The sequence below is a fragment of the Pseudomonas sp. SWRI81 genome, assembly GCF_014268545.1.
Classification (GTDB): domain Bacteria; phylum Pseudomonadota; class Gammaproteobacteria; order Pseudomonadales; family Pseudomonadaceae; genus Aquipseudomonas; species Aquipseudomonas hamedanensis.
This window is the reverse complement of sequence record NZ_JABWQS010000023.1, coordinates 1-57,671: the sequence shown is the minus strand read 5'-3', so window position 1 is coordinate 57,671 and position 57,671 is coordinate 1. Positions and strand designations below refer to the sequence as shown.

Below are 57,671 nucleotides of genomic sequence, written 5' to 3'. Positions count from 1 at the left end.
CATTGCCAACCTGTCCTGGCAGGCCACCCACGATGCGCTGACCGGGTTGGCCAACCGCCGGGAATTCGAGTATCGCCTGGAGCAAGCGCTGCACAACCTTACGCGCCAGGCGGGGCGGCACGCGTTGATGTTCCTCGATCTGGACCAATTCAAGCTGGTCAACGACACCTGCGGCCATGCGGCGGGCGATGAGCTGTTGCGCCACATCTGTACGCTGTTGCAGTCGGGCTTGCGCGAGGGCGACACCCTGGCGCGGCTGGGCGGCGATGAGTTCGGCATTCTGCTGGAAAACTGTCCACCGGACGCTGCGGAAAAAATCGCCGAAAGCCTGCGCCAGACAGTACAGAATCTGCATTTTGTCTGGAAAGGGCGGCCCTTCCTGACCACTGTCAGTATCGGCCTGGTGCACATCACCCAGGCGCCGACCACGCTCGAAACGTCGCTGCGGGCGGCCGATATGGCGTGCTACATGGCCAAGGAAAAAGGCCGCAACCGCGTGCAGGTCTATCATGCCGACGATTCCGAACTGTCGCTGCGCTTTGGTGAAATGGCCTGGGTGCAGCGTCTGCACATGGCGCTGGAAGAGAACCGCTTCTGTCTGTACGCCCAGGAAATCGCGCCGCTCAAGCAACAGGACGGCGAGCGCGGGCACATTGAAATTCTCTTGCGTCTGCATGATGAGTCCGGGCGAATGATTTTGCCTGACAGTTTTATTCCCGCCGCCGAACGTTATGGCTTGATGAGCCAGTTAGACCGTTGGGTGGTGCAGAACGTATTTAAGGTTATTGCTCAATGTATTGCCGAGGAACATCAAGAACCCTTGGCAATGTGTGCGATTAATCTGTCAGGCATTACTATAGGAGATGACGCCTTCTTGCACTTTCTGCGCGAACAGTTTGTTAACTACGCTATACCGCCTGAAATGATTTGTTTTGAAATTACTGAAACCAGTGCTATTTCAAATTTAGGCAGTGCAATTAGATTTATTAATGAACTCAAAGGCTTAGGTTGTTACTTCTCGCTGGATGACTTTTGTGCCGGAATGTCTTCATTCGCTTACTTGAAACATTTGCCTGTAGACTTCCTGAAGATCGACGGGAGTTTCGTCAAGGATATGCTGGACGACCCGATTAACCGGGCTATGGTCGAAGTGATCAATCACATCGGGCATGTCATGGGGAAGCGGACAATTGCCGAGTTTGTTGAAACTGTCCAGATCGAACAGGCGTTGCTTGAAATCGGTGTGGATTACGCTCAGGGTTATGTCATCGAGCGTCCGCAATTGTTTACCTGTGACAGTTTGCGCAGTCGCCCCGCCAGGCCGCAGCCGCTGTTATTCAAAGCGCCTGGTACGTTCCGTTGAAGTCTCTCGCCGATCCTTGCCATCACAACTCAAAAGGAGCCGAACAGTGATCGACACATTCAACCGAGCCGGACCGCTCATGGAAGCCGCCAGTTATCCCGCCTGGGCACAACAGTTGATCCAGGATTGCAGCGAGAGCAAACGCCGGGTTGTCGAGCATGAACTTTATGTGCGCATGCGTGACAACAAACTCAGCGCTAAAACCATGCGTCAGTACCTGATCGGGGGCTGGCCGGTGGTCGAGCAGTTTGCGCTGTACATGGCGCAGAACCTGACCAAGACCCGCTTCGCCCGACATCCGGGCGAAGACATGGCCCGGCGCTGGCTGATGCGCAACATTCGTGTCGAACTCAATCACGCCGATTACTGGCTGAACTGGAGCCGGGCGCACGGTGTGAGTCTGGAGGATCTCCAGGCGCAACAGGTGCCGCCGGAGCTGCACGCCTTGAGTCATTGGTGCTGGCACACCAGCGCTGCCGACTCGCTGATCGTGGCCATCGCGGCGACCAACTATGCGATCGAGGGCGCGACGGGCGAGTGGTCGGCGCTGGTCTGCTCAAGCGGCGTCTATGCGGCGGCGTTCCCCGAAGAGGAGCGCAAGCGGGCGATGAAGTGGTTGAAGATGCACGCCCAGTACGACGATGCTCATCCGTGGGAAGCGCTGGAAATCATCTGCACCCTGGCCGGGATGAACCCGAGCAAGGCCTTGCAGGCCGAGTTGCGCCAGGCGATTTGCAAGAGCTACGACTACATGTACCTGTTCCTGGAGCGGTGCATGCAGCTCGAAACCTCTGAGCGTCTGCTGGTCAATCGGGAGCGCAGAACTGTCGTCGAGAGCTGAACTTCAAAGCGATGGATAACTATGTAGGAGTGAGCCTGCTCGCGATAGCGGTGTGTCAGTCGATAAATTTATTGTCTGATACGCCGAATCGCGAGCAGGCTCACTCCTACAATTGCTGTGTGGTGGTCGAAAAGGGTTATCCCGCCATTGCCAGGCGGTTACGCCCCTCGCGTTTAGCCACATACAGCGCACTGTCGGCGCGACGCAGCAAGCTGTCAGCCGACTCGCCCGGCAGCAAGGTTGAGCAGCCAAGGCTCACCGTCAGTTCAATCAATTGTCCATCGGCGTAGTACTCCGCCGCCTGCGTCGCGTAGCGCAGACGCTCGCCGACCATCGCCGCCGCCTCCCGGCTGGTGTTCGAGAGCAGGACCAGAAATTCTTCGCCCCCATAACGGAACACCATGTCGACGTTGCGCAGTTGCGCCTTGATCGTCGCGGCGATCGCCTTGAGCACATCGTCGCCCGCGCTGTGGCCGTGACTGTCATTGACCCGTTTGAAATGATCGATATCGAGCATCAGCACCGACAACGGTTGCTGATGGCGGCGCGACATATCGATCTCGCGCTGCAAGGTCTGCTCCATCGCAATCCGGTTACCGGCACCGGTCAGCGGGTCGCGCAGGGCGCTCTGGGTGGCGGCGCGATAAAGCAGGGCGTTGCGCATCGGATAAAGAAGGGATGACAGCAGGGATTCGAGGTCGCCTTGTTCCTTGTCGTTGAAGCGCTGGTTGCGGCGAAACACCAGTTCGCCCATCTGCTCACCTTCGTGACTGAGGCTGTAGCTGAGCGAGTGGTGACCGCGCGTGCCGAACTCAAGGCGCAGGTCGCTTGCCTGATGCACATAACTCAGGGCATCGAGCGGTACCAGGCGTTGGGCTTCGCGGAAAAACAGGCCAAGGATGCGTTGCGGCTCAAGGCTGGTTTGCAGCTGCAGGCTCATTTGCTGGCGCAGTTGCGCAAGACTGGCCGGGCGCTCCAGCAGAGGGGGCAACTGACCAAAGCCCAGGCGCTGCAATTTGGCACTGTCAAAGTCAATTGCATGGGTCTGGGAGGGTGGTTTCATATGGCGTGAGCCCCTAAGCAGTAAATCTGTCTTACAGGCTGGGTGAGAGCGGCTGTGGGCTGCGCGTCATACTGATCCATCAGTCCCATAGGACGTTTGGCGTAAGTTTAGTCTGCCTGATCACGATGAGTCAGCTATCGAAATCGGCCTTGCCCGACTGCCTTCACACGGCATGCTTTGAAGGAAGTTAGAGCGAAAGTCGTGCCATTCGGTTCGCTTTTATTTAAACCCTTTCGAATCAGTTAGTTGGCAACGAAGTGTCAAGAGAGGTGGTGGGAAATTGACTGATTTGTGACGCGCGGATCCGGCAAATGTTCGCCGCGGCAGGAATCTGCCGCGGCAACAAAAGCGACGTGTGGCACTACTGGGCGTTGAAAGCCTGGCCGTTTATCCCGGTACTGTCAGGCCCCATCAGGTACAGGTACACCGGCATGATCTCTTCCGGCGTCGGGTTGTTCAGCGGGTTTTCCCCCGGATAGGCCTGGGCGCGCATGCTCGTGCGAGTCCCGCCGGGGTTGATGCTGTTGGAGCGCACCGGTGCCACGCCCTCGACTTCATCGGCCAGGGTTTGCATCAAGCCTTCGGTGGCAAACTTCGACACGCCGTAGGCGCCCCAATAAGCGCGGCCCTTGCGTCCGACGCTGCTTGAGGTGAACACCACTGAAGCGTCCTGCGAAAGCTTGAGCAACGGCAGCAAGGTGCTGGTCAGCATGAACATGGCGTTGACGTTGACCTGCATGACGCGCATGAAATTGTCGCCGGACAGTTGCTCGATGGGCGTGCGCGGACCAATGATCGAGGCGTTGTGCAGCAGACCGTCGAGATGGCCGAACTCGGTTTCGATCATCGCCGCCAGCTCATCGTACTGATGGGGCAGGGCGGTCTCGAGATTGAACGGAATCACCGCCGGTTGCGGATGGCCCGCCGCTTCGATCTCATCGTAGACCTGCGTCAGATTGGCTTCGGTCTTGCCCAGCAGCAACACGGTCGCGCCGTGGGCGGCGTAGGTTTTCGCCGCGGCCGCACCGATGCCACGCCCGGCACCGGTGACCAGAATGACCCGATCCTTGAGCAATTCGGGACGAGCGGTGTAATCAAACATAAAAACCTCACAATCCATTTCGTGAAGACCTGCTTCGCCTGTAGTGAGGGGATTTTCCCCCTTCAGCGGCGAAGCCGTCGCAAAACCTGCCTGTCATATCATGCGGATGAAAGCGGGGGCCGCTTCGCAGCCCAGCGGGGATAAATCCCCTCGCCACAAGGGCATCCTGCAACAGTCAGGTCAGCAACTGCAAAGCGCGCTGTCGAGCACTTTGCGCAACTCCAGCGGATGATCCACCACCACGTCCGCGCCCCAATGCCGCGGGTTGTCGTCCGGGTGAATGTAGCCATAGGTCACCGCCGCCGTTTTGGTCCCGGCGTCGCGGCCCGACTCGATATCGCGCAGATCATCGCCGATAAACAGCACGGTCGACGGATCCAGATCAAGCATCTTGCACGCGAGGATCAGCGGCTCCGGATCCGGCTTGCTGTTCTTCACGTGGTCGGGGCAAATCAACAGCGCCGAGCGCTCGGCCAGTCCCAGCCGTTGCATGATCGGCTCGGCGAAGCGCACCGGTTTGTTGGTGACCACGCCCCAGATCAGGTTGGCGCTCTCGATGTCGGCCAGCAGCTCGGCCATGCCGTCGAACAGTTTGCTGTGCACCGCGCAGCCGACTAGATAGCGCTCGAGAAACTCCTGGCGCAGCTCCTCGAAACCCGGCGACTCCGGGTCCATGGAAAAGGTCACCGCGACCATGGCTTTGGCGCCGCCGGAAATCTCGTCGCGGATGTGCTTGTCATCGATCGGCGGCAGGCCGCGATCCGCGCGCATCGCCTGACAGATGGCGATGAAATCCGGCGCCGTGTCGAGCAGGGTGCCGTCCATGTCGAAAAGTACCGCTCTGATCGCCATCGGCTTATTCCTCGCGCAGGGTCTGGATCATGTAGTTGACGTCAACGTCGTTGCCCAACTTGTAGTGCTTGGTCAGCGGGTTGTAGGTCAGGCCGATGATGTCTTTGACGGTCAGGCCGGCCATGCGGCTCCAGGCACCGAGCTCGGACGGGCGGATGAATTTCTTGAAGTCGTGGGTGCCGCGCGGCAACAGCTTCATGATGTATTCGGCGCCGATGATGGCGAACAGGTACGCCTTCGGGTTGCGGTTGATGGTCGAGAAAAACACCTGGCCGCCCGGTTTGACCATGCGGAAGCAGGCGCGAATCACCGAGGATGGATCCGGCACGTGTTCGAGCATCTCCAGGCAGGTGACGACGTCGAACTGCTCGGGCATTTCTTCGGCCAGGGCTTCGGCGGTGATCTGCCGGTATTCGACGCTGACACCGGATTCCAGCTGATGCAGTTGCGCGACCGCCAGTGGCGCTTCGCCCATGTCGATGCCCATCACGGTGGCGCCGCGTTGCGCCATGGCTTCGCTGAGGATGCCGCCGCCGCAGCCGACGTCGAGGACTTTCTTGCCGGCCAGATTGACCCGCTCGTCAATCCAGTTGACCCGCAGCGGGTTGATGTCGTGCAGCGGTTTGAATTCGCTTTCGCGGTCCCACCAGCGATGGGCCAGGGCTTCGAATTTGGCGATTTCGGCGTGGTCGACGTTGCTCATGGTGTATTCCTCTGAAACTTCAAAAGGGCTGTCGCCGCGGCATGCAGGCCGGGGCGTTTACGATTCGGTGTGGCCGCTGATCCGCTGGCCCCAGGCGCGGGCGGTGGCGCCAAGCTGTTGTTCGTCCATACGGGTCAGACGCCGGTCGTCGAGCAACTGTTTGCCGGCGACCCAAAGGTCTTTCACGCAATCGCGACCGGTGGCATATATAAGCTGCGACACCGGGTCATAGACCGGTTGCTGCGCCAGGCCGGACAGGTCGAACGCGACGATATCGGCGGCTTTGCCGATCTCCAGCGAGCCGACTTGCGTTTCGATGCCCAGTGCCCGCGCGCCATTGAGCGTGGCCATGCGCAGTGCGCGATGGGCATCGAGCGCCGTGGCCGAGCCGGCGACGGCTTTGGCCAGCAGGGCGGCGGTGCGGGTTTCGCCGAGCAGGTCGAGATCGTTGTTGCTCGCCGCGCCATCGGTGCCGACTGCAACATTGACCCCAGCCTGCCACAAACGCTCGACCGGGCAGAAGCCGCTCGCCAGCTTGAGGTTAGATTCCGGGCAGTGGATCACGCTGCTGTTGCTTTCTACCAGCAAGGCCAGATCGTCATCGCTGATCTGGGTCATGTGCACGGCCTGGAAGCGCGGCCCGAGCAAGCCCAGGCGAGCGAGGCGCGCCAATGGGCGTTCGCCGGTCTGCTCGATAGCTTGCTGCACCTCGAACGCGGTTTCATGCACGTGCATGTGAATCGAGGCGTCCAGTTCCTCGGCGATCACCCGGATTTTTTCCAGGTTCTCGTCGCCGACGGTGTAGGGTGCATGGGGGCCGAAAGTGACCTTGATGCGCTCGTGGTGCTTGAGGTCGCCGAACAACTCGACGCCCTGACGAATGGCTTCGTCGGCGCTGCTGGCGCCCGGAATCGGGAAGTCGAGGATGGGAATGGCGATCTGTGCGCGAATGCCGCTGTTATGCACGCGTTCGCTGGCGACTTTCGGGAAGAAGTACATGTCCGAGAAGCATGTGATGCCGCCCTTGATCTGCTCGGCGATCGCCAGGTCGGTGCCGTCGCGGACGAAGTCTTCGTCGACCCATTTGCCTTCGGCCGGCCAGATGTGGTTTTCCAGCCAGGTCATCAGCGGCAAGTCATCGGCCAGGCCGCGGAACAAGGTCATCGCCGCATGGCCATGAGCGTTGATCAGTCCGGGCGCCAACAAGACATCCGGCAATTCGAGGATTTGCGTGGCGTTACACTTCAGCGCTTCGGCGCGCGGGCCGATAAACACGATGCGACCGTCGCGGATACCCAGGCCGTGCGCCTTGAGCACCACGCCTGCGGGTTCGACGGGGACCAGCCAGGTCGGCAGCAATAACAGGTCGAGCGCAATGGCAGGTTTCGGCATCGAGGGTCGGTTCCAGTGCTTTTGTAAAGGATGGCGAAGTATACCCGAGCGTCTTCGCGGGGGGATCGCTATAATCGGCGGCTTTTGTTCATGAGTGCGGGGTGTGGGATGCGCGATCGACTGTTGGCTGCGGAGAAAGTGAAGGCCATCGATTGGCGTGATGGCGCGCTGCACCTGCTGGATCAGCGTATTTTGCCGTTCGAGGAAACCTGGATTGCCTACACCAGCGCCGCCGGCGTGGCCGAGGCGATTCGTTCGATGGTCGTGCGCGGCGCGCCGGCCATTGGCATCAGTGCCGCCTACGGTATTGTCCTCGCCGCGCGGGCACGGATTGCCGAAGGGGGCGACTGGTATGCGGCCCTGGAGGAGGATTTTGCCTTGCTGGCCGATTCGCGTCCGACCGCGGTCAATCTGTTTTGGGCGTTGAATCGCATGCACGACCGCCTCGATCGGCTCAAGGACAATGTCGATCCGCTGGTGGCGCTGGAAGCAGAAGCCATCGCCATTCATGAAAGCGACCGCGAAGCCAACCTGACCATGGCCCAACTGGGCGTCGATCTGATCCGCAAGCATCAGGGCAATGCCCAGGCGATTCTGACCCACTGCAATACGGGCGCGCTGGCCACTGGCGGTTTTGGTACGGCGTTGGGGGTAATTCGTGCCGCGTTTATCGAAGGCATGGTCGAGCGTGTTTACGCCGATGAAACCCGTCCATGGCTGCAGGGTTCGCGCCTGACCGCGTGGGAACTGGCCAATGAAGGGATTCCGGTGACGCTGAACGCCGACGCCGCCGCCGCGCACATCATGAAGACCAAGGGCGTGACCTGGGTGATCGTCGGGGCTGACCGCATCACCGCCAATGGCGATGTGGCGAACAAGATCGGCACCTACCAACTGGCGGTCAACGCCATGCACCACGGTGTGCGCTTCATGGTCGTGGCACCGAGTTCGACCATCGACATGCATCTGGCCAGCGGCGACGACATTCCGATCGAGGAGCGCGACGGTGCCGAGTTGCTGGAAGTCGGCGGCAAGCGCGTCGGTGCGGACGTTGAGGCATTCAACCCGGTATTTGATGTCACCCCGGCGGACCTGATCGACGCGATCGTCACCGAGAAAGGCATCGTCGAGCGCCCGGACACGGCGAAAATGGCCCAGTTGATGTGCCGCAAGCGCCTGCATTGAAGGGCTGTGGCGTCTGCAGGGACGCCATCGCGAGCAGGCTCACTCCTACAATTTTGTGTCGAACGCAAATCCTGTAGGAGTGAGCCTGCTCGCGATGAGGCCAGAAAAGTCAATAAACAACCCCAAACCAGGCCAATATTTCACATTCAAAGAAGCTCTAAGCCTCTCTCGTCCCCCTCAAGCCTGTCACCGGTCAACTAACTATGCTCCATGCGCATCTGGGGGATAGGTGCGTGGCGGCCTTTGTGATAACATCCGGCGTTTTCCGAGGCAGCTCCACGGAGCTGTCTTTACTGCGCAAATCCACTCTCCAGATTGTTGATTTGTCGTAAGTCGGCGCATGGCACTCGGCCGGCCCCGACGAGCTTCGTTGCTCCCAAATGGATATGACGAAGTTTCACCAGAAAAAGGAATCAGGCTTCTCATGGGCGAACTGGCCAAAGAAATCCTCCCGGTCAATATCGAAGACGAGCTGAAACAGTCCTACCTCGACTACGCAATGAGCGTGATCGTCGGCCGTGCACTGCCGGATGCGCGCGATGGCCTCAAGCCCGTGCACCGTCGCGTACTGTTCGCGATGAGCGAGCTGGGCAACGACTTCAACAAGCCGTACAAGAAATCTGCCCGTGTCGTCGGCGACGTGATCGGTAAGTATCACCCGCACGGTGACACCGCCGTGTACGACACCATCGTTCGTATGGCCCAGCCTTTCTCCCTGCGCTACCTGCTGGTTGACGGCCAGGGCAACTTCGGTTCGGTCGACGGTGACAACGCCGCGGCGATGCGATACACCGAAGTGCGCATGACCAAACTGGCGCACGAGCTGCTGGCTGACCTGCACAAGGAAACCGTGGATTGGGTGCCGAACTACGACGGCACCGAACTGATCCCGGCGGTCATGCCGACCCGCGTGCCGAACCTGTTGGTCAACGGTTCCAGCGGTATCGCCGTGGGCATGGCGACCAACATTCCGCCGCACAACCTCGGTGAAGTCATCGACGGTTGCCTGGCCCTCATCGACAATCCCGAGCTGACCGTCGATGAGCTGATGCAATACATCCCCGGTCCGGACTTCCCGACTGCCGCGATCATCAACGGTCGCGCCGGCATCATCGAAGCCTACCGCACCGGTCGCGGCCGCATTTACATGCGTGCCCGCTCGATCATCGAAGACATCGACAAGGTCGGTGGCCGTCAGCAGATCGTTATCACCGAACTCCCTTACCAGTTGAACAAGGCGCGTCTGATCGAGAAGATCGCCGAGCTGGTGAAAGAGAAAAAGCTCGAAGGCATCACCGAACTGCGCGACGAGTCCGACAAGGACGGTATGCGCGTCGTGATCGAGCTGCGTCGCGGCGAAGTGCCTGAGGTCATCCTCAACAACCTCTACGCCCAGACCCAGCTGCAATCGGTGTTCGGTATCAACATCGTTGCGCTGATCGACGGCCGCCCGCGCATCCTCAACCTCAAGGATCTGCTGGAAGCCTTCGTCCGTCACCGTCGCGAAGTGGTCACCCGCCGTACCGTGTTCGAACTGCGCAAGGCGCGCGAGCGTGGCCACATCCTCGAAGGCCAGGCCGTTGCCCTGTCGAACATCGACCCGGTGATCGCCCTGATCAAAGCCTCGCCAACTCCGTCGGAAGCCAAGGAAGCGCTGATCAGCACGCCTTGGGAATCCTCGGCTGTGGTGGCGATGGTTGAACGTGCCGGTGCTGATTCGTGCCGTCCGGAAAACCTCGATCCGCAATATGGCCTGCGCGAAGGCAAGTACTTCCTCTCGCCAGAACAGGCCCAAGCGATTCTGGAATTGCGCCTGCACCGTCTGACCGGTCTTGAGCACGAGAAGCTGCTGGCCGAGTATCAAGAGATTCTCAACCAGATCGGCGAGCTGATCCGCATCCTCAACAGCGCCGTGCGCCTGATGGAAGTGATCCGCGAAGAGCTGGAAGTGATCCGCGCCGAATATGGCGACCAGCGCCGCACCGAAATTCTCGATGCGCGTCTGGACCTGACCCTGGGTGACATGATCCCGGAAGAAGAGCGCGTCGTGACCATTTCCCACGGTGGCTACGCCAAGACCCAGCCGCTGGCTGCGTACCAGGCACAGCGTCGTGGCGGTAAAGGCAAGTCGGCCACCGGCGTCAAGGATGAGGACTACATCGCTCACCTGCTGGTCGCCAACAGCCACACCACGCTGTTGCTGTTCTCCAGCAAGGGCAAGGTGTACTGGCTCAAGACCTACGAGATTCCGGAAGCGTCCCGCGCTGCCCGCGGTCGTCCGCTGGTCAACCTGCTGCCATTGAGCGAGGGTGAATACATCACCACGATGCTGCCGGTCGATCTCGAAGCGATGAAGAAACGCGCTGACGAGGAAGAGGCCGAAGGCGTCGAGGCTGACGTTGAAGAAATCGAAAACAGCAACGAGACCGACGAAGAGCGTCGCGCCCGGATCAAGGCTGCCGACCGCAAGAAGGCACCGTTCATCTTCATGTCGACCGCCAACGGTACCGTGAAGAAAACTCCGCTGGTGGCCTTCAGTCGTCAGCGCAGCGTCGGCCTGATCGCGCTGGAGCTGGACGAAGGCGACATTCTGATTTCCGCCGCGATCACCGATGGCGAGCAGGAAATCATGCTGTTCTCCGACGGCGGCAAGGTCACGCGTTTCAAGGAATCCGAAGTACGCGCCATGGGCCGTACCGCTCGCGGTGTGCGCGGCATGCGTCTGCCAGAAGGGCAGAAGCTGATTTCCATGCTGATCCCGGAAGAAGGCAGCCAGATCCTCACCGCTTCCGAGCGTGGTTATGGCAAGCGCACTGCGATCACCGAGTTCCCTGAATACAAGCGTGGCGGACAGGGCGTAATCGCCATGGTCAGCAATGAGCGCAACGGCCGTCTGGTCGGCGCGGTTCAGGTGCAGGACGGTGAAGAGATCATGCTGATCTCCGATCAGGGCACGCTGGTGCGCACCCGTGTCGACGAAGTGTCGAGCCTGGGCCGTAACACTCAAGGCGTCACGCTGATCAAACTGGCCAAGGATGAAACCCTGGTCGGTCTGGAGCGGGTTCAGGAGCCTTCGGAAGTCGAAGGTGAAGAGTTCGAGGGTGAAGAGGGCGAGGAATTCGAGGGCACCGTCGGCATCGACGATGCTGGCGAAGACCAGCAACTCGACGCCGCAGCTGACGAAGAACCGCAAGAATAAGCGGACAAACAAGGGGGCGGATGAGAATTCGCCCCCTTGTTATTTGTCCGGTATGAAATATCGTCAGGCACGGATATTCCCTTGTAGGAGTGAGCCTGCTCGCGATAGCGGTGTGTCAGTCAACGCATGTTTATGTGACACACCGCTATCGCGAGCAGGCTCACTCCTACACTGGAAAGCGTTTCATCGCCGTTCCAGTGTCGACGGTCGATACGATTTAATGCGTGATATCAAATCAGAGCGAGATTGGATGTGAGCAAGCGAGCCTATAACTTCTGCGCCGGTCCTGCGGCGTTGCCTGAAGCTGTCCTGCAGCGCGCCCAGGGTGAACTCCTTGATTGGCACGGCAAGGGTCTGTCGGTCATGGAAATGAGCCATCGCAGCGATGAGTTCGTGTCCATCGCGACCCAGGCCGAGCAGGATCTGCGTGACCTGCTGAATATCCCGTCGAACTACAAAGTGCTGTTTCTGCAGGGTGGCGCCAGCCAACAGTTTGCGCAGATTCCCCTGAACCTGTTGCCGGAGGGCGGCGCGGCCGACTATATCGACACCGGTATCTGGTCGCAGAAAGCCATTGAAGAAGCCTCGCGCTACGGCCACGTCAATGTCGCCGCGACCGCCAAGCCTTACGACTATTTCGCCATTCCGGGCCAGAACGAGTGGAACCTGTCGAAAGACGCCGCTTATGTTCACTACGCGCCAAACGAAACCATCGGCGGTCTGGAATTCCAGTGGATTCCGCAAACCGGTGACGTTCCGCTGGTGGCTGACATGTCTTCGGACATCCTCTCGCGTCCGGTCGATATCTCGCGTTTCGGCATGATCTACGCCGGCGCGCAGAAGAACATCGGCCCGAGCGGCATCGTCGTCAACATCATCCGCGAAGACCTGCTTGGCAAGGCCCGCGCGCTGTGCCCGACCATGCTCGACTACAAGGTCGCGGCGGATAACGGCTCGATGTACAACACTCCGCCAACCCTGGCCTGGTACCTGTCCGGTCTGGTGTTCCAGTGGCTGAAAGAGCAGGGCGGCGTCGAAGCGATCGCCAGGCTCAACGACGTCAAGCAGCGAACGCTATACGACTTCATCGACGCCAGCGGCCTCTACAGCAACCCGATCAACAAGTCGGATCGCTCGTGGATGAACGTACCGTTCCGTCTGGCTGATGATCGTCTGGACAAGCCGTTCCTCGCCGGTGCTGACGCGCGCGGCTTGCTCAACCTCAAGGGCCACCGCTCCGTGGGCGGCATGCGCGCTTCTATCTATAACGCCGTCGACATCAACGCCGTCAACGCGCTGGTGGCGTACATGGCTGAATTCGAGAAGGAACACGGCTGATGTCCGAGCAAGAACTCAAGGCACTGCGCGTTCGCATCGACGCTCTGGACACTAAAGTTCTGGAGCTGATCAGTGAGCGTGCGCGTTGCGCCCAGGAAGTCGCGCGAGTAAAGATGGCCTCGCTGGCCGAAGGCGAAGTGCCGGTGTTCTATCGTCCCGAGCGCGAAGCTCAGGTGCTCAAGCGGGTGATGGAGCGCAATCAGGGGCCGCTGGGCAACGAAGAGATGGCGCGCTTGTTCCGCGAAATCATGTCCTCGTGCCTGGCGCTGGAGCAGCCACTGAAAGTGGCCTATCTCGGCCCTGAGGGCACCTTCACCCAAGCGGCCGCGATGAAGCATTTCGGTCATGCCGTGATCAGCAAGCCGATGGCGGCGATCGACGAAGTGTTCCGCGAAGTGGCAGCCGGTGCGGTGAATTTTGGCGTGGTGCCGGTGGAAAACTCCACCGAAGGCGCGGTCAACCACACCCTCGACAGCTTCCTCGAGCACGACATGGTGATCTGTGGCGAAGTCGAGCTGCGTATCCACCATCACCTGTTGGTGGGTGAAAATACCAAGACCGATAGCATCAGCCGTATTTACTCCCACGCACAGTCGCTGGCCCAGTGCCGCAAGTGGCTGGACGCGCATTATCCGAATGTCGAGCGCGTGGCGGTGTCGAGCAACGCCGAAGCGGCCAAGCGGGTGAAGGGCGAGTGGAACTCGGCGGCGATCGCCGGCGACATGGCGGCGGGCCTGTATGGCCTGACCCGTCTGGCCGAGAAAATCGAGGATCGCCCGGATAACTCGACGCGTTTCCTGATGATCGGTAATCAGGAAGTGCCGCCGACCGGCGACGACAAGACTTCGATCATCGTGTCCATGAGCAACAAGCCCGGCGCGCTCCACGAGCTGCTGGTGCCGTTCCATGACAATGGCATCGACCTGACCCGCATCGAGACCCGGCCGTCGCGCAGCGGCAAATGGACCTATGTGTTCTTCATCGACTTTGTCGGTCATCACCGTGATCCGTTGATCAAAGGTGTGCTGGAAAAGATCAGTCAGGAAGCAGTAGCACTCAAAGTGCTGGGTTCCTACCCGAAAGCAGTTCTCTAAGGGGCTAGCAAATGAGTGGCAACTTCCTCGCTCTGGCACAGCCGGGCGTGCAACAACTGTCGCCGTACGTTCCGGGCAAGCCTGTGGACGAACTGGCGCGTGAGCTGGACCTGGATCCGGCGAAAATCGTCAAACTGGCGAGCAACGAAAACCCGCTGGGCGCCAGCCCGAAAGCGCTGGCGGCGATCCGTGAAGAACTGGCCGAGCTGACGCGTTATCCGGACGGCAACGGTTTCGCCCTGAAATCGCTGCTGGCCGAGCAGTGCCGGGTCGAGCTGAATCAGGTCACGCTCGGCAATGGCTCCAACGACATTCTTGAGCTGGTCGCCCGCGCCTACCTGGCGCCGGGCCTGAATGCGGTGTTCAGCGAACACGCCTTCGCGGTGTATCCGATTGCGACTCAAGCGGTCGGCGCACAAGCCAAAGTGGTTCCAGCCAAAAACTGGGGGCATGACCTGCCGGCGATGCTGGCGGCCATCGATGCCAATACCCGTGTGGTGTTCATCGCCAACCCCAACAACCCGACCGGCACCTGGTTCGGCGCCGAAGCCCTGGACGAATTCCTCCAGGACGTTCCCGAGCATGTGCTGGTGGTGCTGGACGAGGCCTACATCGAGTACGCCGAAGGCAGCGATCTGCCTGACGGTCTGGATTTTCTCGCCGCTTACCCGAACCTGCTGGTGTCGCGAACGTTCTCCAAGGCTTATGGCCTGGCCGCGCTGCGTGTCGGTTATGGCTTGTCGACGCCTGTGGTGGCGGACGTGCTGAATCGGGTTCGCCAGCCGTTCAACGTCAACAGTCTGGCCCTTGCGGCGGCTTGCGCGGCGTTGAAAGACGAGGAGTATCTGGCGCAGAGCCGTCAGCTCAACGAGTCTGGCATGCAGCAGTTGCAAGCGGGCTGCCGTGAGCTGGGTCTGGGCTGGATCGAGTCCAAGGGCAACTTCATTTGCGTCGACCTTGGTCAAGAAGCCGCTCCGGTTTTTCAGGGCTTGTTGCGCGAAGGCGTGATCGTGCGCCCGGTCGCTAACTACGGCATGCCGAACCACCTGCGCGTGACCATCGGACTGCCGGCGGAAAACAGCCGTTTCCTCGAGGCGCTGCGCAAGGTTCTGGCTCGTGGTTGATGTCACTGCACTGCAACCTGCTGCACCTATGATCGGTCGCCTGGTGGTGGTCGGTCTGGGCTTGATCGGTGGTTCGTTTGCCAAGGGCTTGCGCGAAAGTGGCGTGTGCCGCGAAGTGGTCGGGGTCGATCTCGACCCGCAATCGCGCAAGCTCGCGGTTGAATTGGGTGTGGTTGATCGCTGTGAGGATGACTTGGCGCTGGCCTGTGTCGGCGCGGATGTGATTCAGCTGGCGGTGCCGATTCTGGCCATGGAAAAACTGCTCGCGCGTTTGGCTGTGATGGATCTGGGGCAAGCGATCCTTACGGATGTCGGCAGTGCCAAAGGCAACGTGGTGCGCGCCGCGACCGAAGCGTTCGGTGGCATGCCGGCGTGCTTCGTGCCGGGGCATCCAATCGCCGGTTCCGAGCAGAGCGGTGTGGAAGCCTCGAATGCCGAACTGTTCCGTCGCCACAAAGTAATCCTCACGCCGCTTGAGCAGACCGATCCCGTCGCGCTGGCAGTGGTTGATCGTCTGTGGCGCGAATTGGGGGCCGATGTCGAGCATATGCAGGTCGAGCGTCACGACGAAGTGCTGGCCGCGACCAGCCATCTGCCGCACCTGCTGGCCTTTGGTCTGGTCGATTCGTTGGCCAAGCGCAATGAAAATCTGGAGATCTTCCGTTACGCTGCCGGTGGTTTTCGCGATTTCACAAGAATCGCCGGAAGCGACCCGGTGATGTGGCACGACATCTTTCTCGCCAATCGCGAGGCTGTCCTGCGCACACTCGATACATTTCGCAGCGACCTCGACGCCTTGCGCGACGCGGTCGATGCAGGGGATGGGCACCAATTGTTGGGCGTCTTCACGCGCGCCCGGGTTGCCCGCGAGCATTTCAGTAAAATCCTGGCCCGCAGGGCCTATGTGGACGCTATGAATTCCAACGATCTGATTTTCCTGGCTCAACCTGGTGGCCGCCTGTCCGGTCGGATTCGCGTACCGGGTGACAAATCGATTTCCCACCGTTCGATCATGCTCGGCTCGCTGGCCGAAGGCGTCACCGAAGTCGAAGGCTTCCTTGAGGGCGAAGATGCCCTGGCGACCTTGCAGGCGTTTCGCGACATGGGCGTGGTCATCGAAGGCCCGCACCACGGCCGCGTGACCATCCACGGTGTTGGCCTGCACGGCCTGAAGCCTGCGCCGGGCCCGATCTATCTGGGCAACTCCGGCACCTCGATGCGTCTGCTGTCCGGCCTGTTGGCGGCGCAGAACTTTGACTGCACCCTGACCGGCGACGCTTCGCTGTCCAAGCGTCCGATGAATCGCGTGGCCAATCCATTGCGCGAGATGGGCGCGGTGATCGAAACCGCCGCTGAAGGTCGTCCGCCGATGACTATCCGTGGCGGGAACAAGCTCAAGGGCCTGACCTACACCATGCCGATGGCCAGCGCCCAGGTGAAATCCTGCCTGCTGCTCGCCGGTCTGTACGCTGAAGGCAAGACCACCGTCACCGAACCGGCGCCGACCCGTGACCACACCGAGCGCATGCTGCGTGGCTTCGGCTACCCGGTCAGCGTCGACGGTGCCACGGCCTCGGTCGAATCCGGCGGCAAACTCACCGCGACTCATATCGAGGTGCCGGGCGATATCTCGTCTTCGGCGTTTTTCCTGGTGGCGGCGTCGATTGCTGAAGGCTCGGAGCTGGTGCTTGAGCACGTCGGCATCAATCCGACCCGTACCGGCGTGATCGACATCCTGCGTCTGATGGGTGCCGATATCACTCTGGAGAACCAGCGCGAAGTCGGTGGCGAGCCAGTGGCTGACTTGCGCGTGCGGGCAGCTAAACTCAAAGGTATCGAGATTCCCGAAGAACTGGTTCCGCTGGCGATCGACGAATTCCCGGTCCTGTTCGTCGCGGCTGCATGTGCTGAAGGCCGCACCGTGCTGACCGGTGCCGAAGAACTGCGGGTCAAGGAATCGGATCGCATTCAGGTCATGGCGGACGGTTTGCTGGCGCTGGGCGTCAAGTGCGAGCCGACCCCGGACGGCATCATCATCGACGGCGGCCAGATCGGCGGCGGTGAAGTGCATGGTCATGGCGACCACCGTATCGCGATGGCCTTCAGTGTTGCCTCGTTGCGCGCGACTGCACCGATCCGCATTCACGATTGCGCCAACGTCGCAACCTCGTTTCCCAACTTCCTCGCGCTGTGCGGGCAGGTCGGTATTCGTGTGGCACAAGAGGCTCAGTCGTGAAAAACATTGCACCGGTCATCACCATCGACGGGCCAAGCGGCTCTGGCAAAGGCACGGTTGCCGGGATTCTGGCCAAACGTCTGGGCTGGAATCTGCTGGATTCCGGTGCGCTTTATCGCCTGCTGGCGTTCGCGGCGCACAACCATGGTGTCGACCTGACCAATGAAGAACTGCTGAAGAAGCTTGCCGCTCATCTGGATGTTCAGTTCATTGCGGCGACCGAAGGTCAGTTGCAGCGGATCATTCTGGAAGGCGACGAAGTCAGCGATGTCATCCGCACCGAGAGCGTTGGTTCCGGCGCTTCGCAAGTGGCTGCGCTGCCTGCCGTGCGCGAGGCACTGCTGCAGCGCCAGCGTGCATTCCAGGAAGCGCCGGGCCTGGTCGCCGATGGCCGTGACATGGGTACGGTGGTTTTTCCTGATGCACCGCTGAAGATTTTCCTCACTGCCAGTGCCGAGGAGCGGGCGCGCCGTCGATATTTGCAGTTGAAGGGTAAAGTCGAGGGTGTTAGTCTGTCGAGTCTGCTAGATGAGATCCGTGCACGCGATGAGCGTGACACCCAGCGCGCAGTAGCCCCGCTCAAGCCGGCGGCCGACGCGATACAGCTGGATTCCACGGAGCTTTCCATCGATCAGGTGCTTGAACGCATCATGAGTGAGATCGCCATTCGCGATCTCGCCGGGTGACCAAGAGGGTCGCAGGGGACCAGTCATAGTCCTGCGATGCTTCTTTTAAATGAAACTAACCCACACCGTCTGGGGTGTGGAGATGGGCGTTTACTTCGCCCTCATCTACAGGAATTAAAATGAGCGAAAGCTTTGCGGAACTCTTTGAAGAAAGCCTGAAAACCCTGAACCTTCAGGCAGGCTCCATCATCACCGGTGTTATCGTTGATATCGATTACCAGGCTCGCTGGGTAACCGTTCACGCTGGTCTGAAGTCTGAAGCACTCATCCCGCTTGAGCAGTTCTACAACGATGCTGGCGAACTGAACATCAACGTTGGTGATGAAGTTCACGTTGCTCTGGATTCGGTTGAAGACGGCTTTGGCGAAACCAAGCTGTCCCGTGAAAAAGCCAAGCGCGCTGAATGCTGGATCGTTCTGGAAGCAGCCTTCGCAGCCGAGGAAGTGGTCAAGGGCGTTATCAACGGTAAGGTTAAAGGCGGCTTCACTGTCGACGTTAACGGCATCCGTGCGTTCCTGCCAGGTTCCCTGGTTGACGTCCGTCCAGTGCGCGACACCACGCACCTGGAAGGCAAAGAGCTGGAATTCAAGGTCATCAAGCTGGACCAGAAGCGCAACAACGTTGTCGTTTCCCGTCGCAGCGTCCTCGAAGCCGAGAACTCCGCCGAGCGTGAAGCTCTGCTGGAATCCCTGCAGGAAGGCCAGCAAGTCAAAGGTATCGTCAAGAACCTCACCGATTACGGCGCATTCGTCGATCTGGGTGGCGTGGACGGCCTGCTGCACATCACCGACATGGCCTGGAAGCGCATCAAGCATCCTTCCGAGATCGTTAACGTTGGTGACGAAATCGACGTCAAGGTTCTGAAATACGATCGCGAACGCAACCGTGTTTCCCTGGGCCTGAAGCAACTGGGCGAAGATCCATGGGTTGCTATCAAAGCCCGTTACCCAGAAGGCACTCGCGTAACCGCTCGTGTTACCAACCTGACCGACTACGGCTGCTTCGCTGAGCTGGAAGAAGGCGTTGAAGGTCTGGTACACGTTTCGGAAATGGACTGGACCAACAAGAACATCCACCCTTCGAAAGTCGTACAAGTCGGCGACGAAGTGGAAGTCATGGTTCTGGACATCGACGAAGAGCGTCGTCGTATCTCCCTGGGCATCAAGCAGTGCAAGTCGAACCCATGGGAAGACTTCTCTGGCCAGTTCAACAAGGGCGACAAGATCTCCGGCACCATCAAGTCGATCACCGATTTCGGTATCTTCATTGGTCTGGACGGCGGCATCGACGGTCTGGTTCACCTGTCCGACATCTCCTGGAACGAAGTGGGCGAAGAAGCCGTACGTCGTTTCAAGAAGGGCGACGAGCTGGACACCGTCATCCTGTCGGTTGACCCAGAGCGCGAGCGCATCTCCCTGGGCATCAAGCAACTGGAAAGCGATCCGTTCTCCGAGTACGTCTCGGTTAACGACAAGGGCGCTATCGTGACCGGTACCGTGAAAGAAGTTGACGCCAAAGGCGCCATCATCGTTCTGGCCGACGACATCGAAGCTACCCTGAAAGCCTCCGAAATCAGCCGTGACCGCGTTGAAGACGCGCGCAACGTTCTGAAAGAAGGCCAGGAAGTTGAAGCCAAGATCATCAGCGTTGATCGCAAGAGCCGCGTAATCCAGCTCTCGATCAAGTCGAAAGACGATGCTGAAGAGAAAGAAGCCATCCAGAGCCTGAAAGCGGCTCCGGAAGGCGAAGCAGCCGACACCACCATGGCGGCACTGCTGCGTCAAGCAATGGCCAAACAGAACTGAGTTCTGCTTGATCATTAAAAAGGGCGACTTCGGTCGCCCTTTTTTGTGCCTGCGATTTGGCAATACGGCTCGGCTGTGAAACCAATCGCTTCGCTTGCGGGTCTGTTTCTTTAATCGGATCAATCGCCTATTCGCGACTAAGCTTCGTCTAAGCGTGTAAGCGTCGGGCTTGGCCTGGCATAAGGAAGTGGATGAACAAGTTGATTGTCGTTGCAGCGATATTGGCATTGGCGGGTTGCACGACCAGTGCAAAGACCCATGCCGTACGTGGTGTAAGCGGTATCGAGGTCGACTGCTCCGGGCTGGGTTCTGGCTGGGAGAAGTGCCATAAGCGCGCTGCGAAGGAGTGCAAGGGGGCGGGTTACAAGGTCGTCACGCGGTCAGACGATGCCAAGGATGAAGATGAATATCCTTTTGGGTTCAACCCGGCAGGTTACCTGACCCGGACCATGTTGGTGATCTGTCGTTAAGTGCGCGACTGCCACCCGGCATCGATTCGATGCCCTGAAAATGGGCGTTTTGACGCTGGCGAAGATATGTCAATCCCTGGGCTGTTCAAAATCTTCCGGGCATGCTAAAACCTTTCAAGCGCTGATCTAGCTGCTTGAAAAAGAAGGGAAAAATATGACGAAGTCGGAGTTGATCGAACGAATTGTCACCCATCAAGGGCTACTCTCATCCAAGGATGTGGAGCTGGCCATCAAGACCATGCTTGAACAAATGTCTCAGTGCCTCGCCACCGGTGATCGCATCGAGATCCGTGGATTTGGCAGCTTCTCCCTGCACTACCGCGCGCCACGTGTCGGCCGCAATCCAAAGACCGGCCAGTCGGTCAGTCTTGACGGCAAATTCGTTCCGCATTTCAAGCCGGGCAAGGAATTGCGTGATCGTGTGAATGAGGAAGAGGAGGAGGGCGCTTGATCTTCGCTACTCAAATTCAAGGGGGCGTGAATGCGTAACCTGAAACGCATATTGCTTGGCGTATTTCTTCTATTAATGGTTCTGGTTGTCCTGGCGTTCGTGCTGGAGAACCAGCAGTCGGTCGCGCTTTTGTTTCTGGGTTTTTCCGGGCCGCAGTTGCCAGTGTCACTGGTCGTGGTGTTGGCATTGCTTATCGGCATGTTGATCGGGCCGCTGCTGGGCTGGTTTCTGGGACGCTCCTCCAGAGCGGCGCGCAAGCGACTGGTCTGAAACCGACAGGTGCAGGACATCTGTCGAAATTGCGCCTCAGCCTGTCTTTATCCATTAGTAAAACCATCATTAAGCTGTAAAATGCGCCCCTTGTTCGATCGTGCCTTTATGCATGTCGATTCAGACTGACTCTGACAGATGCCAACGGCGAGTGGCTTCTGCATTCATGGATTAGGCCGCGCTCACTGGCAGCGCTGTCCGCAGCTCAAGGGTATCGTTTCGCGTGAAAATTCTAGTTACCGGCGGCGCCGGCTTTATTGGCTCGGCAGTCATCCGTCACATCATCTCCAACACTTCCGATGCTGTGGTTAACGTCGATAAACTGACTTACGCTGGCAATCTGGAATCCCTGGCGGAAGTCAGCCAGAGTTCGCGTTACGCCTTCGAGCGCGTCGATATCTGTGATCGTGATCAGATTGATCGCGTACTGCGTGAGCACCAGCCGGATGCAATCATGCACTTGGCCGCAGAGTCCCACGTCGATCGTTCGATCTCCGGCCCGTCCGAGTTCATCCAGACCAACATCATCGGTACCTACACGCTGCTCGAAGCTGCGCGCCATTACTGGGCAGCACTGGACGACACGCGTAAAGCCAACTTCCGCTTCCACCACATTTCGACCGATGAGGTTTACGGAGACCTCGAAGGTCCGGAAGACCTCTTCACCGAAACCACGCCTTATCAGCCGAGCTCGCCATACTCCGCCAGCAAAGCCAGTTCTGATCATCTTGTTCGAGCCTGGGCCCGCACCTATGGCCTGCCGACACTGGTGACCAACTGCTCGAACAACTACGGCCCATGCCACTTCCCTGAGAAGCTGATCCCGCTGATCATTCTCAATGCGCTGGAAGGCAAACCGCTGCCTGTATATGGCCAGGGTAATCAGGTTCGTGACTGGCTGTATGTCGAAGATCACGCCCGTGCGTTGTACAAAGTCGTCACCGAAGGCGTCATCGGTGAGACATACAACATCGGCGGTCATAACGAGAAACAAAACATCGAAGTGGTGCATACCCTGTGTGCGTTGCTCGATGAGTTGCGTCCTGATTCGGCTCACCGTCCGCATGCCAGTCTGATTACTTATGTTCAGGATCGCCCTGGGCATGACGTGCGTTATGCAATCGACGCGAGCAAGATCCAGCGTGAACTGGGCTGGACACCTGAAGAGACGTTTGAAACCGGCATTCGCAAAACTGTCGAGTGGTATCTGAATAACACTGAGTGGGTTGAGCACGTGAAGAGCGGTAGCTATCAGCAGTGGATTGATCAGAACTATTCGGATCGCTCGAACAACGCATGAAAATTTTACTTCTAGGCAAAAATGGCCAAGTGGGCTGGGAGCTGCAACGTGCTCTTTCGCCGCTTGGTGAATTGGTCGCTCTTGATCGTCATACAGTTGATGGTCTGAGCGGTGATCTGTCAGATCCTGAAGTCTTGCGTGCGACGATTCGGCAGGTAAGGCCCGACGTTATCGTTAATGCGGCTGCCTATACGGCGGTCGACAAAGCTGAGTCGGAAACCGAGTTGGCGGATCGCGTAAACGGCCTTGCAAGTGGCGTTATGGCAGAAGAAGCCGAAGCGCTGGGCGCCTGGCTGGTCCACTATTCGACGGATTACGTCTTCAGCGGCCAGGGCGTCACGCCATGGCAGGAGACGGATGCTGTTGCACCGGTGAACCATTACGGCTCCAGCAAGCTCGCCGGCGAGCAGGCAATTATCGCGTCGGGTTGCAAGCATCTTATCTTCCGTACGAGTTGGGTTTATGGTGCTCGCGGCAACAACTTCGCAAAGACTATGCTGCGGTTGGCGAAGGATCGCGAGACGTTGAGCGTGATTGCGGATCAGATCGGAGCACCGACCGGGGCTGATCTGATTGCCGACGTTACAGCGCTGACCATCCAACAAATTACCAGGCGTCCCGAGTTGGCCGGCATCTATCACTTGGCTGCTGCGGGCGAAGTGTCCTGGCATGGATATGCCAGTCATGTGATTGCCTTCGCAAAAAGCCAAGGCGAGGAATTGGCTGTGACGACGGTCAATCCGATCGAAACAACTGCCTATCCAACGCCTGCACGCCGACCTCTGAACTCGCGCTTGAACACTCAGAAGCTGCGCGACAATTTTTCTCTACACTTGCCGGATTGGCAAAGTGGTGTAACCCGAATGCTTAGGGAAGTTCTGAACAAATGACCACGACAAATCGTAAAGGCATCATCCTCGCCGGTGGATCGGGCACTCGTCTGCATCCATTGACTCTTGGTGTGTCGAAACAGATGTTGCCGATTTACGACAAGCCGATGATCTTTTATCCGCTGTCGGTTCTGATGCTGGCAGGTATGCGTGAGATTCTGATCATCTCAACGCCCGAAGATTTGCCGTGCTTTCGCAAATTGCTCGGTGATGGAAGTCTGTATGGCATCACGCTGACCTATGCGGAGCAGCCAAGTCCTGATGGGCTGGCGCAAGCCTTCATCATTGGTGAAGAATTCATTGGTGATGATCCTTGCTGCCTGATTTTGGGTGACAATATTTTTCACGGTCAGCATTTCTCCGACAACTTGCGCTCTGCCTGCTCTCAGCAGTCGGGGGCGACGGTGTTCGGATACCATGTTTCTGATCCTGAGCGCTTTGGTGTGGTGGAGTTCGATGCAAACGGCCGTGCGCTGAGTATCGAAGAGAAACCGCCCAAGCCGAAGTCCAGCTATGCCGTCACGGGCTTGTACTTCTATGACAATAAGGTTGTCGAGATTGCCAAGGGAATCAAGCCTTCTGCGCGCGGCGAACTTGAAATTACAGACATAAATCGGGCCTATCTGAATGACGGCTCCTTGAGCGTCGAGCTGCTTGGTCGCGGTTTCGCATGGCTGGATACCGGGACTCACGAATCGCTTCTCGAGGCCAGCCACTTTGTCCACACGATAGAACATCGGCAAGGCTTCAAAGTGGCCTGCCTGGAAGAAATTGCCTTCAACAACGGCTGGATTGATGTGGCGCAGCTGGGGCAACAAGCAGAACGCTTGAAAAAAACAGGGTATGGGCAATACCTGCAGCGACTGGTGGAAACGGGTCAAATCTGATCTCGGCCAAGATAATTCGGTGAGCCCTTCTTTTGGGTAATGCAAGGCTGATATAGCGGTGGTACCCATTAAAGTTGCGATTTTGCTTGCCGCCTATAACGGCATGGCATGGCTCGAAGAACAGATTGCTTCGATTCTTTGCCAGCACGGAGTGGAGCTCAGTCTTTATATCAGTATCGACCCCTCAACGGATGGTACTGAAGCCTGGTGCGCAGACCTTGCAGCCCGGCATGACTGTGTGACGGTGCTGCCTACTGAGGAGCGGTATGGCGGCGCCGCGCGGAACTTCTATCGGCTGGTTCGTGATGTCGATGTGGAGGCGTTCGATTTCATTGCATTCTCCGATCAGGACGATATCTGGTTGCCTGAAAAGTTAAAGCGTGCCGCTGACGTTCTTGCTACTGGCGAATATTGCGCGTATTCAAGCAACGTCACGGCTTTTTGGGAGGATGGGCGGTCTGTTCTTCTAAATAAGGCTCAGCCCCAGGTCGCATGGGATCATTTATTTGAGGCGGCAGGTCCGGGTTGTACTTACGTACTCAGTCGTGCATTGGCTAGGCATTTGAAACAGTCGATGCTGATCAACTGGCCTATGCTGCAAAACGTAACCCTGCACGACTGGTTCTGTTACGCCTTTGCGCGCAGTCACGGATATCGTTGGTTTATTGATCCTGTGCCTACCATGTGGTATCGCCAGCACGAGAACAATCAAGTGGGCGCCAATACCGGAATTGCCACGCTGATGGTGCGATACAAAAAAATCCACGATGGCTGGTGGTTCAACCAGGTGCGATTGATCGTACGATTGATGGGCTTGGATTCGGATCCGTTTGTTCGGCGATGGTCGAAGCTGGGTCGCTGGGACTTACTCAAGCTGTCCCTAAGTGCTGCGAGTTGTCGGCGCCGTCGGCGAGATAAAGTACTGTTTTTTGTTACGTGTTGGCTGACGGCGCTGGCCGGAGGGGTGCGTAAATGACCTCTCGACGGGTTCTGGTCACGGGCGCTAACGGTTTTGTCGGTAGGGCTGTCGTTCTTCGCTTGTTGCGCGATCAGGTCTTGATGCCAGTCGCCGCTGTTAGAAGTGCGTCTTGTTTGTCGGGTTTGTGTCCGACAGTGATATTCGATCTCTCCAGTGCGAAAGAACTGCCTGAACTCGAAGCCATTGACGTGGTGATTCATGCGGCCGCGCGCGTGCATGTCATGAAGGAGTCGTCTCCGGATGCGCTGGCGGCGTTCAGAAAAGTAAATGTAGATGGCACGGTGAGGCTCGCGAGAAAAGCGGCGCAATCCGGTGTCAGGCGCTTTATTTTTATCAGTTCGATAAAGGTGAATGGCGAGATAACGCTCCCGGGACGTCCATTCAGGGCTGACGATGTGCCGGCGCCGCAGGATCCTTACGGCGTTTCCAAGCTGGAGGCAGAGCAAGCTTTGAGGTCTATTGGCCGCGAAACGGGGATGGAGATTGTCATCGTCAGGCCTCCTCTTGTATACGGTCCGGGGGTAAGGGCCAATTTTCAACGGGTGATGAGCTTGCTGACGAGGCGTTTACCCTTGCCAATGGGTTCAATCGACAATCGGCGCAGTCTGGTGGGTATCAATAATCTTGTCGATCTGATTGTGACCTGTATTGATCGCGATGCTGCCAGGAATCAAACTTTTCTAGTCAGCGATGATAAGGATTTGTCCACAAGTGAGTTATTGCGTTGCCTGCAGGCAACAATAGGCAGAAAGGCATTATTGCTGCCCTTTCCTGAGCTACTGCTCACCGCGGCATTAAGACTTTTTGGTATGGGCTCGGTCTCGCAGCGGTTGTGTGGTTCATTGCAGGTTGATATCTCGCAGACCAAGAAAACCCTCGATTGGACTGCACCTTATTCTCCAGAAAAAGAGTTACAAAAAACTGCGTTAAAGTTCCTTGAGTCTACCAATGATTAGTTGCGGGTTTAGACGTTTGGATGTTTCGGTTGGATGCCTGTTGCCCCTATGTTTGCAGATAATTACGGGGCTGTATCTTTTTTGTGCTCTGATGTATAATGGTCGGTATTTTAAAATCGATTTTATGAAGTCGGTGTGGCAGGTTTGATTGAGCATTGATTCGAAATATTTTGTTTGTGGAGCACCTTGCCAGGATTACTTAAGGGATTGACGTGGTGACAGGGATGGAGAGGTGTTCGGTGGAGGTTGTCATGAGTTCGTATCGAGTTTGCGCATGCTTAACTAACCAATCGCTTTTCTCTAATCAATAAGATGGAATTGAAATGAAGTTAGGTGAAGTGAATTTTTTCGCAGCGTGCGTTAAGGATGTGGCGATATATTCTGGACGTTGCAGGCCAGTCATCGTTGAGGTGGGTAATGGTCGGTCAAGCCAAGTTGTAAGTGATGCAGATAATTTCATGGGTGATGCAGAGGTTCGCTGTTAATGGAAAAGTTTTCGATTTCGCCTCTGCATATGGTCAATAGTTTCTGGAAAAACCGCGGACTTATCAAAGCCTTGGTGAAGCGTGAAATTGTTGGGCGTTATCGCGGTTCCGTTATGGGGATTCTTTGGTCGTTTCTGATCCCTATATTCATGCTTAGCGTCTACACACTCGTGTTCAGCGTTATCTTCAAGGCGCGCTGGGGGGCGGGGAGCGACTCAAAAGTCGAGTTTGCGCTTGTGCTCTTTGCGGGGCTGTTGGTATATAACTTTTTTGCCGAGTGCATAAATAAATCCCCGATGTTGATTACCAGCAATATTAATTATGTGAAAAAGGTCATCTTTCCACTTGAAATTCTTCCGTGGGTTAGCATGGGAGCTGCTTTGTTTCATGCATTGATCAGCTTGAGCGTATGGATCGCTGCTTATGCTTTGCTCTTCGGTGTGCCGCATTTGACGGTGTTCCTAATACCGTTGGTATTTCTGCCGCTTATATTGTTTGTGATGGGCTTCTCCTGGCTGCTTGCGGCGTCTGGAGTTTTTCTGCGTGACATATCGCAACTCATTGGCATTCTGACAACGACGTTGATGTTTTTGTCTCCGATCTTTTATCCGGCGACGGCTATTCCCGAAGAATTTCGCAGTCTGCTTTTCATGAACCCTTTGACGCCAGTGATTGAATTGGCGCGAGGCGTATTATTTTTTGGGCAGAGTATTGACTGGACGCTCTACTCGCTCTGCATGGCGGTTTCCATCGTTGTCTGCTGGCTGGGTTTCGCCTGGTTCCAAAAAACAAGAAAGGGGTTTGCTGATGTCCTCTGATATCTCGATCAAAGTTGAGAACCTGAGCAAGTGTTATCACATCTACGACAAGCCCAGCGACCGACTGCTTCAAATGCTGTCCCCGGTCAGGAAACAATACTATAAAGAATTCTGGGCGCTCCGCGATCTATCGTTTGAGGTCAAACGCGGAGAGTCCATCGGGATCCTTGGTCGCAATGGCTCGGGTAAATCGACGCTTCTGCAAATGATCTGCGGCACGCTGAATCCGACTACGGGCAGTGTCCAGACATTTGGCCGAATCGCGGCGCTGCTCGAACTCGGCTCTGGATTCAACCCGGACTTTACCGGGCGTGAGAATATTTTTTTGAACGGCACGATCCTTGGCCTTACTCAAAAAGAAATCGAAGATCGTTTTGACGCTATCGCTGCTTTCGCAGACATCGGTGATCACCTTAATCAGCCGGTTAAAACTTATTCGAGCGGGATGCTGGTTCGTTTGGCATTTGCGGTACAGGTCCAGGTGACACCGGATATTCTGATTGTCGATGAGGCGTTAGCGGTTGGCGATGCACTATTCCAGAAGCGCTGCTTCCAGCAAATTGAGAAGCTGATTTCGGATGGCACCACGCTTCTCTTTGTTTCTCACGATCAAGAAAGCGTACGAACCCTGACTCACCGCGCTTTGCTTCTTCACAAAGGGGTGAGGAAGATGTGGGGAAAATCATCTGATGTGGTTCTTGAATATCGTCGGATGCTTCATGAAGATGAACGCCAAAGCTTTCTTGAATATGGCGCGAAATTAACAGCGAACGCTGCGGCCGCCGCGAGCACAGTGAAAGAGCCGAAGGCGAAAGGGATCGAGCTTTCGCAGACACACAACAAAGTCAAATCGTTTGGCGATCTCGAAGCCGAGATACTGGGTGTGAAGATACTTGACTCCAAAGGCGTTGAGGTCTCGCATTTCTATATCGGCGAGCGCATGACGATCAAGGTGTTTTTGCGAGCAAACGTTGACCTCAATAATGTTAACGTAGCATTTCGCATACGAAACAAGGAAGGTGTCAAAATCACTTCGTGGGGGACGTTGAATCATGATATGCGGGCGTCCCTGAAGAACTCTGATCAGTCGGAAATCATCTGGTTGAAGAACTTCAGTGCCGGTGCAGAGTTTGCGGTTGAATTTGATGCGGCTTGCACCCTTGGAGCGAATCTTTACGAAGTACAGGCAACCGTGACTCGTGAGCATGATATGTACTACGGATCGCAGCAAATACTGCACTGGATGGATGAGGCCGCGTTCTTTACCGTTGCAATTAAACAGCAGGAATACGTTGTTGGCGGAGTTTGTGATTTAGGTTTTGAGCAGAAACTTATAGAGCATTCAATATGAAAGTTGCGATTTTCAACGATACCAGCAGCTACCACCATATAGGTTGCCTCGCCGTTTCGGATGCTCATGACCGGATGCTTTCCGAAGCGGGCGCCACTGTTGAGTTTCGGCACTTCGTCAATGAGTTCCACGACCTTTGGCAGGGTGATGAAAAGACCACGCATGAGTTTATTGCCAATAGTTTGTTGGCGGCAGAAATTGCTTCAGTAGATGCAGTTGTGGTCAATGGCGAAGGCACTATCCATCATGGATCAGGTCTCCATCTGCTTGCCATTCTCGCTTATGCTCAGCTATTGGGTAAGCGCACCATTCTGGTGAATGCGGTCTTGCAAGATGTGCCTGTCTATCTTGACGTCTTGACAAAGCTTGATGACTTGACGGTCCGAGAGGTTAACTCGTTCAGATATCTGGCCAGTCTGGGGATAGACGCGCGACTCGTACCTGATTCTATTATTGGGGCTCGGTTTAATCCTGGTGTTGATGAAGCCTATCGCGACAAAGTAATAATCACTGACTGTCATCTGTCCCGTGAAGACGTAAAGCGGGAGTTGGAAACAGCCTCTGAAGCGTTTGCGGCGGAATGTGTTTATTTTCCTCTGGAATACGAAAATAGCGTAAACGACTGGCGAGATACATTGCGGAAGTTTCGCGCGGCAAAGCTTGTCATTACCGGTCGTCATCATGCCGTTTATCTGGCATTGCTTTCGGGCACTCCGTTTGTTGCCCTGCCTTCGAACACCTGGAAGATCGAAGGAACGCTGGAACAGTTGGGCGGAATGTTCGCCATGTGGAAGGAGGGAGACATCGTTGACATGGCGCATGCAGCCATAGCGACCCCTGAGTTATTTAAGCCTGTTTTTACCCATGACTTGATCGTCAAACCGCTGAGTACGTTCGTCAAGCTGCGTGATAGCGGTGTACCCAAGTCTATGCTGGACATCGAAGTGTATAAGGATTTGGCGATGAAATACTTCTCGCCATTATCTGATGTATTGATTTTGGGCTCTAATGCGAGTCTGTGCTTATTTCAAAACTACTCTATTGCACGGAACTTCATTTTCAGTGAAGTTCCGTTATCGATATTGGTTGAGCGCACAATAGATGCGACTGCTCTACAGGGCGTTATCCCCGCGTTGGATCGGGACGTGGACTCAATCGTTTGTGTCGATGCGGTGGTTGACTCGGCGGGCTTTGCGCTGCTGGCGGCTCTGGCCGAGAAAAAATTGCGGCCTGGTGGCCGTCTTTTGGTTCGGTGTTCGAACGCTGAGCACGCAGTCGGTATTTTTACCGCTGACGAGACTTCATCACTTGAGTCCAAGGGACTGCTTTTTGAAAAAAGTCTGAACGTCGGCCCGCTGCGGAAACAGCATGCAAAGCCTGAATGGATTGTTACTTTTTTCAGAAGTCCGCTCGTAAAGTATGCCGCTCCGTATGAAGAGCGGAACCTGCCACAGTTTAACGGCAATACGCACCTGGTTGATTTTGCCCAGTACTACGAGAACCCCTGGATTGTCCATTCCGTCGTGGAAATTCCGTGGAGGATCAAGAATCCAGAGCAATTGTTCAAGTTGTCTGAACAAATACTTCTGAATTCGAGCGGGGCTAGTGCGGACTACGGGGCAGCATTGGCAGTTCTCGGGTGGAGATACTTTGAAGGCGATTCGGCTGCAGAGTTGTCGAGTTGGGGAGAGGCGGTTGAAACTTATCTGAAGAATGAATATTCGGATAATCCACACGTCCGCAGATGGTGTGTTTCGTTAAATTATCTCAAGGCCCGCTTTTGTCATCGTGCTTCCAGGCAGCAGTGTGCGCTGCAATATTACAAGCGTGTCGTTGACAGCGAGATATTCAGTATCACGCCCACGCTTGGAACAAAGCAGGTCAGTGCGGCGTATCAAGCCGGCATGATTTACTGGAGTGCTAATGAATATGAGGCCGCTATCAACATGTGGAAACAGGGAGTCAAGCTTGCGTTTGACTGTCTGAGCGCTGACATGTTGGAGTTTGTCGGAAACGTTGATCAGCCGTTCATGTTCTCCCTGAATGACTCCGTGGAGATCATTGATGGCGCAGTACAGTGCGCCTCGGCATTAAACATCGCATCGAAAAAATCAGTGACTTCGGAGTGTTTTGTTCTCTCAGCGTTGGGCGAAGTTTCTCGAAATGCATTGCGCAGTGCGTTCAATCGAGTGTCAGCTGAGTTACAAGAGTGTAGCGCTGAAAGAAGCGCTCTCCATGCTCGTCTTAACGAAACGCTGGCCGCAAAAGAGTACGCTGAGAGTCTGGCGTTCGTGCGCCTGGATGAAATAAATGCGCTTTGTTCGCAGAATCAGGAAATTCAGGAACAACTCCAACGAACGGAAGCTGCCAAGGCGTACGCCGAGTCGCTGGCTATTTCTCGATTGGATGAGCTGGACGCACTGCAAAAAAGCAATGCGAGTCAAAGTGAACTGGTTGACCTCCACAACGTATATGGAATGTTAAAGGCCAGGCTTCAGGTTACAGAAGAGGCCAAAGCTTACGCGGAAGAGCTGGCCATATCTCGCTTGGCTGACCTTGAGGCTTTACGAGAGAACAAGCAGGCTCAAAACGAGCTGGCCGAGCTTTACAAAGAATACGAAATGTTAAAGGAAAGGCTTCAACTTACAGAGCGTGCCAAAGATTATGCAGAAGAACTGGCAATTTCTCGTCTGGCTGAGCTCGATGCTATTAAAAAAAGTGAAGGGAATTGATAGTGGAAAAGCTACATTGGTCCGTTGATTCGTTAGTACTTCGGAACCAGACTTATTTTGGATTTGGCTGGGCTTTTCATGAAGAGAAGGTGATCGTAGGGATTAAGCTGGCGGTCAAGGCCAAGAGTGGCTCTTTTCAAGCAATTCCGGCGACCTATGGAAACCCGAGGGAAGACGTTGCCTCCCATTTTTCGGGAAGGCAGAATTCGTTGCATTCAGGTTTCGTAATGTATGGAAGTTGTAAGGTAGACGCCGAAAATGGCGATGGCTTAGTTCTTCTCATCGAGTTTGACGATGGGGGCGTTGTCGATTTTCCCGTAGCCGTATCGTCTCTGATTTCCTTAGAGAAATCTGCTACCAATGCTTTGCCGTTGGCGAAACAATTCTGGGCTTTTTTCAAGCGTGGCTTTTCGCTCATCAAGCAATTGAAGTTTAAATTATTGATCGAGAAAATCCAGCGATATACTCGGAATCGCCCGTCAGGATCGTTAAATGATGTGTCGCAGGCGCGAAATCAGCTCGGTGTGACAACGGGGCAATCTTCGGTCTTGATTATTGATCATGATCTGGGCGGAGGCGCCAATCATTATCGTGAGCGCCTGGTTGCAGAAAAGATTGAAGAGGGCAAAGTTGTATACATCTTCAGCTTTCATATTGCCACCTTGTCGTATGTGCTTATAGTCAGGAAGGGCGCCTCAAGCGAGACGTTGTCGATTCCGGGTTACGAATTTCTGATTGATCTATGCAAGTCGTTGGAGATTCAGGAAATCGTTTACAATACGGGTGTTTCTTTTGCTCGGTCGGAAGAGGTGCCACAACTGATTATCGAGCTGAAGAAATCCCTGAACGCCAGATTGTTGGTGCTGGTCCACGATTTTTTCATGGTGTGTCCTTCGCACTTTTTAATCGACGACACTGATAAGTATTGCGGTATTCCTGACCTCGACAAGTGCCAGTCATGTCTGTTGAACAACCATAATGGGTTCACCTCGTTGTTCAGCGCTCGTGATATGCGGCAGTGGCGGGCCCTGTGGGGGACGGTACTCAGTGTCGCAGACGAGATTCGTACCTTCTCCAACAATACGTTGGAACTGCTGTGCAAGGCGTATCCCTCTATTGATTTGTCGCGTGCCGTGGTCAAGCCGCATGTCGTCCAATACATCGATCTAGGGGCAGTGAAGCCTTCGCAGACCGCCGAGCTCCGGGTCGGCGTGGTGGGCCAGGTCGGACTCCACAAGGGGGCGCAGATTGTCCAGCGGTTGTCCGAAGAAATTATCCGCCAGCAGCTGGGCATCAAGATTGTCATCATCGGCTCGATCGAGACGCAGTGTGATGCGTCGGTGGTTTCGCAGACCGGACATTACAAGCATGATGATCTGGCGAAATTGATCGAAGCGTCTGGCGTGAATGTCATGCTGTTCCCTTCCATCTGGCCTGAGACGTTCTCATATGTCGTGCAAGAGTTGATGGAAATGAAATTGCCTATAGCCAGTTTTGATCTGGGGGCTCCAGCAGAACGTCTTGCCAGCTATCAAAAAGGGCTCATACTCAAGGACTTTGACGTGCCGTCAGTTCTGACTGAGCTGGTAATGTTTCATAAAAGAATTTATTCGGTTTAGGAGTATTGGAAATGACTCAAGTGCACGTTTTCACCAGCGCGGCATTCAATTACATTCCCAAAGTGAGGATGTTGTTCAACTCGCTGCGTGAACACCATCCAGAGTGGCGTCTGCATTTGGCTCTGGCGGACGAGCTGCGCGACAATATCGACCTGAGCAGCGAGCCCTTCGATGAGGTCATTCCGCTCAGTGAATTGAATATTCCGCACTGGAAGGCTTGGGCTTTCTGTCACACCATCGTTGAGCTGGCCACCGCTATCAAGCCGTTTACCCTGTCGCGCTTGCTTGCGTTGCCTGACACTGCCAAAGTTATCTATCTGGATCCGGATACCGTCGCCTTCTCCCGTCTGGATGATATCGTCGCGGCACTCGATGAATCCAACGTCGTGTTGACTCCGCATCAGATTACGCCTGAATCCAGTCTGGCAGCGGTGATGGACAACGAAATCTGCAGCCTGAAGCACGGTGTCTACAATCTGGGCTTTGCCGCTGTTGCTGCAACGGATACAGGCAAGGCTTTCGCGAACTGGTGGGGTGAGCGTATTTATCACTTCTGCCGTGCCGACATTCCGAACGGTCTGTTTACTGATCAGAAGTGGATCGATCTGGTACCCGCGTTGTTCGAAGGCGTAGCCATCATGCGTACTCCTCGACATAACGTCGCGCCATGGAATTTGACCACCCGCGAAATTACCATTGATGACAATGGGACTTACCTGGTGAATGGCGAGCCGTTGGGTTTTTATCATTTCACCGGTTTTGACAGCGGTGCACACCGCGTCATGGCTGCGAAGAACGGCGGGACCAACTCGGCGGTCAGCCAACTGGTTAACTGGTACGACGATGAGACCCAGAAGTTGGCGGAAGACCCGCTTGCCAAGGAAGTCTGGGCGTACGGTCAGTATTCTGATGGGACTCCGATCAGCAAGGGTGCGCGTGCTGTTTATCGGGAGCGTATCGACCTGCAACGCGCTTTCCCGGAACCGTTTGATGCCACGGGTTACAAGGCTTGGTGGGAAACCCAGGGCAAGGTCGAGTACCCGCAGTTCCATGACAAGAAGCAGGAAGCCGCGGCATTGCTCGAATTTTCGAGAGTATTGACTCCAGGTTTCCGCGGCGGCATGGAAACGATGGACTGGTCGCGATTGGGTGGTTTGCTCAAGCAGTCCATCATGAGCCCGAAGACGGGCGGCATCATGGCCAAGAAGGGCTGGGAAGTACTGCGTAACCAAGGTCTTCGCGGCTTGAAGAACAAGCTGCTGGGCTAACACGTTTATTCGGCCGGTCCGTCTTGCGGGCCGGTCGATTTTTTATTTGTCCTTTGCTCTGACGCAGTATGAATTCAGACGCTGGGATGGTTCGATTCACACTGGCTTGATATTGCGATTATGACTACGGAAATTTTACAACAGCGTCGATCTTTGCATTTTCCCTTGATCGATTTGCTACGGGGATTTGCCGCTCTATCTGTAGTGATCTATCACATTATCGAACACTTCTCATGGAAGTCGTTTCCAGCCGAAGGCATTTTGAGCTGGTTTCGAATAGGCTGGATGGGAGTCGACCTTTTTTTTGTGATCTCGGGTCTCGTGATCGGCCTGGCGGCGTTTTCTGGGATTGATAAGTCAGGCCCGCAAGGGTTCCGGATGGATTTTATCCGCCGTCGTATCGCCCGGATCGTGCCGCTTCATTACCTGACCATGCTGGTTTTCGTCGCTTTTATTATGCCTGAGCTCCTGTTTCAGGGGTTCTGGAGCAATCTGCTTACGCATTTGTTGTTCTTGCATAACCTGTTTCCCGCTTTTCACGGCGCTATAAACGGTAGTAACTGGTCGTTGGGCACCGAGATGCAGTTTTATGCGCTGATGGTAGTAGTGTCGCCTTGGCTGTATGTCGCTCGGATCTGGAAAGTACTCTTCGCGTTTCTGATGGTGGCTTGGGCATGGCGGCTGGGGACGGTTTGGCTCATCCAGCCCGATGCACTGGGGCCGTTCAAGATGTTTTTGGTGTCGACGCAGTTGCCGGGAATGCTTGACGAGTTCGCCATCGGAATTGTGATGGCAAAGTTGTTCCGCAGCGACTTGGGCCATCGGATTTTTGACTACTGTCAAAAGCTTCCCGTGGCTCTGTGTGTATGCGCTGTCGCTGCAGCGGTATTTTATTTGATGCTGTCTATATATTGGAGATACGCCAGCTTCTGGGACATCCCGGTCATGGTTGTGCTGTTCCGGACATTTATTGCAGTTTCTTTTGGCTTGGTCATATTCGCGGCTTGTATTATCACGCCGAGCGTTCACGTGAAACGCTTGCTGTGGCCGCTTACTTACCTCGGTGAGATTTCCTTTGGTATTTACCTCTGGCACCTTCCGGTACTGCTTTCGCTCAAACGCCTGAACTGGTTGAGTTTCGAGCAAGTCGTCGTATTGGCCTTGGTGCTGACCATCACGCTGGCTTCAGTCTCCTGGCACTTCTTTGAGCGTCCCCTGATGCAGAAGTATGCTCGTTCAAGCAAGAAACTTTCGGTCGTAGAGTCCGTTCCACAAGTAGAAAAGGCCGCGGTGTAAGGGTGCGCGAGCACTTATGCCCTGGACCTGTCGAAGTGGCCGTTTTTGCGAAACATGAAGCTTCACGTCCAAGGACTTATCAGAGCAACGGGTTGTGATGGAATATTATTTTTTGTGGGTGCCATTGATTGGGGGCTTGTCCTTTGCGCTGACCCTGTTCTTGCGTCGTTATGCGCTGCACCAGAAACTCATGGACGTGCCCAACTCGCGTAGCTCTCATACAGTACCCACCCCACGCGGCGGCGGCGTGGCGTTTGTATTGACCTATCTTGCATCCTTGTCATGGGCGTGGTGGTTTTCAGAGGTCGATACTGCGACGCTTTTGAGCAGCGCTGGAGCGGGGGCGCTTGTTGCGGTCATTGGCTTTATAGATGATCACCGGCATATTGCCGCACGTTGGCGGCTGGTCGGACACTTCGGTGCCGCTATCTTGGTCATCGCGCCGCTTGCCCCGTTCCCGACAGTTTCCATTATGGGGGTCGCGCTGGATGTAGGGATCATGGGGCTGATGCTGTCAGCCGTATATCTGGTCTGGATGCTCAATCTGTATAACTTCATGGACGGGATTGACGGCATTGCTGCGGTCGAGGCGGTGACGACCTGTCTGGGTATGGTGTTTCTATACAGCCTCTCGCAGCATTTGGAATTGATTCTCGCACCGGTGCTACTCGCCACATGTGTTGGCGGATTTCTGTTTTTGAATTTCCCCCCCGCGAAGATATTCATGGGCGATGCTGGCAGTGGCTTCCTCGGAGTCGTGTTGGCAGGGTTTTCGCTTCAAGCTGCATTTAAAGAACCGGAACTGATCTGGCCGTGGCTGATCTTGATGGGGGTGTTTATTGTCGATGCGACATTCACGCTCTTGCGACGTTTACTGCGGGGCGACAAGGTATACGAAGCTCATCGCTCCCACGCTTATCAGTTTGCCTCTCGTCAGGTGGGCAGACATCTGCCCGTCACGCTGTGTGTGGGGTTGATTAACGTTTTCTGGTTACTGCCCATTGCGTTTTGTGTCATGCGCCTGGATTTCCCGGGGCTGGCGGGTGTTTTGCTGGCCTATGTTCCGCTGGTGATGATCGCTATCAAGTACCGCGCTGGCGCACTGGAAGGCTCCATCCAAGCACCATGACAATGACGCATCCGGCTGATGGGTGATGTATTCTTCAGGGATAGCACATGGGGTGTGGATCCAGTACGTAGGTGGATGAGAACGAAAGCATTATGGATAAATTTCGGGCTTTGTTACTTGGTTTACCTCGCCGAAAGAAAAGGCTGATTCAGGTAGCCTCGGATGTCGTACTTGTTTGGCTGGCGCTGTGGTTGGCCTTTATTGTGCGCCTGGGTGTCGAAGATATGTACAACCCGATCAGGGTACATTTCTGGCTGTTCCTTGCAGCGCCTTTGATCGCAATCCCCCTTTTTGTGCGTTTTGGCATGTACCGGGCGGTCATGCGCTATTTTGGTAACGATGCCTTGATAGCGATCGTCAAGGCCGTGAGCCTTTCGTCTCTCATTCTGGCTCTCGTGGTGTTCTGGTACAGCAATCACGAAGCCGTGGTTCCTCGTTCGATCATTTTCAACTACTGGTGGTTAAGCCTCGTCATCATTGGTGGTTTGCGCCTGTTCATGCGCCAGTATTTCATGGGCGACTGGTTCACTGCCGCTCAGCATGTGCCATTTACCAATCGCGATGACGGGCTTACCAAGGTTGCGATTTACGGTGCCGGTGTCGCCGGCAACCAGTTGGTCGCTGCGCTGCGGATGGGGCGAGTCATGCGTCCCGTGGCCTTTATCGATGACGATGCAGGTATCGCCGAGCGCTCCATATCCGGTCTACAGGTCTACAAACCAAAGCATATCCAGCAGATGATCGACGTGACAGGTGCACAGGAGATACTCCTCGCGCTGCCGTCCTCGACCCGTGCCCGGCGCCGCGAAATCCTCAATATGCTCGAAGGTTTCCCGCTCCATGTGCGTAGCGTGCCCAACTTTACGGATCTGGCCAGTGGCCGGGTGAAGGTTGAGGACATCCAGGAGGTCGACATCGCCGACTTGCTCGGGCGCGACGCAGTACCGGCTCAGCCTGATCTGCTTGAGCGTTGCATCAAGGGCAAAACGGTCATGGTCACCGGGGCGGGGGGCTCGATCGGCGCCGAGTTATGCCGGCAGATATTTTCTCTTGGGCCTACCGCGCTTGTGCTGTTCGAGCATAGCGAATTCAATCTTTACAGTATTCTTGCCGAACTCGAGCCACGCTGTGCCCGCGAATCTATCTCTGTGCGTTTACTTCCGATCCTGGGTTCAATACGTGACCAGGACAAGCTGCTCGATGTGATGAAAACCTGGAAAGTTGATACGGTTTATCATGCCGCTGCGTATAAACACGTACCGATGGTGGAACACAATATCGCGGAAGGCATCCTGAATAACGTCATCGGCACGCTCAATACTGCTCAGGCGGCGCTGCAGTCTGGCGTATCGAACTTCGTGCTGATTTCAACCGACAAGGCAGTTCGTCCAACCAACGTCATGGGGAGTACCAAGCGCCTGGCAGAGCTTTCTCTTCAAGCGCTGAGTCGCGAAGTAGCTCCAGTGCTGTTTGGTGACAAGGCCAATATTTCCCGCGTCAATAAAACCCGCTTCACCATGGTTCGTTTCGGCAATGTGCTGGGTTCTTCCGGCTCGGTCATCCCTCTGTTCCATAGCCAGATCAAATCCGGTGGTCCGCTGACGGTGACCCATCCGAAAATCACCCGTTACTTCATGACCATCCCTGAAGCTGCGCAATTGGTCATCCAGGCCGGCTCCATGGGACAGGGTGGGGATGTCTTCGTCCTTGACATGGGCGAGCCGGTAAAAATTGTTGAGTTGGCAGAGAAGATGATCCACCTCTCTGGCTTGAGCATCCGTTCCGAGCGCAACCCGCAAGGGGATATTTCCATTGAATTTACGGGTCTGCGGCCAGGCGAAAAACTCTACGAGGAATTGCTGATCGGGGACAACGTGTCGGCGACACAACATCCGATGATTATGTCCGCCAAGGAAGATCATCTACCTTGGGACCTGTTGAAAGCCAAACTGAGCGAACTGCTCAAAGCCGTCGAAGCCGACGACTACACCCGCGTCCGCCAGCTCCTGCGCGAAACCGTCTCCGGCTACACCCCCGACGGCGAGATCGTTGACTGGATTCACCAGCAGCGCCGTCTCGAACCCTGATTGTTTCACATCCTGTAACGCTCGCATTTTTGACTTCCCCCCACCATGACCTACGTTTGGAGAGCAGCTTCGGAAAAGCTGCTTTCTCAAAACGATGATGGAGCGTCACTTATGCGTACCGGTTACTTCTATTCGCTGATCTTTGCTTTCCTCACCAGCGCCTCGATTGCTGCGATTGCTGCCCCTGTAGCGCCTTCAGAGACAACCAAGGCACCTTTGCTGATGGATGCTGCGGCGCCCTCGCCGAGCGCGAAGGTCGATCTCAACGGCGCGGATGCGGCGACATTGCAGAAGGAGTTGGCGGGTGTAGGAGAGGCCAAGGCGCAGGCGATTGTTGCGTATCGTGATATAAACGGACCGTTCGCATCGGTGGATGAGTTGCTGGAAGTGAAGGGGATTGGCAAGGCGATTCTGGATCGCAACCGTGAAAAGCTGGAAGTGAACTAAGCTGACAGTTCAACGCCGAGAGGCCGGTCATTGACCGGCCTTTTTTATTGAACGCTGATCGCCCGGACGTCTCAAAGCTGAGAATTATGGGTGTCATATTGTTATGGGATTATGCCTATAATAAAGTCCGGGCGGGATTGGCTCAGCACTTGGAGTGACGCCGAAGCGGCTGCGCCAGAGTGTCTGATCACGATTGCGTCGCTGCCCGTCGCTGATGAATGGCGGCTTTGCAGCGCAACCTCAGATGTCGAATATATGAATTGATAAGGGGGCACCACGATATGAACCAACGTCGAGTCGTCGTCACGGGCATGGGCCTGGTTTCACCCTTGGGCAGTGATGTAGAAATCGTCTGGCAGCGTCTGCTCGCCGGGCGCTCCGGGTTGCGTAATCTGCCCGATGCAGTGGTGGCTGACCTGGCGACCCGGGTAGGCGGTAGTGTGCCAACGGTGGAGGAAGATGCCGAGGCCGGTTTCGATCCGGATCGGGCGACGCCGCCCAAAGAACAGAAGAAGATGGATCGCTTCATCATGTTCGCCATGGAAGCGGCGCGGCAGGCGCTGGAACAGGCCGGCTGGCAACCCGCGGACACCGAAAGCCAGGAGCGTACCGCGACAATCATCGGCTCGGGCGTCGGCGGCTTCGGTGCGATTGCCGATGCGGTGCGTACCACCGACAGCCGTGGTCCTCGGCGTTTGTCGCCGTTCACCATTCCATCGTTTCTGGTCAATCTCGCCGCCGGCCACGTGTCGATCCAGCATGGCCTCAAGGGACCGCTGGGCGCACCGGTTACCGCATGTGCCGCCGGTGTTCAGGCAATCGGCGATGCGGCGCGATTGATCAGGGCGGGGGAGGCGGACATCGCAGTCTGTGGCGGTGCGGAAGCTGCGATCGATCGCGTCAGTCTCGCCGGTTTCGCGGCGGCACGGGCGTTGTCCAGCGGCTACAACGATACCCCTGAAAAAGCCTCGCGTCCCTTCGACAGCGGGCGCGATGGTTTCGTGATGGGCGAAGGCGCCGGCCTGCTGGTCATCGAGTCGCTGGAGCATGCGCTGGCGCGTGGTGCGACGCCGTTGGCCGAACTGGTCGGTTACGGCACCACGGCCGATGCCTACCACCTGACCGCCGGGCCGGAAGATGGCGGTGGCGCGCGTCGGGCCATGCAACTGGCGCTGGCTCAGGGTGGGGTGACACCGGAGCAGGTGCAGCATCTCAACGCCCACGCGACCTCGACGCCGGTCGGTGACCTGGGCGAGTTGGCGGCGATCAAGGTGTTGTTTGGCACGCAGAACAAGATCGCCGTAACGTCGACCAAATCCGCCACCGGTCATTTGCTTGGCGCTGCCGGCGGGCTGGAGGCGATTTTCACGTTGCTGGCTATCCGTGACCAGAGGGTGCCGCCGACGCTCAACTTCGAAAACCCGGACCCTGCGAGTGCAGGGGTCGACATCGTTCATGGCGAAGCTCGGGCGATGCCGATCGAATATGCCTTGTCCAACGGCTTCGGTTTTGGCGGGGTCAATGCCAGCGTGCTGTTCAAGCGCTGGGAAGGTTAATCGGTCGATTGCTTGAGATGATTGCGGGTGACGTCGAGGATGCGCTGGCCGAAATCGGCATCTGCGACACTGCGTGATAGCAGCAGTGCGCCCGCGAGCGTCGCCATGATGACAATGCTGCGGTCAGCGCTATTCTCGCCTGCGAGCGTCCCTTGAATCTGCTCCAGGCGAGCGTTGAGAACCTCATCGCTGGTGGGGCTTGGCTGGCCGCGCAGGCCCAGCTCCGATGAGATGGTCAGCAGCGGACAGCCTTCGTGGGGCGAAGTCTGATGCCACTGCGACAGGTAGGTGTCGATGAACACCTGCAACGGGTTTTCCTGAGCGAAAATTTCCTCGCAGAGACCCGCGACTTGCTCGCCGGCCTCTTGCAGCGCTTTTTCCACCAGTTCTTCCTTAGATTTGAAGTGCGAGTAGAAACCGCCATGGGTCAGCCCGAGTGCTTTCATCAGCGGTTGCAGCCCGGTCGCGCCGATACCGTCCTTACGAAAGCGCGCCGAGGCTTCCTTGATGATGCGCTGATGGGTCTGGGCTTTGTGATCTGGCGAGTAACGCATGTGAAGCTCTCCGCGACGATGCTGCCATCTTAACCACGGAAGGTTAAATGGTGACTGTACTTCTAAAATCTAAAAAGCCTGCTGTTAAGTCCGATTGCGCCGGGAAAACAAACCCCGCCGTTGCGGCGGGGTTGGTATCAGCGGTCCTGTGCGTCCTTGGCATCCGCTTCGGCATTGCGCTGCGCAACGCGCTTGCGTTCTTCATCGGTCAGTTCGACCTTGTTGGCGGTGTCGCGCAACATCATCAGTCCGCCAACAATCGAGCCGATCGCAACGGCCAGAATCAACCAGGCATACCAGGGCATAACGGCTCTCCTTAATGGCAGCTCGACGGGCGAGGACTTCGCCGCGCGATGCTGCATACCACGTTTGAGCGAAACGACTTCGCAGTGGTTCCATTCTAGGCCGCTTATGCCCGGCACACCCGAACGGCGTTAAAGACCGGTCAACATCGCATCCGCCGGCGCAGCGGCACGCAGTTGTCCGGTCAGCATGAAGTAAGCAAACCCGACCGCCATAAACCCAAGGAAAATCAAACCGATCAACGTGTTGAACCACGCCATCGCCACCAGGCAAACCACCGCCAGCACCAGCGCGATCAGCGGAACCAGCGGATAGCACGGCGCGCGGAAAGTACGCTCCAGGTTCGGTTCGGATTTACGCAGTTTGAACAGGCTGAGCATACTCATGATGTACATGACGATCGCGCCGAACACGGCCATGGTGATCATCGCTGCGGTCAGCGTCATACCGCCCAGGTTGATCAGGCCGTCACTGTAAATAGCCGCGATGCCGATGATGCCACCAACGATAATCGCGCGATGGGGCGTCTGGAAGCGCGAGAGTCTTGCCAGCGAGGCGGGCAAGTAACCGGCGCGGGCCAGGGCGAAGAATTGCCGTGAATATCCAAGAATGATGCCGTGGAAACTCGCCACCAGGCCGAACAGGCCGATCCACACCAGCATGTGCAGCCACCCGGAGTTGTCGCCGACCACGGTTTTCATCGCTTGCGGCAGTGGGTCGTTGATGTTCGCCAAGGTGCGCCAGTCACCGACACCTCCGGCGAAGAACATCACGCCCATCGCCAGCACGACCAGCGTAAGAATGCCGCTGATATAGGCCTTAGGAATCGTGCGCTTCGGATCCTTGGCTTCTTCGGCGGCCATCGCGGCACCTTCGATGGCGAGGAAGAACCAGATCGCGAAGGGGATTGCCGCAAACATCCCGGCAATCGCTGGTGCGCCGAAGACGTCGGAACCGGCCCAGCCATTCAGGGCGAAGTTGCTGAAGCTGAACGCCGGCGCGACCACACCCATGAACACCAGCAGTTCAGCCACCGCCAGCACGCAGACGATCAGCTCGAACGTCGCCGCCAGTTTCACCCCGAGAATGTTCAGGCCCATGAAGACGATATAAGCACCCACCGCGGCGTGCTTCGGATCGAGTGCCGGAAACTGCACATTGAGGTAAGCGCCAATCGCCAAGGCAATCGCGGGTGGCGCGAAAACGAATTCGATCAGCGTCGCCAGCCCGGCAATCAATCCGCCTTTTTCACCAAAGGCGCGGCGACTGTAGGCAAAAGGCCCGCCCGCATGGGGAATTGCGGTGGTCAGTTCGGTGAAGCTGAAGATGAAGCAGGTGTACATGGTCGCGACCATGAACGAAGTCACCAGGAAACCCAGCGTACCGGCGACGCCCCAGCCGTAACTCCAGCCGAAATATTCCCCGGAAATCACCAGCCCCACGGCAATGCCCCACAGGTGCAACGTGCCCAGCGTGGGTTTGAGTTGTGTGTTCATGCGATTGCTCCCGCAACGGTTGGAAAGCTCGGGAGAGGACGTGTGCAGTGGGCGTGCCATTGCGCTGAAACAAGTCGTAATGAGTTCGAAGCTGTCGCTGCGGAGATGTTCGCAGCTGGATGAGCTTTTTTTGTGCGCCAGTTGGGAGCAGCGGAGTCTGTTATGCCGCCTTCGCGGGCAAGCCCGCTCCCACAGGTTTCTGCGTCGTCCGCTGAATTTGATTCCAGCGCATAACCTGTGGGAGTCGGGCTTGCCCGCGATGAGGCCCGACCTGACGCTGCAAAAACCTGCTGTAACGCCCGCATAAACCCACTCTTTACGCTTTCTTTATGCCCGCTGCCTGCCTCGCTCTCGTTCCTTTACAGCCTCCTTCCCGACAATCCCTGCACACACGGCAATACGCCGTAACACGGAGATCTTCCATGAGCGTTCTGGACGGGGTGTCACTGCTGCTGGCAGTGGGGCTGTTCATTTATCTGTTGGTTGCGCTGTTGCGCGCGGATCGGAGCTAGGAGCGGCTATGCACAGTTATGACTATTGGCTGATCCTCGGGTTTTTTGCGCTGGTCCTGCTGCCGGCGCCGTTCCTCGGGCGTTTCTACTACAAAGTGATGGAAGGCCAGCGCACTTGGCTGACGCCGGTTCTCGGTCCGGTCGAGCGCGGTTGCTATCGCCTCGCCGGGGTCGATCCGCAGAGTGAACAGAGCTGGCAGAAATACACCCTGGCACTGCTGGCGTTCAACCTCGCCGGGTTCCTGCTGCTGTTCGCGATTCTGCTGTTCCAGGATCACCTGCCGCTGAACCCGCAGAATCTGCCGGGCCAGGAATGGACGCAGGCGTTCAACACCGCGGTCAGTTTCATGACCAACACCAACTGGCAATCCTATAGCGGCGAAGCGACCCTCAGCTACCTCAGCCAGATGGTCGGCCTCACCGTGCAGAACTTCGTCAGCGCCGCCACCGGGCTGGCCGTGCTGGTCGCGTTGTGCCGTGGCATCGGACGCAAGTCGGCACACACCCTTGGCAACTTCTGGGTCGACATGACCCGCGCCACCCTCTACGGCTTGCTGCCGCTGTGCTTGCTGCTGGCGCTGTATCTGGTCTGGCAGGGCGTGCCGCAGACCTTCGCGCAGTATGTCAACGCGTTGACGATGCAGGGCGTTGACCAGGTGATTGCGCTCGGCCCCGCCGCCAGCCAGATTGCGATCAAGCAACTGGGCACCAACGGTGGCGGCTTTTTCGGCGTCAACTCGGCGCATCCGTTCGAGAACCCGACCGCGTGGAGCAACCTGTTCGAAGTCGCCTCGATCATTCTGATTCCGGTGGCGCTGGTGTTTACTTTCGGCCATTACGTCAAGGACCTGCGCCAGAGTCGCGCGATCATCGCCTGCATGCTGGCGTTGTTTTTGATCGGCGGCGCGACATCGCTGTGGGCTGAATATCAGCCGAATCCGATTCTGAACAACGCTGCCGTCGAACAGACCGCGCCGCTGGAAGGCAAGGAGTCGCGCTTCGGCACCACCGCCACGGTGTTGTGGTCGGTGACCACGACGGCGGCCTCGAACGGCTCGGTCAATGGCATGCACGACAGCCTTAACCCGCTGAGCGGCATGGTCGCTCTGGTCAACATGATGGTCGGCGAAGTGATCTTCGGCGGCGTCGGCGCGGGGCTCTACGGCATGTTGCTCAACGTGCTGATCGCGGTATTCCTCGCCGGTTTGATGATCGGCCGCACGCCGGAATACCTCGGCAAGAAACTCCAGGCCCGCGAAGTGCAATTGCTGGTGGTCACCTTGCTGGTGATGCCGGTCGGTGTGCTGGTGCTGGGCGCGATTGCCGCCACGGTTCCCAGTGCTGCGGCAACCATCAGCAACCCCGGCCCGCACGGTTTCAGCCAGTTGCTCTACGCCTACACCTCGGCCAGCGCCAACAACGGCTCGGCGTTCGGTGGCCTGAGCGCGAACACGCCGTTTCACAACCTGATGCTCGGTCTGGGCATGTTGATCGGCCGCTTCGGCTACATCCTGCCGGTGCTGGCACTGGCCGGCAGTCTGGCGATGAAGAAAAGCGCACCGGTCGGCCAGAACAGCTTTCCGACCCATGGCCCGCTGTTCGTGACCCTGTTGACTGTGACCATTTTGCTGGTGGGCGGCTTGACGTTCTTGCCGACGCTGGCGCTGGGTCCTATCGCCGAACATTTAAGTATGGGCTTCTAAGGAATCCATCCATGAATATGCCTGCAATCAAACCCGCCGCCGTCAAGGCGCCGGAACAAGCCAAAACCGCGATCTCGGCGCTGTGGCGTCCGGCGCTGGTGCAAGCTTTCGTCAAACTCGACCCACGGCAACTGGCGCGTTCGCCAGTGATGCTGGTGGTCGAACTGACGGCGATTTTCACCACCGTGCTGTGCTTCATTCCGGACGCCGATGTGCCGACCTTCGTCGCCGCACAAATCGCCTTGTGGCTTTGGTTTACCGTGCTGTTCGCCAACTTCGCCGAGGCCTTGGCCGAAGGTCGTGGCAAGGCCCGCGCCGACAGCCTCAAGGCCGGCAGCGAAGGTCTCAGCGCCCGCTGCCGCCAAGCCGATGGCAGCTTCAAGATTGTGCCCGCTGCCAATCTGCGCAAGGGCGATGTGGTGCGCGTCGAAGCCGGCGAGATGATCCCCGGTGACGGCGAAGTCATCGAAGGTATCGCGGCGGTCAACGAAGCGGCGATTACCGGTGAATCGGCGCCGGTGATCCGCGAGTCCGGTGGCGACCGTTCCGCCGTCACCGGCAACACGCGGCTGGTGTCCGACTGGCTGTTGGTGAAGATCACCGCCAACCCCGGTGAGTCGACCCTCGACCGCATGATCGCGCTGGTCGAAGGCGCCAAACGTCAGAAGACTCCGAACGAAGTCGCACTGGATATTTTGCTGATCGGCCTGACCCTGATCTTTCTGCTGGTGGTCGTCACCCTGCAACCGTTTGCCCACTTCGCCAACGGTAGCCTGCCGCTGGTGTTCCTCGTGGCGTTATTGGTCACGCTGATCCCGACCACCATTGGCGGCTTGCTCTCGGCGATCGGTATCGCCGGGATGGACCGGCTGGTGCGTCTGAACGTGATTGCCAAGTCCGGTCGCGCCGTCGAAGCGGCCGGTGACGTGCATGTGCTGTTGCTCGACAAGACCGGCACCATCACCTTCGGCAACCGTCGCTGCAGCGCGGTGTACGCGGCGCCGGGCGTGACAGGCCGTGAACTCGCTGAAGGCGCGTTGTTCGCCTCCCTGGCGGACGAAACCGCTGAAGGCAAATCGATCGTCGAGTTCCTGCGCGGCCTGCATCCACAACCCGAGCCGGCGCCAGAAACCTTGACGGCCGTGCCGTTCAGCGCAGAAACCCGTTTGTCCGGCGTTGATTATCATGGACGCGTGTATCGCAAGGGCGCGGTGGATTCGCTGCTGGCGTTTCTCGGTCAGCAGCGCTCGGATCTGGCCCCGGCACTGGCGCGGGAAATCGACAAGATCGCCCAGAGCGGTGGCACGCCGTTGCTGGTCTGCGCCGACGGCAAACTGCTCGGAGCGATTCACCTCAAGGACGTGGTCAAGCCGGGCATTCGCGAGCGTTTTGCCGAACTGCGCAAGCTGGGCATTCGCACGGTGATGGTTACCGGCGACAACCCACTGACCGCGGCAGCAATCGCGGCGGAGGCGGGCGTTGATGACGTGCTTGCCGAGGCGACCCCAGAGAAAAAACTCGCGCGTATCCGTCATGAGCAAAACGACGGTCGCCTGGTCGCGATGTGCGGCGACGGCGCCAACGATGCCCCGGCGCTGGCTCAGGCAGACGTCGGCATGGCGATGAACGACGGCACGCAAGCCGCCCGCGAAGCGGCGAACATGGTCGATCTCGACAGTGACCCGACCAAGCTGCTCGACGTGGTGCAGATCGGCAAGGAGTTGCTGGTGACCCGCGGCGCGCTGACGACCTTTTCCATCGCCAACGACATCGCCAAATACTTCGCGATCCTGCCGGCGCTGTTCGCTTCGATTTATCCGCAACTGGGCGTGCTGAACATCATGCAATTGACCAGCCCGCAGAGCGCGATTCTCTCGGCCATCGTCTTCAACGCGTTGATCATCGTCGTGCTGATTCCGCTGGCCCTGCGCGGCGTGCGGGTGCAGGCGGCGAGTGCGGCGGCGTTGTTGCGGCGCAATCTGCTGATCTACGGGGTGGGGGGGATCGTGGTGCCGTTTGTGGGGATCAAGCTGATCGACATGTTGCTCACGGCGTTGCATCTGGTTTGACAAGATCTCGGCGGTGCGGGGCCCTGGTGGCAAGGGAGCTTGCTCCCGCCGGGCTGCGAAGCGGCCCCAATCCGATTGACCGAGTTGCCGGTTTTTACGACTGCTGCGCAGCCGAGCGGGAGCAAGCTCCCTCGCCACAGGTGTCGCAGTGTTGCCCATTTGCAAGAGGATTTTGAAAATGTCCACAATGATACGCCCAGCCCTGAGCCTGTTAGTGCTGATGACCCTGATCACCGGCGTCGCCTATCCACTGGTGGTCACCGGCATCGCCCAGGTCGCCTTCCCGGCCCAGGCCAACGGCAGCCTGATCCATGACGCCGATGGCAAAATCCGCGGGTCATCGCTGATCGCCCAGGATTTTACCGGTGACGGCTGGTTCCACCCGCGTCCTTCGGCGGGCGCGTTCGCCACGGTCGCCAGCAGTGCAAGCAACCTCGCACCGAGCAATCCGGCCCTCGCCACACGGGTGATCGACGACGCCAACAAACTGCAGGTTCCTGGCCAGGGCCCGGTGCCGTTAGCCTTGCTGACCACCTCCGCCAGCGGCCTCGATCCGCACTTGCCACCGGCAGCGATTGCCTATCAACTGGCGCGTGTCGCGGCGGCGCGAAACCTGCCGGTGTCGACCTTGCAGCAACTGCTCGACGCATACATCGAACAGCCGTTGGTAGGGCCGCCGGTGGTGAATGTGCTGGAGTTGAATCTGGCATTGCAAAACCTCTAAATCGGCGGCGCGGCCATTCGCGAGCAGGCTCGCTCCCACCTTTGGAATGCATATCCCTGTGGGAGCGAGCCTGCTCGCGAAGGCGCCCTGACAATAACCGCATAAACATCAGAAGAAAGTGAGCACCCCAGCATGAGCGACTCCGGCCGCGCCGACGCACTGTTAGCAGACCTGCCCCGGGACGGCCGTGGCCGCCTGAAGGTTTTCCTCGGCGCCGCCCCCGGCGTCGGCAAAACCTACGCCATGCTCCAGGCCGCGCACACGCAGTTGCGCCAGGGCGTGAAAGTCCTCGCCGGTGTCGTCGAAACCCATGGCCGCGCCGAAACCGAAGCGCTGCTCGGCGGCTTGCCGCAGCAACCGCTGGTGCGCACCGAATACCGTGGTGTGATGCTCGAAGAAATGGACCTCGACGGCCTTCTTGCCGCGAAGCCGAAACTGGTGCTGGTCGATGAACTGGCCCACAGCAACGCCCCCGGCAGCCGTCACGCGAAACGCTGGCAAGACATTCAGGAGTTGCTCGCCGCCGGCATCGACGTGTTCACCACCGTCAACGTCCAGCATCTGGAAAGCCTTAACGATCAGGTGCGCGGTATCACCGGCGTGCAGGTGCGCGAAACGCTGCCCGACTGGGTGCTGCAAGAAGCCTTTGAGCTGCTGCTGATCGACCTGCCGCCACGGGAGCTGCTTGAGCGGCTGCGCGAAGGCAAGGTCTACGTGCCGGAGCAGGCGCGTGCCGCCATCGATGCTTTTTTTACCCAGACCAATCTCACCGCGCTGCGCGAGCTGGCGATGCAGACGGCGGCGGCGCAGGTCGACAACGACCTCGCCCAGGGCTATCGCCAGCTCGGTCAGGCCGCGCCGGCCGTGCGCGGGCGCCTGCTGGTCGGCGTCGATGGTGACGCGCAGGCCGAACGCCTGGTGCGGCATGCCAGCCGCGTCGCTCAGCGTCGGCATTTGCCGTGGAGTCTGGTCCATGTCGATAACGGCAGCGTGCGCGATGAACAATCGCGGCTGCGTCTGCAAAGCGCTCAGCAATTGGCCGAGCGCCTCGGTGGCGAAGTGGTGTTGCTGCGTGCCGGCGAAGTGGCGAAGACTTTGATTCAGCACGCCAGCGAACGCCGCGCGAGTCTGCTGTTGGTCGGCCAGTCGCGGCCACGATGGCGTCGGCGCTTGTTCGGCGGTGGATTGGCGGCGAGGCTGCTGCGTCAGGCCCACGGTCTGGAAATCAACGTACTCGACAGTGACCACGAACAGCACCCACCGCGCCCGCGCAATCCGATCACGCTGGTTTGGTTCGACTACGCGCTGGCGCTGGTTGCCACGGTATTGGCAAGTGCATTGGCATGGGCGGTATCGAGTGTGTTGCCGCTGCCGAACATCTCGCTGGTGTTTCTCGCCGCGGTGCTGCTGGTCGCGGTGCGCAGCAGCCTCGGCCCGGCACTGGCGTGTGCGGCGCTGTCGTTTCTGACCTATGACTTTTTATTCATCCCGCCGAATTTCTCCTTCAGCATCCAGCGCGAAGAAGACGTGCTGACGCTGTTGTTCTTCCTGCTGATGGCGGCGCTCACCGGTAATCTCGCCGCGCGTCAGCGCCGGCAGTTGCAGGCCCTGCGCGACACCCAGGAAGAGACCAGCGAATTGCTTGACCTGTCGCGCAAACTCACCGCCGCGACAGATCGTCAGGCGGTGGTCAGTGCGGCGGCGCAGCACCTCAATGGCTGGCACGACCTGCAACTGTGCCTGCTCAATCGCGACGGTCAGGGCGGCTGGAAGGTCGAGACCGGTGGCCCGCTGCAATTCAGCGAGGCGGAACGTGCCGCCGCCGACTGGGCCTGGCAACACGATCAACCGGCGGGCATGGGCACCGGCACGCTGCCGTCCGGGCGTTGGTGGTGGTGGCCGTTGTCGGTCGACGACGGGCCGCTGGCGCTGCTCGGGGTCTGCGCCAAAGAGGGCCAGACCCTGAGCGGCCAGCGCCGACGCTTGCTCACCGCGTTGAGTCAGCCGCTCGCACAGGCGCTGGCGCGGGCGCAGTTGGCCGATGATCTGGAAGCCGCGCGCTTGCACGGCGAAACCGAGCAGTTGCGCAGCGCCTTGCTGGCATCGGTGTCCCACGATTTGCGCACGCCACTGACCGCCATGCGCGGCAGCATCGACAGCCTGCTGGCGCTGGGCGAAGCGATCCCGCTGGAGGACCGCCGCGAACTGCTCGAAGGCACCCGCGATGAAGCCGAGCGCCTCGACCGCTATATCCAGAATTTGCTCGACATGACCCGCCTCGGCCATGGTGCATTGAAGCTGGCACGGGACTGGGTGTCGCCGGCCGACATCGTCGGCAGTTCGCTCAATCGTCTGCGTGCGGTGCTGGCGCCGTTGCAGGTCAGCACCGATGTGCCGGCTGAATTACCGCTGCTGTTTGTGCATGCGGCGTTGATCGAACAGGCATTGGTCAATGTCGTGGAGAACGCCGCGCGCTTCTCGCCAGCCAACGGTCGTTTGCAACTGCGTGCCGGGGCTGACGAACAGGAGATCTTTTTCGCGGTCAGCGATGAGGGACCGGGCATCCCCGAAGACGAGCGGGCGAAGATTTTCGACATGTTCTATACCGCCGCGCGCGGTGATCGGGGAGGGCAGGGCACGGGCCTGGGCCTGGCGATCTGTCAGGGCATGGTCGGCGCGCACGGCGGACGGATCAGCGTCGCCGACGGCATCGACGGGCGCGGCACGTGCATCACCCTGCACCTGCCGTTGCAGACGCAACCGGGGATGGACAATGAACCCTGAGTCCGACTGCGCTACTCTCTTGCCACTCTTTTGTATCGACGTGAATTCATGAGCCAGACCGCGACCATTTTGGTCATCGATGACGAACCGCAGATCCGCAAGTTCCTGCGCATCAGCCTCGCATCCCAGGGATATAAAGTGCTGGAAGCGGGGACGGGGGCCGAGGGCCTGGCGCAGGCCGCGTTGAACAAGCCGGACCTGCTGGTGCTCGACCTCGGCTTGCCGGACATGGACGGTCAGCAAGTGCTGCGCGAATTTCGCGAATGGGCCACGGCGCCGGTGCTGGTGTTGTCGGTGCGCGCCAGCGAAGGGCAAAAAGTCGAGGCGCTGGATGGCGGCGCCAACGACTATGTGACCAAACCGTTCGGCATCCAGGAATTCCTCGCCCGGGTACGCGCATTGTTGCGTCAGGCACCGACGGGCGAGGCGCCGCAAGCGGCGCTGAATTTCGGCCCGTTGACCGTGGATCTCGCTTATCGGCGGGTGCTGCTCGACGGCGCGGAAGTGGCCCTGACCCGCAAGGAATATGCAGTGCTGGCGCAACTGGCGCGGCATCCGGGCCGGGTGATTACCCAGCAGCAACTGCTCAAGGATATCTGGGGACCGACGCACACCGAGGACAGTCATTATCTGCGAATTGTCGTCGGGCATCTGCGCCAGAAGCTGGCGGATGATCCGACCCGGCCGCGGTTTATCGTGACGGAAGCGGGGGTGGGGTATCGGTTGTTGGGTGCTGATGGTCTGTAGTTTTGTGGTGTCTGGTCTGGCCTCTTCGCGGGCAAGCCCGCTCCCACAGTGAACTGTGTATGACACAGATTCCATTCACACCCAAGGACCCTGTGGGAGCGGGCTTGCTCGCGAAGAGGCCGGCAAATTCACCCAAACACTTTCAAGTACTCAACCCTGCTCGCTCTCATACCGATCCAGCGTATCGCTGGCAATCTCGCGCCCCAGTGCGATCAATTCCGGTGCCTTGTAAAACTCGAAAAACCGGCACACCCGTTTCGGCACATTGATCAGGATATCCGGCGGATAGCCGGCAATCTTGTACTGCGCCAGCGAGGTCTGCATGACCTCGAAACTCTGGTTGATCAGGTCGAGCAGCGACGCCGGGCCGACGTTATCGATAATGAAAGAGCCAGTGGCGGACTTCGGTGCGCCTTCACGCTCGGGCGCGGCCGCCGGCTGCTGACTTTCCGGTTCGACGCCTTCAACCCAGGGATTGATGTCCGCCGCTTCGGCACGCAGCGCTTCCTGTTCCAGCCGCAACAACTGCTCGGCCTGCTTGCGCCTGAACGGCATCTTCGAACCCAGCGAATTGAGCAGGCTGTCGAAGCGTGAACGAAAGGCTGGCGGGCGTTCGATCACCGGTAGTTTGTAATGCCGCTGGTTGGTCGAGTTGAGATTGACCGCGATGATCAGATCGCAGTGGCTGGACACTACCGGCACGATCGGCAAAGGATTGAGGATGCCGCCATCGACCAGCATGCGATTGCCTTGCATCACCGGAGTGAACAGGCTGGGAATCGCCGCCGACGCGCGCATGGCCTGGTGCAGGCAACCTTCCTGGAACCAGATTTCCTGCTGGTTGGTGAGGTCGGCGGCGACCGCGGTGTAAGGGATGCGCAGGTCTTCAATATTGATTTCGCCGACAATCTTGCGGATCTGCCCGAAGACTTTTTCGCCGCGAATCGCGCCGAGGCGAAAACTCACATCGACCAGCCGCAGCACGTCGAGGTAATCGAGGCTTTCGATCCAGCGGCGATACTCATCGAGCTTGCCGGCGGCATAAATCCCACCGACCACCGCGCCCATCGAACAACCGGCGATGCAGGCGATGTCGTAGCCGCGTCTTTCCAGTTCTTCGATAACGCCAATATGGGCGTAGCCCCGGGCCCCCCCGGAACCCAGCACCAGTGCGACACGTTTTTTCATCCAACGTCCTCCCGACAAGGTTTCACAATGCACCCATCGAGGCAGCGGCTCAATCGCCGACGTCGTTCAGCACGCCAATGACGTCGTTTTTTCGATACTGTGCGATGCTTCGAGACTATCCTTTTCGCCAATGCAGTTTGCTGGGCGGGCAAGGCACTTTTTCGCCGCCCGACCGTCTTACCTGCACGACTGTTGACCTACCTTGAGGTGTGAGTGATGAAAGCCTGGATCTGTGTGCCGTTGATGGCCCTGGTATTGGCCGGTTGTGCCGGCAAAACCGCGTATCGTGACAGCTGCGGCAGCCAGCTCGACGCGGCGTGGCATGAACTGGATCTGGCCAAGGCGGAAGGCTTCGCCGGCACGGTCAGCTATTCCAAGGCGCTGTCGCTGCTGACCGCAGCCAAGACCCAGCAGCAATTCGAAGGCTTCGAAGGCTGCAGCAAGAAAGCCGAGAAAGCGCGTTTCTACATTCGCGAATCCCGCGCAGGACGTTAACAGCAACTGCAAGTTTTGAGCTGCAAGCTGCAAGCTTAAGGCGACCGCCTTCAGCCTGAAGCCTGCAGCTTGAAACTCGCAGCTGCCCATGGAGTAGCCCCCTATGATCGACCGGTTGGTGGCTCATCTGTTGAGCCTGGAAGTGCACTTGCTGGCTTGCCAGGCGCGGTTGGCCGCGCGCACCGATCCCGAGGCATTGCACGATTTGCGTACCACCGTGCGGCGCTTGCGCAGTCTGTTGCGGCCATTGCGTGGGCTGCCGGGTGTCGAGCAACTGGAAGCCGCTGCCTCGGCGGTGGGTGATGTGACGACGCCGTGGCGCGATCGTGAGGTGCTGGCGGCGTATTTGCTCAAGCATGATCAAGGCGAAGCTGCCCAACGTCGCATGGCACAGATGGCCGAAGCGTATCTGGCACTGGCCGCCAGTGCGCAGTTGGCTTCGTTGCTGATGATCCTCGATGCCTTCCCGCGTTTCCTGCGTGCCGCGCAGCGTCAGGGCCTGCTCAAAGGCTTGGCCAAACGCATCGAAAAACGCCTGGGCAAGCAGTGGCAGAAACTCGATGAAGCGCTGCACGACCCCGCCCATGACCGCCATCGTCTGCGTCTGCTGATCAAACGCGTGCGCTATGGCATCGAAGCCTATCCCGAGCTGGATCGCTTGCCGGAACCGGCGCTCAAACGCTTGAAGTCTGCGCAAGCTGCCCTGGGCGACTGGCACGACTGCTGGCAATGGCTGGCACGCGCCGAGCAGGAAGCGGATCTGCAACCATGCGTGGCAACGTGGCAGGCCGGCTTGATCAAAGCTGAACTGAAAGCCGATCAAGTGTTGGAAAAACTCAGCGCGACCTGCTTCAAATCCTGAGATCGCCGCGATCCCTGTAGGAGTGAGCCTGCTCGCGATAGCAATCTATCAGTCGCCAATTCATTGTCAGATAAATCGCTATCGCGAGCAGGCTCACTCCTACAGAGGATTTTCAGCGTGACGGATATTGGTCCAAGGCCTATCTGTCAGCCCATTTGACCGGAATAGACGCTGCGCCGCGGTGCCGGGCTGGTTAAGATCGCCGCATCCCTTTTTTGCTTGCCGAGGTTGCCATGCGCTTTTGCGATCTGCTCGATGCCGACCGCCAACAACCTGAAGTGACCATTCCCGCCGAATGGGGACAGGGTCGGGCCAGTTTTGGTGGCCTGGTGGCTGCGCTGCAATTTGAAGCCATGCGCGCCAGAGTGCCGGACGAGCGTCCCGTGCGTTCGCTGGCGATCACTTTCGTCGGCCCCGTCGAACCGCAAATCCCGGTGAGTTTCGAGGTCGAGGTGCTGCGCGAAGGCAAAGCCGTCAGCCAGGTATTGGGCCGAGCCATGCAGAAGGGTCAGGTGGTGACGATCATTCAGGGCAGCTTCGGTGCTTCACGGCCCTCGGAAGTGGCCGTTGACGCGTACCCGGCACCGACCATGAAACACTGGGATGAATGCCAGGAGCTGCCGTATATCAAAGGTGTGACCCCGGAGTTCATGCGTCATCTGGCGATGCGCTGGAGCGTCGGCGGCATGCCGTTCACCGGCACGCAGTCGCGGCAGATGGGCGGATGGGTGCGTTTGCGTGGAGACGTTCGGGAAGAGCCGGTCAATGAAGCGCATCTGCTGGCGCTGGTTGATGCGTGGCCACCGGCGCTGTTGCCGTACCTGAAGAAGCCGGCACCGGGCAGCACACTGACCTGGACCATCGAATTCGTTCAGCCCTTAAGGAACGTGAGTACGCTGGACTGGTGCCAATACCTGGCCGATATCGAATACGCTGCCGATGGCTACGGCCATGTCGCCGCAAAGCTGTGGAGCGCGGAGGGAGAGTTGATCGCCATGAGTCGTCAGACGGTGACGATCTTTGCCTGACTCAATGCCGACGGTGACGCTCACGCCAGGCGCGCCACCAACCGCCGCTGAGCAAGAAGCGCGGGAAAGTCAGGAACTGCTCGACCAGCAAGCGTGACACCGCGTCTTTACGATCACTGAACGGCTCGGAGGCTTGCGCCTCCAGGCTGTGGCCGTGGCGCTGCAGACCCAGCGCCGCGAGGATACCGATCACGCCGATGGCGACGCTGGCCAGACTCAGGCTGAACACCCCCGACACGATCAACAGAAAGGCCACGATAAACAGCGGCACGGCAATCAGGTGCAGCACCAGATTGGTCGGATGCTGGTGATTGCCCGGGTAGGCGCGCCATTGCCACGCGGGAAGGTTGGGGTGACGTTTGCCCATGTTGCTACTCCTTGATCCATGTTTGAACTCATGGTTGAAGAATAGGCGCGGGCGAGGAGGGCGGCGAATCAAGGTTGGCTATTGAAGTGATAGGGGCAATGGACAAATTGGATGTTGCCCAATCTGGCCCCATCGCGAGCAGGCTCACTCCTACATTTGGAACGCATTCCCCCTGTAGGAGTGAGCCTGCTCGCGATGGCGTCATCAAAGTTTCAACTGACCTATCGCCTTGTTAAGCGCCCCAGCCAACGTCGCCAACTCACTGCTCGTCGTCGCCGAATCCACCGTCTGCCGTACGGTGTTTTCAGTCACATCGCGAATACTCACCACTGCGCGGTTCATCTCCTCGGCGACCTGACTCTGCTGCTCCGCCGCCACGGCAATCTGCGTGTTGCTCTCACGCATCTGCGCCACCGCCCCGGTGATCTCAGCCAGTGCCTCACCGGCCTCCTGTGCCTGTTGCACGCAGTCGTCGGCCTTGTACGAACTCTCCTGCATGAAGTCCACCGCATCGCGGGTGCCGGCCTGCAGGGCGGACACCATGGTGGTGATCTCATCGGTCGAGGTTTGCACACGCTTGGCCAGATTGCGCACCTCATCGGCAACCACCGCAAAACCGCGGCCCATCTCGCCGGCGCGGGCCGCTTCGATGGCGGCGTTCAACGCGAGCAGGTTGGTCTGCTCGGCGATGCTGTGAATCACACTGACCACGCCGTTGATTTGCTGGCTGTCCTCGGCCAGCCGTTGAATCATCTCGGCGGTCTGCTGCACGCCGCTCGACAGCCCGGCAATCGACTGCTGCACCCGCGCCACTACCTGTTGGCCGCTGCCGGCGAGGCCGTCGGCGGTCTTTGACAGATCGCGGGTGGCACCGGCGTGCTGGGCGATGTGATAGACGGTGGCGGTCATCTCGTTGATCGCGGTGGCGGCCTGATCGGTCTCGCTCTGCTGGCCGAGCATGCCGTGACGCACTTCATTCATGCTCGACGCCAGCCGTGCCGCACCGACGTCCAGTTGCCGCGCGGTGTTGGCGACGGTCGTGACCACACGCTGATAACCGGCCTGCATCGCATTGAAGGCATTGGCCATCTGCCCGACTTCGTCCTTGCCCGCCAACGGCACGCGGGCCGAGAGGTCGCCGGTTTTTTCGACGTGGAGCATCACGTCTTTCAACGTATTGAGTTGGCTGAGCAGAAAGCGGATCAGCAATTGCGAAGCGCCGAGCATCGCCAGCATCAGGATAAACACCGCGAATGCGTAGTTGGCGAAGCGCTCGCTGAACACCTGGCTCAGGCTCGGGGTGTAGGCGATGACCGCCACTTGTTCGCCATCGGCGCGGCTGAATACCTCGGCGCCCATTAACGGGTTGTCGCCGAACAGCGGCATTTCATTGATGGCATTCCAGCCGTTGCTGCCGCTGATTTCCAGCAGCGGTTGATCGTTGAGACGCGGCGCTTCACCGCGCTTGAAGGTCAGCACCTGAGCGGATTTGGGCAGCGCCCGCTCTGGCGGCCAGGCCTTGAGCAGTTGCGCCTGCGCCTGAGCGGAGGCTTGCGCGGCGTGGCTGCGGGCCTGTTGTTCAAGCTGGACGGCGTACAACACCAGCAGCAGGGTGGTGACAAAGGCGACCGCGTTGACCGCCCAGAATTTGTATTTCAGCGAGATATTGCTAAGCCAGGCACCCATGGAGGTCTTCTCTGATAGCGGAAACAGTTTTGGCAAGGTGCCATTATTGTGCCGCTATCCAGATGACAAGACCTTGATATGAGTCAACAGACGCCGCCATCCTGCTTTTTGTAGGAGTGAGCCTGCTCGCGATAGCGGTGTGTCAGTCAATGATGTAAGCAACTGACCCACCGCTATCG

At 57.9% G+C, this 57,671-nt stretch carries 48 protein-coding genes (1 of these 48 running past the window's edge); 37 read left to right on the top strand and 11 right to left on the bottom strand.

Annotation, left to right across the window (positions count from 1 at the left end; translation table 11 throughout):
* Both HU765_RS15900 and HU765_RS15895 read left to right on the top strand, forming a co-directional pair.
* On the top strand, positions 1-1,363 hold the 3' portion of the coding sequence (locus HU765_RS15900) for an EAL domain-containing protein (protein WP_186621621.1). 1,097 nt of this gene lie to the left of the window's left edge; only the last 1,363 of its 2,460 coding nucleotides appear in the window; its start codon lies off the left edge, out of view; its stop codon occupies positions 1,361-1,363.
* A gap of 46 nt (positions 1,364-1,409) precedes the next feature.
* Positions 1,410-2,204 (top strand): iron-containing redox enzyme family protein, encoded by a 795-nt coding sequence (locus tag HU765_RS15895; RefSeq protein ID WP_186621620.1) that lies wholly within the window; start codon positions 1,410-1,412, stop codon positions 2,202-2,204.
* 136 nt (positions 2,205-2,340) lie between these two features.
* On the opposite strand, the gene HU765_RS15890 is transcribed toward HU765_RS15895, so the two are convergent.
* The 5 genes from HU765_RS15890 to HU765_RS15870 form a co-directional block, all read right to left on the bottom strand.
* Entirely contained in the window at positions 2,341-3,267 is a 927-nt protein-coding gene (locus HU765_RS15890) for a GGDEF domain-containing protein (protein WP_186547032.1), read from the bottom strand.
* Between the two features lie 361 nt (positions 3,268-3,628).
* The gene (locus HU765_RS15885) at positions 3,629-4,369 is read right to left on the bottom strand and encodes a YciK family oxidoreductase (RefSeq protein WP_186621619.1); all 741 of its coding nucleotides are present in this window, start codon (positions 4,367-4,369) and stop codon (positions 3,629-3,631) included.
* A gap of 180 nt (positions 4,370-4,549) precedes the next feature.
* Entirely contained in the window at positions 4,550-5,221 is a 672-nt protein-coding gene (gene mupP / locus HU765_RS15880) for an N-acetylmuramic acid 6-phosphate phosphatase MupP (RefSeq protein WP_186547034.1), read from the bottom strand.
* Positions 5,222-5,225: 4 nt separating this feature from the next.
* Entirely contained in the window at positions 5,226-5,924 is a 699-nt protein-coding gene (gene ubiG / locus HU765_RS15875) for a bifunctional 2-polyprenyl-6-hydroxyphenol methylase/3-demethylubiquinol 3-O-methyltransferase UbiG (RefSeq protein WP_186547035.1), read from the bottom strand.
* 57 nt (positions 5,925-5,981) lie between these two features.
* A complete protein-coding gene (locus tag HU765_RS15870; protein ID WP_186621618.1) occupies positions 5,982-7,316 on the bottom strand; it encodes a TRZ/ATZ family hydrolase in 1,335 nt (444 codons plus the stop codon).
* Between the two features lie 108 nt (positions 7,317-7,424).
* On the opposite strand from HU765_RS15870, the gene mtnA reads away from it, so the two are divergent.
* The 26 genes from mtnA to fabF all read left to right on the top strand — a co-directional run bounded on the left by mtnA (position 7,425) and on the right by fabF (position 40,974).
* A complete protein-coding gene (gene mtnA, locus HU765_RS15865; RefSeq protein WP_186621617.1) occupies positions 7,425-8,501 on the top strand; it encodes an S-methyl-5-thioribose-1-phosphate isomerase in 1,077 nt (358 codons plus the stop codon).
* A 424-nt stretch (positions 8,502-8,925) separates the two neighbouring features.
* On the top strand, positions 8,926-11,700 hold the full coding sequence (gene gyrA, locus HU765_RS15860; protein ID WP_186621616.1) for a DNA gyrase subunit A: 2,775 nt from the start codon (positions 8,926-8,928) through the stop codon (positions 11,698-11,700).
* 252 nt (positions 11,701-11,952) lie between these two features.
* On the top strand, positions 11,953-13,038 hold the full coding sequence (gene serC / locus HU765_RS15855; protein ID WP_186621615.1) for a 3-phosphoserine/phosphohydroxythreonine transaminase: 1,086 nt from the start codon (positions 11,953-11,955) through the stop codon (positions 13,036-13,038).
* A complete protein-coding gene (pheA, locus tag HU765_RS15850; RefSeq protein ID WP_016770924.1) occupies positions 13,038-14,132 on the top strand; it encodes a prephenate dehydratase in 1,095 nt (364 codons plus the stop codon). Before serC ends, pheA begins: the two co-directional genes overlap by 1 nt.
* Positions 14,133-14,143: 11 nt before the next feature.
* Positions 14,144-15,256, top strand: coding sequence for a histidinol-phosphate transaminase (hisC, locus tag HU765_RS15845; protein ID WP_186621613.1), 1,113 nt, complete (start codon positions 14,144-14,146; stop codon positions 15,254-15,256).
* Positions 15,257-15,284: 28 nt separating this feature from the next.
* Positions 15,285-17,492, top strand: coding sequence for a bifunctional prephenate dehydrogenase/3-phosphoshikimate 1-carboxyvinyltransferase (locus tag HU765_RS15840; RefSeq protein ID WP_238344712.1), 2,208 nt, complete (start codon positions 15,285-15,287; stop codon positions 17,490-17,492).
* The gene (gene cmk, locus HU765_RS15835; protein ID WP_186621611.1) at positions 17,489-18,178 is read left to right on the top strand and encodes a (d)CMP kinase; all 690 of its coding nucleotides are present in this window, start codon (positions 17,489-17,491) and stop codon (positions 18,176-18,178) included. Before HU765_RS15840 ends, cmk begins: the two co-directional genes overlap by 4 nt.
* A gap of 119 nt (positions 18,179-18,297) precedes the next feature.
* Entirely contained in the window at positions 18,298-19,983 is a 1,686-nt protein-coding gene (gene rpsA, locus HU765_RS15830) for a 30S ribosomal protein S1 (protein WP_016770920.1), read from the top strand.
* 191 nt (positions 19,984-20,174) lie between these two features.
* Positions 20,175-20,453, top strand: a complete 279-nt coding sequence (locus tag HU765_RS15825; protein ID WP_186547042.1) for a hypothetical protein — start codon at positions 20,175-20,177, stop codon at positions 20,451-20,453.
* A gap of 154 nt (positions 20,454-20,607) precedes the next feature.
* Positions 20,608-20,904, top strand: a complete 297-nt coding sequence (gene ihfB / locus HU765_RS15820) for an integration host factor subunit beta (protein ID WP_007950920.1) — start codon at positions 20,608-20,610, stop codon at positions 20,902-20,904.
* 30 nt (positions 20,905-20,934) lie between these two features.
* Entirely contained in the window at positions 20,935-21,174 is a 240-nt protein-coding gene (locus HU765_RS15815; protein WP_186547043.1) for a lipopolysaccharide assembly protein LapA domain-containing protein, read from the top strand.
* Between the two features lie 223 nt (positions 21,175-21,397).
* The gene (gene rfbB / locus HU765_RS15810; RefSeq protein WP_186621610.1) at positions 21,398-22,474 is read left to right on the top strand and encodes a dTDP-glucose 4,6-dehydratase; all 1,077 of its coding nucleotides are present in this window, start codon (positions 21,398-21,400) and stop codon (positions 22,472-22,474) included.
* Positions 22,471-23,364: a dTDP-4-dehydrorhamnose reductase gene (gene rfbD, locus HU765_RS15805; protein WP_186621609.1), complete on the top strand. Its 894-nt coding sequence runs from the start codon at positions 22,471-22,473 to the stop codon at positions 23,362-23,364. Before rfbB ends, rfbD begins: the two co-directional genes overlap by 4 nt.
* Positions 23,361-24,251, top strand: coding sequence for a glucose-1-phosphate thymidylyltransferase RfbA (gene rfbA / locus HU765_RS15800; protein ID WP_186621608.1), 891 nt, complete (start codon positions 23,361-23,363; stop codon positions 24,249-24,251). The genes rfbD and rfbA overlap by 4 nt, the downstream gene beginning before the upstream one ends.
* Positions 24,252-24,303: 52 nt before the next feature.
* A complete protein-coding gene (locus tag HU765_RS15795; protein ID WP_186621652.1) occupies positions 24,304-25,227 on the top strand; it encodes a glycosyltransferase in 924 nt (307 codons plus the stop codon).
* On the top strand, positions 25,224-26,186 hold the full coding sequence (locus HU765_RS15790; protein WP_186621606.1) for an SDR family oxidoreductase: 963 nt from the start codon (positions 25,224-25,226) through the stop codon (positions 26,184-26,186). The genes HU765_RS15795 and HU765_RS15790 overlap by 4 nt, the downstream gene beginning before the upstream one ends.
* Before the next feature lie 484 nt (positions 26,187-26,670).
* Positions 26,671-27,489, top strand: coding sequence for an ABC transporter permease (locus HU765_RS15785; protein WP_186621605.1), 819 nt, complete (start codon positions 26,671-26,673; stop codon positions 27,487-27,489).
* Positions 27,479-28,840, top strand: coding sequence for an ABC transporter ATP-binding protein (locus HU765_RS15780; RefSeq protein WP_186621604.1), 1,362 nt, complete (start codon positions 27,479-27,481; stop codon positions 28,838-28,840). The genes HU765_RS15785 and HU765_RS15780 overlap by 11 nt, the downstream gene beginning before the upstream one ends.
* Positions 28,837-31,572 carry a polysaccharide pyruvyl transferase family protein gene (locus tag HU765_RS15775; protein ID WP_186621603.1) on the top strand — a complete coding sequence of 912 codons (2,736 nt, stop codon included), beginning with the start codon at positions 28,837-28,839 and terminating at the stop codon, positions 31,570-31,572. Before HU765_RS15780 ends, HU765_RS15775 begins: the two co-directional genes overlap by 4 nt.
* 2 nt (positions 31,573-31,574) lie before the next feature.
* Positions 31,575-33,191: a glycosyltransferase gene (locus tag HU765_RS27105; protein ID WP_186621602.1), complete on the top strand. Its 1,617-nt coding sequence runs from the start codon at positions 31,575-31,577 to the stop codon at positions 33,189-33,191.
* A gap of 11 nt (positions 33,192-33,202) precedes the next feature.
* Positions 33,203-34,459: a glycosyl transferase gene (locus HU765_RS15765; RefSeq protein ID WP_186621601.1), complete on the top strand. Its 1,257-nt coding sequence runs from the start codon at positions 33,203-33,205 to the stop codon at positions 34,457-34,459.
* 120 nt (positions 34,460-34,579) lie between these two features.
* On the top strand, positions 34,580-35,755 hold the full coding sequence (locus tag HU765_RS15760; protein WP_186621599.1) for an acyltransferase: 1,176 nt from the start codon (positions 34,580-34,582) through the stop codon (positions 35,753-35,755).
* A gap of 97 nt (positions 35,756-35,852) precedes the next feature.
* Positions 35,853-36,884 (top strand): glycosyltransferase family 4 protein, encoded by a 1,032-nt coding sequence (locus HU765_RS15755; protein ID WP_186621597.1) that lies wholly within the window; start codon positions 35,853-35,855, stop codon positions 36,882-36,884.
* Between the two features lie 89 nt (positions 36,885-36,973).
* Positions 36,974-38,971 carry a polysaccharide biosynthesis protein gene (locus HU765_RS15750; protein ID WP_186621651.1) on the top strand — a complete coding sequence of 666 codons (1,998 nt, stop codon included), beginning with the start codon at positions 36,974-36,976 and terminating at the stop codon, positions 38,969-38,971.
* Positions 38,972-39,082: 111 nt separating this feature from the next.
* Entirely contained in the window at positions 39,083-39,418 is a 336-nt protein-coding gene (locus HU765_RS15745) for a ComEA family DNA-binding protein (RefSeq protein ID WP_186621596.1), read from the top strand.
* Between the two features lie 281 nt (positions 39,419-39,699).
* The gene (gene fabF, locus HU765_RS15740) at positions 39,700-40,974 is read left to right on the top strand and encodes a beta-ketoacyl-ACP synthase II (protein WP_186621595.1); all 1,275 of its coding nucleotides are present in this window, start codon (positions 39,700-39,702) and stop codon (positions 40,972-40,974) included.
* Here fabF and HU765_RS15735 read toward each other — a convergent pair.
* The 3 genes from HU765_RS15735 to eat form a co-directional block, all read right to left on the bottom strand.
* Positions 40,971-41,528, bottom strand: a complete 558-nt coding sequence (locus HU765_RS15735; protein ID WP_186621594.1) for a TetR/AcrR family transcriptional regulator — start codon at positions 41,526-41,528, stop codon at positions 40,971-40,973. The genes fabF and HU765_RS15735 overlap by 4 nt on opposite strands.
* Positions 41,529-41,665: 137 nt before the next feature.
* Positions 41,666-41,833 (bottom strand): DUF2897 family protein, encoded by a 168-nt coding sequence (locus tag HU765_RS15730; protein ID WP_186547065.1) that lies wholly within the window; start codon positions 41,831-41,833, stop codon positions 41,666-41,668.
* A gap of 129 nt (positions 41,834-41,962) precedes the next feature.
* Entirely contained in the window at positions 41,963-43,327 is a 1,365-nt protein-coding gene (gene eat / locus HU765_RS15725) for an ethanolamine permease (protein ID WP_186621593.1), read from the bottom strand.
* 422 nt (positions 43,328-43,749) lie between these two features.
* Between eat and kdpF the strand changes: the two genes are divergently transcribed.
* From kdpF to HU765_RS15695, 6 genes are all read left to right on the top strand, one after another.
* Complete coding sequence (gene kdpF / locus HU765_RS15720) at positions 43,750-43,839, top strand: K(+)-transporting ATPase subunit F (RefSeq protein ID WP_032830911.1); 90 nt, start codon at positions 43,750-43,752, stop codon at positions 43,837-43,839.
* Between the two features lie 8 nt (positions 43,840-43,847).
* On the top strand, positions 43,848-45,542 hold the full coding sequence (gene kdpA / locus HU765_RS15715) for a potassium-transporting ATPase subunit KdpA (protein WP_186621592.1): 1,695 nt from the start codon (positions 43,848-43,850) through the stop codon (positions 45,540-45,542).
* Between the two features lie 11 nt (positions 45,543-45,553).
* Positions 45,554-47,611, top strand: a complete 2,058-nt coding sequence (gene kdpB / locus HU765_RS15710; RefSeq protein ID WP_186621591.1) for a potassium-transporting ATPase subunit KdpB — start codon at positions 45,554-45,556, stop codon at positions 47,609-47,611.
* Positions 47,612-47,789: 178 nt separating this feature from the next.
* Positions 47,790-48,335: a potassium-transporting ATPase subunit KdpC gene (gene kdpC, locus HU765_RS15705; protein ID WP_186621590.1), complete on the top strand. Its 546-nt coding sequence runs from the start codon at positions 47,790-47,792 to the stop codon at positions 48,333-48,335.
* Between the two features lie 132 nt (positions 48,336-48,467).
* Positions 48,468-51,119: a sensor histidine kinase KdpD gene (locus tag HU765_RS15700; protein WP_186621588.1), complete on the top strand. Its 2,652-nt coding sequence runs from the start codon at positions 48,468-48,470 to the stop codon at positions 51,117-51,119.
* A 48-nt stretch (positions 51,120-51,167) separates the two neighbouring features.
* Positions 51,168-51,866 (top strand): response regulator, encoded by a 699-nt coding sequence (locus HU765_RS15695; protein ID WP_186621587.1) that lies wholly within the window; start codon positions 51,168-51,170, stop codon positions 51,864-51,866.
* A gap of 150 nt (positions 51,867-52,016) precedes the next feature.
* Here the strand turns inward: HU765_RS15695 and HU765_RS15690 are convergent, their stop codons facing one another.
* Positions 52,017-53,054: a patatin-like phospholipase family protein gene (locus tag HU765_RS15690; RefSeq protein WP_186621586.1), complete on the bottom strand. Its 1,038-nt coding sequence runs from the start codon at positions 53,052-53,054 to the stop codon at positions 52,017-52,019.
* A gap of 216 nt (positions 53,055-53,270) precedes the next feature.
* Here HU765_RS15690 and HU765_RS15685 point away from each other — a divergent pair, with 216 nt between their 5' ends.
* The 3 genes from HU765_RS15685 (at position 53,271) to HU765_RS15675 (ending at position 55,439) form a co-directional block, all read left to right on the top strand.
* Positions 53,271-53,549, top strand: coding sequence for a hypothetical protein (locus HU765_RS15685; protein WP_016770894.1), 279 nt, complete (start codon positions 53,271-53,273; stop codon positions 53,547-53,549).
* Between the two features lie 103 nt (positions 53,550-53,652).
* On the top strand, positions 53,653-54,411 hold the full coding sequence (locus HU765_RS15680; protein WP_186621585.1) for a CHAD domain-containing protein: 759 nt from the start codon (positions 53,653-53,655) through the stop codon (positions 54,409-54,411).
* A gap of 233 nt (positions 54,412-54,644) precedes the next feature.
* Complete coding sequence (locus HU765_RS15675; RefSeq protein ID WP_186621584.1) at positions 54,645-55,439, top strand: thioesterase family protein; 795 nt, start codon at positions 54,645-54,647, stop codon at positions 55,437-55,439.
* A gap of 1 nt (position 55,440) precedes the next feature.
* Here HU765_RS15675 and HU765_RS15670 read toward each other — a convergent pair whose 3' ends face one another.
* Positions 55,441-55,806: an Mpo1-like protein gene (locus HU765_RS15670; protein WP_186547075.1), complete on the bottom strand. Its 366-nt coding sequence runs from the start codon at positions 55,804-55,806 to the stop codon at positions 55,441-55,443.
* 204 nt (positions 55,807-56,010) lie between these two features.
* Positions 56,011-57,492, bottom strand: coding sequence for a methyl-accepting chemotaxis protein (locus tag HU765_RS15665; RefSeq protein WP_186621583.1), 1,482 nt, complete (start codon positions 57,490-57,492; stop codon positions 56,011-56,013).
* Between the last annotated feature and the right edge of the window lie 179 nt (positions 57,493-57,671).

Excerpts from the sequence above, each read along its gene's own strand:
- mtnA (WP_186621617.1), top strand. The coding sequence starts at position 7,425 with ATGCGCGATCGACTGTTGGCTGCGGAGAAAGTGAAGGCCATCGATTGG.
- rpsA (WP_016770920.1), top strand. The coding sequence starts at position 18,298 with ATGAGCGAAAGCTTTGCGGAACTCTTTGAAGAAAGCCTGAAAACCCTG.
- kdpC (WP_186621590.1), top strand. The coding sequence starts at position 47,790 with ATGTCCACAATGATACGCCCAGCCCTGAGCCTGTTAGTGCTGATGACC.
- HU765_RS15785 (WP_186621605.1), top strand. The coding sequence starts at position 26,671 with ATGGAAAAGTTTTCGATTTCGCCTCTGCATATGGTCAATAGTTTCTGG.
- HU765_RS15815 (WP_186547043.1), top strand. The coding sequence starts at position 20,935 with ATGCGTAACCTGAAACGCATATTGCTTGGCGTATTTCTTCTATTAATG.
- rfbA (WP_186621608.1), top strand. The coding sequence starts at position 23,361 with ATGACCACGACAAATCGTAAAGGCATCATCCTCGCCGGTGGATCGGGC.
- HU765_RS15670 (WP_186547075.1), bottom strand. The coding sequence starts at position 55,806 with ATGGGCAAACGTCACCCCAACCTTCCCGCGTGGCAATGGCGCGCCTAC.
- HU765_RS15840 (WP_238344712.1), top strand. The coding sequence starts at position 15,285 with ATGATCGGTCGCCTGGTGGTGGTCGGTCTGGGCTTGATCGGTGGTTCG.
- ubiG (WP_186547035.1), bottom strand. The coding sequence starts at position 5,924 with ATGAGCAACGTCGACCACGCCGAAATCGCCAAATTCGAAGCCCTGGCC.
- pheA (WP_016770924.1), top strand. The coding sequence starts at position 13,038 with ATGTCCGAGCAAGAACTCAAGGCACTGCGCGTTCGCATCGACGCTCTG.
- kdpF (WP_032830911.1), top strand. The coding sequence starts at position 43,750 with ATGAGCGTTCTGGACGGGGTGTCACTGCTGCTGGCAGTGGGGCTGTTC.
- HU765_RS15700 (WP_186621588.1), top strand. The coding sequence starts at position 48,468 with ATGAGCGACTCCGGCCGCGCCGACGCACTGTTAGCAGACCTGCCCCGG.
- HU765_RS15680 (WP_186621585.1), top strand. The coding sequence starts at position 53,653 with ATGATCGACCGGTTGGTGGCTCATCTGTTGAGCCTGGAAGTGCACTTG.
- HU765_RS15675 (WP_186621584.1), top strand. The coding sequence starts at position 54,645 with ATGCGCTTTTGCGATCTGCTCGATGCCGACCGCCAACAACCTGAAGTG.
- fabF (WP_186621595.1), top strand. The coding sequence starts at position 39,700 with ATGAACCAACGTCGAGTCGTCGTCACGGGCATGGGCCTGGTTTCACCC.
- hisC (WP_186621613.1), top strand. The coding sequence starts at position 14,144 with ATGAGTGGCAACTTCCTCGCTCTGGCACAGCCGGGCGTGCAACAACTG.
- HU765_RS15730 (WP_186547065.1), bottom strand. The coding sequence starts at position 41,833 with ATGCCCTGGTATGCCTGGTTGATTCTGGCCGTTGCGATCGGCTCGATT.
- HU765_RS15755 (WP_186621597.1), top strand. The coding sequence starts at position 35,853 with ATGGAATATTATTTTTTGTGGGTGCCATTGATTGGGGGCTTGTCCTTT.
- mupP (WP_186547034.1), bottom strand. The coding sequence starts at position 5,221 with ATGGCGATCAGAGCGGTACTTTTCGACATGGACGGCACCCTGCTCGAC.
- HU765_RS15735 (WP_186621594.1), bottom strand. The coding sequence starts at position 41,528 with ATGCGTTACTCGCCAGATCACAAAGCCCAGACCCATCAGCGCATCATC.
- HU765_RS15890 (WP_186547032.1), bottom strand. The coding sequence starts at position 3,267 with ATGAAACCACCCTCCCAGACCCATGCAATTGACTTTGACAGTGCCAAA.
- HU765_RS15745 (WP_186621596.1), top strand. The coding sequence starts at position 39,083 with ATGCGTACCGGTTACTTCTATTCGCTGATCTTTGCTTTCCTCACCAGC.
- HU765_RS15695 (WP_186621587.1), top strand. The coding sequence starts at position 51,168 with ATGAGCCAGACCGCGACCATTTTGGTCATCGATGACGAACCGCAGATC.
- ihfB (WP_007950920.1), top strand. The coding sequence starts at position 20,608 with ATGACGAAGTCGGAGTTGATCGAACGAATTGTCACCCATCAAGGGCTA.
- HU765_RS15825 (WP_186547042.1), top strand. The coding sequence starts at position 20,175 with ATGAACAAGTTGATTGTCGTTGCAGCGATATTGGCATTGGCGGGTTGC.
- HU765_RS15885 (WP_186621619.1), bottom strand. The coding sequence starts at position 4,369 with ATGTTTGATTACACCGCTCGTCCCGAATTGCTCAAGGATCGGGTCATT.
- HU765_RS15665 (WP_186621583.1), bottom strand. The coding sequence starts at position 57,492 with ATGGGTGCCTGGCTTAGCAATATCTCGCTGAAATACAAATTCTGGGCG.
- gyrA (WP_186621616.1), top strand. The coding sequence starts at position 8,926 with ATGGGCGAACTGGCCAAAGAAATCCTCCCGGTCAATATCGAAGACGAG.
- kdpA (WP_186621592.1), top strand. The coding sequence starts at position 43,848 with ATGCACAGTTATGACTATTGGCTGATCCTCGGGTTTTTTGCGCTGGTC.
- HU765_RS15790 (WP_186621606.1), top strand. The coding sequence starts at position 25,224 with ATGACCTCTCGACGGGTTCTGGTCACGGGCGCTAACGGTTTTGTCGGT.
- HU765_RS15760 (WP_186621599.1), top strand. The coding sequence starts at position 34,580 with ATGACTACGGAAATTTTACAACAGCGTCGATCTTTGCATTTTCCCTTG.
- HU765_RS15780 (WP_186621604.1), top strand. The coding sequence starts at position 27,479 with ATGTCCTCTGATATCTCGATCAAAGTTGAGAACCTGAGCAAGTGTTAT.
- rfbD (WP_186621609.1), top strand. The coding sequence starts at position 22,471 with ATGAAAATTTTACTTCTAGGCAAAAATGGCCAAGTGGGCTGGGAGCTG.
- eat (WP_186621593.1), bottom strand. The coding sequence starts at position 43,327 with ATGAACACACAACTCAAACCCACGCTGGGCACGTTGCACCTGTGGGGC.
- HU765_RS15690 (WP_186621586.1), bottom strand. The coding sequence starts at position 53,054 with ATGAAAAAACGTGTCGCACTGGTGCTGGGTTCCGGGGGGGCCCGGGGC.
- HU765_RS15765 (WP_186621601.1), top strand. The coding sequence starts at position 33,203 with ATGACTCAAGTGCACGTTTTCACCAGCGCGGCATTCAATTACATTCCC.
- HU765_RS15870 (WP_186621618.1), bottom strand. The coding sequence starts at position 7,316 with ATGCCGAAACCTGCCATTGCGCTCGACCTGTTATTGCTGCCGACCTGG.
- HU765_RS15775 (WP_186621603.1), top strand. The coding sequence starts at position 28,837 with ATGAAAGTTGCGATTTTCAACGATACCAGCAGCTACCACCATATAGGT.
- HU765_RS15685 (WP_016770894.1), top strand. The coding sequence starts at position 53,271 with ATGAAAGCCTGGATCTGTGTGCCGTTGATGGCCCTGGTATTGGCCGGT.
- kdpB (WP_186621591.1), top strand. The coding sequence starts at position 45,554 with ATGAATATGCCTGCAATCAAACCCGCCGCCGTCAAGGCGCCGGAACAA.